Source organism: Anaplasma marginale str. Florida (assembly GCF_000020305.1).
Taxonomy (GTDB): Bacteria; Pseudomonadota; Alphaproteobacteria; order Rickettsiales; family Anaplasmataceae; genus Anaplasma; species Anaplasma marginale.
Map to the genome: position 1 here is coordinate 692059 of NC_012026.1, position 57671 is coordinate 749729.

Sequence of the window (57671 nt, forward strand, 5' to 3'; positions counted from 1 at the left end):
ACATAAGCTTGCCCGAAGCTGTAGAGGCTGCGCAGAGAAACACGCGGCAGTACGCTAAGCGCCAGTATACGTGGCTTAGAAGGCAACTACCGCAGGATGCACAGTTCCTCCCCACTCGTGAGGAAATGGTGCAGCACCTAGTATCCAGATTAACCGAGACGGAGAAGTAAAAACCAACGGCCAAGCTGCCAGCATTTGGGCCGGGTACCAACCTGCTAGTCTACGTATCTGTACGTATTGATAGTAAACTCAAACGGCACTACCCCGGCGGAGGCCATTCTGACGTTAGATAGAGAGAAAGAAACCAACACTTTGCGGCGTTCAGTTGCAGCTAGCACGCCGTGCACTATGTGCTTAACTCTAAACTCCACAACCGCACTGCTGAGTGAGGCCACGCTGCGGGGCAGTAGTTCGACCTTATCAATCACCGCCTCTAGGGATATGGCATCAGTCTTGTATTTTGATATCAATGGGTGTATAATTGCACCCCGCTCCATGATGTTTTTGAACGCAACAAACACCCTTCTGGATGAGTTATTCTTCACGAAGCCCAGCTGTGCCTCTGTGCCGTCGGGAGAGTATGACTCATAGCGTTTTACGTATTCCCCCGCAAGGTAGGAAGAAAGAAGATCCTCCTCCCTTTCCTCAACATCCACGCTGAGCCTTTTGATCAGCAAGAATTCGTCGCTGTACCGATCTGTATATTTGATAAAGCTAAAGTCGGTCTTGGTAGGGAACATGGAGTACGTATCCCACATCAAGAACAGGAGAAACGTCACGAAAACCACGAGTGAGACACACAGCCACGCCCTCTCGCTGACGGCGGCCAAATATTTACGGCAATACCACTCCAGTGCATCTTCAAAGTACTTCTGACTCTCGCCGATAAATTCGCTCATTCCTTTCAGATCATTCCCCGACACTGTGCGGCAAGAACCCCACTTCCGACTGTTTTGTGGCCGTACGCGCATGCTAATTTAAAACAGTTGCTATTGTATTGACTAGGCAGCAATCTAGGCGGCTATGGGGATGTTTCCACGTTTTGCGCAAAAAGTCCACACATTTCTTAAAATCGCAACCCTATGCCCCCAACCAGGGCCTCAAGCCGCTCTATTTGGGGCATTTGGGCTGTTTTTAACCATCAACGGCGTCTACTTCCAGGCTTTTTGAGGTCCGCACCCCCAGATTTTTCAGGCTTTTTGTACGAGCAAGTATGTTCCCATGCCCTTCAGAAAGCTTTTTCATCACATCGCGGTATGCGCTACCAGCGGTATCTATCTGCTTACCTAACTTTTGCATATCATGAATAAAAGACGCAATCTTGTCGTACAATGCCCCTCCTTGGCGGGCAATTTCCAGTGTGTTGCGATTTTGGTTCTCCAGCCTCCACAAAGATTCAACCGTCTTCAGGGTTGCCAACAACGTAGATGGGCAAACCACCACGATCTTACGATACCACGCATATTTGTGAAGTTCGGCATCTGCCTGAACGGCTAGAAAATAAGCGCTTTCTATCGGGATAAACATCAGCACAAAATCTGGGGTATTAATGCCTTCAACATCAGAGTATCGCTTACTGGAAAGGTCACTTATATGTGCCCTTACGGAGCCCACAAAATGCTTGAGGTGCGTAAGCCGGGCATCTTCTTGCCTTTCTGAACAGTATTTCTCATAGTGCACTAGTGACACTTTCGAATCCACAATAATATGCTTATCGCCGGGTAAAAGTATCACAACATCTGGATATTGCTTTCCCCCTCCTTCAACGCCCTGCAGGCCCATACCTGCACCGTGCAGCTTATAATCCTGCCCTCTGCGTAGGCCGGAATCTTCCAGCACTCTTTCTAATATGACCTCACCCCAATTTCCCTGGATTTTTGCTTCTCCCTTAAGCGCGTTGGCTAACCCTTCAGCCTGAAGTGTAATCTTCTCATTGGCGAGTATTATGCGTTGAATCTCGTTCTTTAGCGAAAATTGCTCCTTACCATGCTGGATAAACGCCTCTTCCAGTTCACGCTTCAGGGCTTTCATATTCTCCTTTACCGGCTCCAATACTCCGCTCAACCCCTCGCGCGACATTTTATTTAATTTATCAACTTTTTCATCAAAAATCCGATTCGCAAGGTTTTCAAAGTGTACCTTACACTGCTCATCAACACACTTCAAAAAGTTGTCTAGTTGCGCGCCGCCCTGCTCCAAACTCTTTTTCTCAACTTCAAGCACCAAGGCCCTGTCTTTGGCATCTTGCAACTTGAGCTGCAAAGACTGCACTTCCTCCTTCAAAAAAGCATTTTCATGTTCTGCACCCTGAAGTTTCTCCTCAAGATGCTTTTTTGCGGTGCTAACCTCGCCATAGCTGCGGTATGAAACCCGGGTCTTCAGCGCAAAAATATACGTAGCAGTGAACACGCAAAGTGCTTCCACCACCAATATAGACACTGTATACCAGGTAACATCCAGCGTCATAAGTGCTACCCCACACAAAATGGTCTTACAATTGTAGGGCTTATCATATAGTATGTCTAAGTTCTTTTGAAGCGCGATTCAGGAATTCCAGTGCACGACATTGAGCTTATTAAAAAAGACCCTGAGCTGTTTGACAGGGCCATGATATCCCGTGGCTTTGGTGAGCAGGCGGAAAAAATCATCGAATTAGATCTAAAAAAGAGGGGGGAGCTGTCTACTTTGTATTCCCTACGAGAACAACGAAACGCAGTAACGCGGGAGGTGGCCCTCTTGAAGCGTAGCGGAATCGAGTGCACACCCCAAATCGAGGCCTCCAAGAAACTGGCTGAAGAGATAGAAACGCTTGAGCACAGTATTAAGGAGGACACGAAACTTTCCAACTTACTTGAAAGCCTCCCTAATGTCCCTGACCCTATAGTGCCGGTAGGCAAAGATGAGAGTCATAACGTTGAAGTGCGGTCACACGGACAGAGGAGAGATTTCGCTTTTGGTATCAGGCCCCATTATGAGCTTGGCGAAATGCTGAATTTGTTGGATTTCAAGCGCGCCGCAGTGCTGTCTGGAGCCAGATTTTCCATTTTAAAAGGTCAGCTTGCGGAGCTAGAGAGAGCACTTGCAAGCTTTATGCTAGATATGCACACCAAGGAGTTTGGGTATACAGAAATATCACATCCGGTCTTGGTGAACGAGCGCACAATGTACAACGTGGGTCAATTACCAAAGTTTCACGATGATTCTTTCCGCACTACAAACAACTTCAGGCTTGCACCGACCAGTGAAGTTGCACTGGCTAATCTGGTATCGGGAACAACGCTCCCACGTGACTCCTTGCCGATGAGATTTACGGCATATTCCCAATGCTTTAGGGCAGAAGCTGGAAGTGCCGGCCTAGATACGCGGGGCATGATGCGACAGCATCAATTTGGCAAGGTGGAGCTCGTTAGTATTACTACAAGCGACGCATCAAATGCTGAGCTTGAGAGGATGACTTCAATCGCGGAAGAGGTATTGAAGAGGCTAGAACTCCCGTATAGAGTTATGCTATTATGTTCAGGGGATATGGGGTTTTCCGCAAGCATTTCTTACGACTTGGAAGTGTGGATGCCGGCCCAGGACAAGTATAGGGAGATTTCCAGCTGCTCAAACTGTAGGGATTTTCAAGCCCGAAGGATGGGAGCGAAGTATTTCTTCTTCGAAAACAAGAAAAAGCACTCCACACTGGTACATACCCTAAACGGTTCTGCGCTCGCTATCGGGAGGACAATAGCCGCTATCATGGAGAACTATCAGAACGAAGATGGATCCATCACTATCCCAGACGTGCTCAGAAAGTACACCGGAACAAGCGCAATAATGCGCGCAGAAGATGCCCTGCCTTGAGTCTGCATCAAGCCAGAGTCGAAAAGGTGGGGCTTCCTCCGGACAGCGTGCGCAGCAGAAGCTGCAAACAATACTGTGAAGTGGTAATCACTGATGGGCACACGCCTACATGCGTGTATCTAGTCCCATGTTTTCGGAACATACAGTTCACAAATGCACAAGGTGCATTGTGCCTCAACCCCATGATAGCGACGGAGGGGCGCTGCGTATACTATCGCGGTTACTATCGCGGTCAGATGCCACAACATCACTACAACTCTCCATATCAACCTGCACGATATCCAGACATCTTATTTCGGGTAACGAGCACTCAGTGCTTGCATCACGCTTGGGCGTCGGCACCGTCGGCATCCCGGACACTTGGGCTACACTACGTTCAGGAGGCCAAATCTCGATTTCAATTAAATTTGGAACATATACCTCTCTAAACCTGCGCTCGGATGTAAGGCACCCCGGTAGCGGAGCCTGGTTTACCGTGTTTCTATGTAACAGATTATTGAACCTGTAAGAGGTACTCGTCATCTGCGCAGCAAGACATATGCACAATCCAATTAAACACAAAACCGCACCATGAATGGAGAGCGAAATGATAATGTGCTTGTCAACATCCTGTTTGCTGTATTTACGCACAATATACGACGCACCCGTAAAGGCAAGTGCACTGCAGGTAACCACAAGAGCGGCAACGGACCCAACTACAACCGCTTGCCTATTGTTCACAATTACCCCACAACATATTATACAAACTCGCGCTCAGCGTGCATAATGCTATCATGTATTATGACAACTTCAACATATTTCTTAGTATATTTACCAATTTTGCCAACTGTAACCGGCCGCGCGTCCTGGGATAGATACCGTTACACGCAGTTGGAACAGCCGTGCTTTGGTGGCAATGTAACCCCGGCAGAATTTATATGTCTGCACGCTGGGCCTGCTGCACAAAACTTAAAATCGGCCAACCCGCATACCGTTAGGAAAACCCATACTGGGCCTGGCCTATTCCCATCGCACCAGAGGAGGCATGGACATCATTATTGCATCCGGGTTCCCATTGGTCATGAGGCCGAATCTTGTTCCTCTGTCGTATATAAGATTAAACTCAACGTACCTGCCACGCTTCAATAATTGAAAATTACGCTCCTCTGCCCCCCATGTTTTGTGCATGTTTCTCCTGACAATGGCAGAATACACCCGCAAAAAGCATTTTCCAACCTCCTGCGTGAATGCAAAATCCTGCTCCCAGTTTCCAGTGCATAGGTTATCGTAAAATATCCCGCCTACACCGCGCATTTCTTTTCTGTGAGGGAGGTAAAAATACTCATCACATCTTTGCTTAAACTTGGGATAGTATTCGGGATTAAACTTATCGCACGCAGCACGTATGCCCTCGTGGAATGTGGTTTTGTCATCTTCATCATAATATGTAGGGGTCAGATCCATGCCGCCACCAAACCAACTTTTCGAAGTGCACATAAACCTGGTATTCATGTGCACCGCAGGTACAAATGGAGACTGCATGTGTGCAACCACGGAAATGCCACTTGCCCAAAAGTCGCCCCCACTCTCCTGCGCTCCAGGTATCTCACACGCAAAGTTACTATCCATTACGCCGTACACCGTTGAAAAGTTTACCCCGGCCTTCTCAAACACTTTGCCAACAATCACGACTGACTCACCACCTCCACCACCTTCTCTGTCCCAGGTCCTACGCTTAATCTCCGGACGGCTATCAGAAAACTCCTCTTCGATCGCTAAAAATTGATCAACAATCCTATCGCGCAACTCGTGAAACCACCCTGCAACCCTTTCCTTTTTTTCGTTCATATAAGTCCGATTATTATCAACACGTAAAGCGTATACAAATTTCAAGCACAAACAACCACAAAGCAGCTACACGCGGATCACTACCACACCCAAAAAACCATACCAAGCCAAGTTGCGGGACAGAACTCGAGGGGAGAATACACACAACGTTACCCACAGCAACACCATACGGGAGAAACCCGGTGCTTAGGGAAGCTAGCCGCGCACAAGCGAGACGAACTTATTGTTCCCCGCGGAACTCACAGCAGAGTGTTGTACCGGTGCCGTGCGTCGTAAATAGTTCTAATAGCAAAACATGAGGTATGGCACAATCGACTATATGGGACGTGCCACATGTTTCACGGGAAAATTTTATACAGGCCTGCAGCTTGTGCAGCATATTTGCACTCATTCCCTCATCTTGCAAAAGCTTCTCGGCTCCGTCTGATGAGATCTCTCGCAACAAACAACCCTGGGCATCTTTTACGCAATCTGCAGCATCTGCCAAAAGTACAAGTTTCGCTGCAGACATAGCTGAAGCTATTGCACCAGCCATAAGATCAGGGTTCACTATGTAGGTGGCCCCATTGGTACCACTACACACCGGTGATATCACCGGAACAAAGTCTGACTCCTCAAGAAGGAATAGCAGGTCTGTATTGACTTCACTAGGCTCCCCTAAAAACCCAACGTCCATGATTTTTTCTATGTTGTTCGGCCCCCCGTCCCTCAGGGTACAGCACATCTTTTTCGCTCCCACCAAGCAAGCATCCTTGCCACTCACGCCCACAGCGGAACCCCCAGCATTGTTTATCTGCTGAACCACCTCCTTGTTCACGAGGCCTGACAGGACCATCTCTGCGATTTCCAAAGTCCCCACATCCATAACCCGCAAGCCGTTAACGAAAGTGCACTCCCTGCCAAACCTTGCTAAAACTTCCTCAACTTTGTAGTCACCCCCATGCACCACAATCGGGTTTATGCCAACCTGCTTTAATAACACCACATCGCTCGCAAACCTCGCAGCAAGGTTTGCGTCCTTCATTGCGGTTCCATCATATTTGATTACAAAAGTCTCCCCCGAAAACCTCTGTATGTAGGGTAGAGATTCAGACAACACCTTAACGTCACGCAGCCACTCACTATTTCCCGAAAATTGACCATCATTAAGCTCGGACATCGCGCCCCCCTGGCCATTCTTTGACACATTTTGAGACTTCATGAACCAACTCCTTTATCCCCTTTCCAGACTTGCTGCTAGTCCCAATTATTGGATGCAGCAACATACAACACCCCTTCACCCTACTCTGCACGGCAGACAGAACGTCGTTAAACTCCGTGCACGCCAATCTGTCAATCTTAGTCAGGACCAAACTGTAGTGTATGCAGCGCTCCTCAAGCCAGGATATAAAATCCATATCTACTTCCTTGAGCCCGACTTTAGAATCTATAAGCAAAACCAGCCTATGTAAAGCTTCCCTAGTCAGCAAGTAGTGTTCCACCAACGACATGTAAGAACTCGCGCTTTCTTTTGATGCTTTGGAGTATCCGTAGCCAGGAAGATCAACAAGCGCAAGTGCGCCTTCATTGAGGTAAAAGTTGATTTGCCGGGTAGACCCCGGATTGGAAGACACTCTGGCACCTTTCTTGTTTTTCGTTACTGCATTGATGAGGCTAGACTTCCCAACATTAGACCTTCCTGCAAAAGCAACCTCGGGCACCTGAAAGTCTGGTAGGGAATGCTTATCTTGCACTCCAGCAACAAACCTGCACTTAGACAACATACACGGCCCACAATTTCACAGCACCCAGTGTACATTGCGCGGCGGAGGTATAGTATCAAAAACTTGCGATTTTCTGATAGCAACGGGTAGTACATCTCAGCAAACACCATGACTGTTCCACATGCCCCCACCTGCGTGGAAACGTGTCACAACACTGAATGCACCTGCACACATGCGAAACTTACTAAAGTGCATTGATTGTTTTAATCCACGTGCGCGGCATACAGCACAAAAAATTTACAATGTTTTGCATAGATGTTAATATGGCCGCGGTTTGCGCTTGCGGTTTTGAACGGCTGCCCTAGCCATGAAGTACAGGTAAAATTATGAGCTTTGAAGACAGCCTTGAGGGGTTGTGCGAGAAATTTCGTATCTTGAAACAGCAGCTGTCGGACCCTGAGTCACTTGGGGTTCAGGCTTTCGTTGTTGCGTCCAGGGAATATTCTGACCTACTACCTATAATGTCTCTGATTGAGGAATATCAGACAGCGCAGAAAGAAATTGAAGAGCTAGAAGGGCTCATCAACAGCACAGATACAGATGCGGAGTTAGTCCATCTGGCAAGGGAAGAGTTGTACACAAAGCAAAAGTTAATTCCAAAATTAAAGCACCAGCTGCAATTGTCTCTACTGCCAAAAGATAAGGACGACTCCCGCAGCGCGATTCTGGAAATCAGAGCTGGAACCGGAGGGGAGGAAGCTGCGCTGTTCGTGTGCGATCTGTATCGTATGTATATAAAATATGCGGAGAGAAAGTCGTGGAAGGTGGAGCCCATCGGCATCTCTACTACTGGCATTGGCGGATATAAGGAAGCCTCTCTGTGTATAGGAGGAAAAGACGTGTTCGCGCGGTTGAAGTTTGAGTCTGGCGTGCACAGAGTGCAACGCGTACCGGAAACCGAATCTTCGGGCAGGTTGCACACTTCCGCAGCAACCGTTGCTGTGTTGCCAGAGGTTGAAGAGGTAGATCTAAAAATTGACGAAAAAGACCTCAGAATAGACGTTTACAGGTCGAGTGGGCCGGGAGGGCAGTCAGTAAACACGACTGACAGCGCCGTTAGGATAACGCACATACCAACTGGCATAGTGGTGATCCAACAGGATGAAAAATCCCAGCACAAAAACAAGAGCAAGGCTCTAAAAGTTCTGAGGGCAAGGCTGTACAACCTAGAAAAACAAAAAATAGAAGATGAGATATCGAAAATGCGCAAAAGCCAGATAGGTTCAGGGGACCGTTCGGAGCGTATCCGGACTTACAACTTCCTCCAGTCCAGGATTACCGACCATCGCATTAACATGACGCTATATAGGCTTGAGCACATAATGAAAGAGGGGGACCTTGATGAATTTGTCGATGCCCTCATCGCCGATGACCAAGCAAACAAACTGCAGCAGATTTCCTCCTAGCGCGCTACCGCGCATTTACCCATAACCTACAGCAACCTACCTACACCGGTTCCGTCAAAGGCAGCAACATTCAGAGTCACGACCTCATTGGTAATACACATAGTACACAGCCAACGACCTGCTCAGAAAATCAGAGCCTATGCATCAAGTACATCTTCACTCATTGTTGCCGTGGCAGCCGCATTGCCGTCACAACTAGGCCCCCGTCCACAGCCTCACATGCCACAGATGGCAGCGCTATAAAGGAAGGTTATCGTGCTTGCGCCAAGTGCGTGCGATCTGTTTGTCGCGCAACAGGCTCAAAGCAGAGTGCAGGTGTTTCCTCGTGGAGGACGGCACTATGACATCATCTATGAACCCTCTCGACGCTGCAACGTAGGGGTTCACTATCTTATCATTATATTCCTGCACCAATCTTTGCAAACACTCCTGGTCTTTTTCATGGCGGAAAATAATTCCAACAGCGCCTTCCGAACCCATGACTGCTATCTCAGCACTAGGCCAAGCATAGTTGACGTCGCCGCACAGGTGCCTCGAATTCATCACAATATAGGCACCTCCATAGGCCTTGCGGACAATGACGCTTATTTTCGGCACGGTCGCCTCTGCATAGGCATATAGTAACTTCGCACCATGGGCTATTATGCCGGAATATTCCTGCGACACACCCGGCATGAACCCAGGCACATCAATAAGTGTGACAATCGGTATGTTAAATGCATCGCAAAATCTTACGAACCTGGCAGCCTTTCTAGAGGCATCAATATCCAAGCACCCCGCCAGATGCAGCGGCTGATTTGCTACAAACCCCACGGTATGGCCGCCTATCCTGCCAAACCCTGTGATGATATTTTTTGCGAAATCTGGCTTTAGCTCAAAAAACACTCCCTCGTCACACACCTTGTGTATCAGTTCGTACATGTCGTACGGAGTGCTGCTACTATGCGGAACCAGCGTATTTAAAGACTCGCTTTCTCTGTCCACAGCATCTCTTGTCTCTCTGAATCTGGAAGAGCTCCTATTATTTGCAGGCATAAACGAGAAGAACTTCCTTATCTGGCACAGCGCGTCAATTTCGTCACTAAAAGCACGATCGGCAACTCCGGTTTTCTTCGTGTGTACGGCAGAGCCACCCAAGTCTTCCTGGGTAACTTCTTCAAACGTGACTTTTCTAATGACGTCTGGCCCGGTAACAAACATGCACGAGCTGCCGTGCACCATGAACACAAAGTCAGTGAGCGCGGGAGAGTATACTGCGCCACCCGCACACGAACCCATTATTAAGGATATCTGCGGGATTACCCCGGACATTTCAACATTCCTACGGAATATTTCACCGTAGCCGGCAAGAGAATCCACCCCTTCCTGGATGCGGGCACCTCCGGAATCGTTAATGCCTATCACGGGCACCCCCACCTTGGCAGCTATGTCCATGACATGGCAGATCTTTTTCGAGTTCATTTCGCTCAGAGAGCCGCCGAATATCGTAAAATCTTGTGAGTACACGCACACCCTCTGGCCGTATATTGTGCCAGAACCGGTGACAACACCATCCCCCGAGATTTTTGCCTTGTCCATGCCAAAGTTGGCTGATCTGTGTTCCACAAACACCCCGTATTCCTGGAATGAGCCTTCATCAAGCAGAACTTCAAGTCTTTCCCTAGCGGTGAGCTTGCCCTTGCTATGCTGTTTCTCCACTCGGGACACACCACCACCAGACTTGAGCTTAGATTTCTTACTCTCCAGCTCTTGAATAACCGCAGAACACATCACATACCTGAACAAATTAAACTGTAGTATGCGAAATTATACCAAAAAAATCTCTCGATTTTCATCTTTTGTAAAACTAGGCAATCTACCCAACATCAATTTTCAGAATCGTAGGAGATTTCGAACCCGGCTTTATAACCGCAAAAATTCTCCAATTCCTTTCCAACTAAACACACAGATCATTCAACCGATTCTATGCCGGCACAAATTGCGCTCATGTATGGCGCAACAGGCGCCCATTTGTGGACCACAATCAATATCTATTCCCAACTTCGCGTTGTCATCCATGACGGAGCTACCGCTGGGCATAGCGCACAAAAAAACGTGCTTCTCCCGCCGCGCCTCTCTGAAAGTATGCGCGCCCCACAAACATTACAGGGTTGCCCTGCCCTTTGGTAAACCATAAAATGCTGCTGGAACCCTCCCGCGGCACCAGTGGGAATTTTATAATCCCTGATGGTTGACCCACCAGTATTTATGGCAAGCTGGAGAGTGGCTTTGGTTTCCCGCACGATCCCCTCGCATTCTGCGTAAGAGATACTGCTCATCGCTCGCATGGGCAACACCCCGGCTCTGAATAAAATCTCCGATGCGTATATATTCCCTATTCCGGCAACTATAGCATTATTCATCAATACACTCTTCACGCATGCCTTGCTCGGTCGCATTAAATACTCTGCGTTAAATTCAGCAGAAAGCGGATCCGGCCCGATTCTTGACGCGATATTCTCATATGCCTGAAAGTTGACTAGCAACACAGCCCCAAATCTGCGTGGATCGTTGAAAACTACATGAAACCCACCATCCAGAAGTAAGGCAACGTGGTCGTGTTTTTCCCGCACGTAGGGCCTAACGTGGGCCATTCTACCACTCATGCCCAGGTGAAACATAACGCGCTCACCTCTGCTCAAAACGAACACCAAGTATCGCGAAATTCTGCATACAGACTCAATCTTCCTGCCTACAACTGCGCTTTCAAAATCGTCCGCTATCCGGACGCGCAAGTCACGCCTATATACTGTAACACCTTCCACATGCCTACCAACGGCCTTGCTAGCGAAGAATCTGGAAATGACCTCAGCTTCTGGTAGTTCTGGCATCTTCAACGCCGGAAGATTTTTTCCTTTTACGGCGAGCAATATTCTTTTTTAAGAGCTCTGCCAGCCTCTTTTTTCTATTTTCAATGTTTATCTTTGACTTACCCATCACAAAAAACTACAATCCCGTTTCCGCCGTTATAGTTTAGTGGTAAAACGCGTCCTTGGTAAGGACGAGCCTCAAGTTCGATTCTTGGTAACGGCACCCTGAAGTTAACTATCAGTTTTTTTCTCCCTTGGGTAGTACTTCCTATCAACCACCGGGTATGCACCTCGTTGTATAGGCTCCCACTCTGCATCCTTGGCAACAGGCTCCCAGTCTTGGGGATCAGCTTGCACGCTATCACTAGTCATGTTAGCGGCCTCAACAGTCATGTTAGCAGCCACATCATCCTGGAGTTGTTCGGGGCATTCAGAAGCACGCCGCCCGAGCACGATGGGACTAGTTTCAACAGGCAACGCAGCCTTGGCAGCCTTACGTTTATATACATAAGCATCAATGCCACCTACACAAGAGGATAAGCCATAGAACACACAAGAGACCAGCGGCGGAGCTATAACACCAATGATCCATGGAATTGGGGGAAGTAAGAATGCGACAAGCACAACCACTGCAGCACCAGCCAGGGCCATGAGTATTCTATGCGTTGGACTGGCAGCTTCTGGAGGAGCGAGCCACTTTATCCTGCTGATCTTCTGTGGTTTATAATTCTCTATGACATCATATTCTGTAGTATCCCTCTTATGCACAGGATCTTGCATGGATACTACCGGCACCCTGGCAGAATGGAGTTCAGCTACGGTCTGAATAACTGTACATATTGAGATCAGGATGGAGAATGCACCCACAGCCAAACCAGCTGCTACAAAACCGGCAGTACCAGCAGCCACAGCAGCGACCCCCAAACCAGCAACACAAGCAGCAATCCCCACACCGGTTACAACAGCAGTACCAGTAACCCCACCAGCCAAAGCACTGGCACATGTACCAACACATGTAGCAGTACTGGGTGTGGTACCAACAGCCTTGGTGGCATCCTTCAGCGTACTGGGATCTGCCTCAGCCATGACCTTGACAATACCAGAACTGGTAGCAACCCCAGCTATAACCTTATTAGTCCCGCCAACAGCAGTACCCTGATCCACAGCAGCCTGAGCTGCATCCTCAGCCTTGGCCTTACCAGTCAGGAGCTTGGCAATTCTTCTATTACCTGTTCTCTCAGCTATAGGAGTTACAGGAGTAAGAACAGGTTGTAATGATTGTACAGTAGCTAGTCCTTCTTCCTTTACTTGTTTAACTTGCCTACAAGATTCAACTAAATCTCGTATAGAACATCCTGTTATCACTGAAAATAACACTGCAGCTACGCCAGCCACTGCTACAGCTGCAATGATGGGTGGACAACATGCTGCTACTGTACACAACATTATTGTGCACAGCGCAGCTACGGTGCAGACCATCATCAGCATGCCCATGTTTATGAGCACTCCAGATACTGCATGTGCAGTGTTTGCTGCTGCAATACGATGTGCGCGTGTCTTTCCTATTTGTGTGTTGGGACTCAACCTTCCCCCCCCCCTACGTTTCGCCCATATTGCTATTGTGGGACTTTTGCTGTACCATCCTGCCTGGGTTTGTGGAGCCGAAATAGTGCGCGTTATTACCAGGTTTGCTCCGTCTCCAACCGGAAGCTTGCATCTGGGTGGAGCGAGAACTGCTCTGTTCAATTGGTTGTTTGCCAGGCGCCACGGTGGCCAGTTCCTGCTCCGTATGGAGGATACAGACCAGGAAAGATCTTCCGAAACCGTTGCGCAGTCTATTATCGAAGACATGGCGTGGCTTGGGCTGCATCACGACCAAGATGTAGTGATCCAGTCTGCGCGGAGAGAACGCCACACACAAGTAGCAGAGGAGTTGCTTGCGCGCGGCAAAGCTTATTACTGCTATTGTTCGGAAGATGATATTGCTGCTGAAAAACTGAGGCACGAAAATGAGGGTAAACATTACCGGCATCACTGCCCATCAAGGGATGCAAATCACGCACAGTCAGGCACTGCTGGGGTTTTGAGGCTTAAAAGCCCCGAAAACAGGGAAATAAAGTTTACGGATGGAGTATATGGGGAAATATCTGTAAGCAGTGAGCAGATTGATGATATGGTCATACTGCGGTCAAATGGCCACCCGACATATCTGCTGGCAGTGGTAGTGGACGACCACGACATGTGCATCACCCACATTATAAGGGGCTCCGACCACATAACAAACACGATAAAACAAATGTTGCTTGCCGAGGCTATGGGCTGGGACAATCCCCAGTTTTGCCACATACCCTTGATACATGATGAAGGAGGAGCAAAACTGTCGAAAAGAAACCGTGCACCGGGAGTGCATGAGTATCGGGAGCTTGGTTTTTTGCCCGAGGCTGTGTGCAACTACCTGCTGCGCATGGGTTGGAGCCACAAGGATGAGGAAATTATAACAATGCAGAGTGCAACTCAGTTGTTCTCAATAGAAAAAATCGGCACTTCCCATTCGTGCTTAGACAGCAAAAAACTGCTATTTTTAAACCATCACTACATGAACCAAAAAACTGAGCTTGAGATTCTTGGGCTCCTGCTGCCGTTTTTGGAACAAGAACTGGGCCACACCGTTGCTGAAACAAAACTCGCTCGGCTTTCTTTGGGAGTAAAAAAGCTCATGGAAAGGGCCAAGACTCTGGCTGATCTCGCTAGAGATTCGGTGTTTTATGTCCAAAATATACCAATTTCCGTTGATGACGATGCAAAGCAAGTTATTCTCAAAAGTTCAGAGCTGCTAGCCAAACTTGTAGGTGCAATGTCACAAATAGAGCCAAAAACCTGGACGAAAGACTTTTTATCTTCGTATATCAAGGAATGGACAAAGAGCAACGATGTGGTGATAAGTGATGTTTATCACCTGCTGCGCGCAGCCATAGCGGGAAGGCTTAGCACCCCGAGCATATCAGAGGTTATGGAAATATTGGGACAGGAAGAATGCATCAGTAGGCTGCGGTTTTTTCTCAACTCATGACGTATTGCACGCCAAGGATTATAGGGGTGTATTATACCAGTGCATGAAGCACCTTGTCGCTAGCAATGCATGTAAGGCTAATTCTTTACTACTTAGCACAGCACAGAAAGCTGCAGCGTATATGGCTGAACACTACAACGCTTTACTGAGCAGCATTATAGTATATCAGTGTGTAAACACTTGCCCAACTAATCCATCCAGCAGCAGCACACTTAGGAAAGTGGCAGCAATGCAATGCAACACCTTGTACCACTGCTAGGCTTTTCTTCTATACTTTCAAGCATAGCAGCAAGACTGTACAATGCTACTAGTAAGGAAGACTTGGTCTATGCAATAAGTGTGGATAATGCCCGGCTTATCATGGAAAGCCAAGACTTTAAAGATGCAGTATGTAACAATTGAACTAGCGTTTTGCATTCGCGCCCACAAAATTCCTACTTTCCGAAAACGTTGAGTTGTTACGGATGTTTCACACAAGCGGGCCACGTGGGGGGAAAGTCTGGGAACACATTGGGTAAACCCTGGTGACCTTCCCACAACTCCCGGGGAAGGCTGCGCACCTCCAGCATGCAGGCTTGAGCACAAGAGTATGCGCAGCAGTACAGCTAATCAGGTAACAACCCCGCCAGCAAAGTAAGCGCAGCAGGCGGGGATTTGCTTCTTCCGACAGCGGTAGGCCTAAAATTTGACCTTCATCCCAGCGAGCATCACTCGCCCATTATTTACGCCATTAGTTTTCTCGCTGTCTAACACCACAGAAGACCGTGCGTTAAAGTAGTGGTAGTTCGCAAAGAATGAACAGTCAACCCTAGAGGCGCTTGTGGAAACATTATATTCCGCTCCCAGCGCAATTTCGTTTAGCTTATTGCCGCTATAATTGCTACCCCTATAGATTGCTGAGACGTACGCCCCGTTATATTCATATCCACCTCCCAGCGTCCAAAAGTAGGTTCCTCCTGTCTTGATAAGCACTCTGTCGCGGCTATCGAGCACAAACTTTTCCCCGTTCCAGGCGTACATGTTGTTCACTCTATCTATCGGACCGAGATAACCGTAAGAGGCCGCCAATTTCAGATTTTTGTAACCAAACATCCCACCAAAGGCTATGTTTTTCACATCATCCAATTTTGCAAAGGAAACGTGCTCGTTCAACAGCCCTTTTTTGCTTTTCGCATACTCGCTGATTGCTGACACCTTAAAGTCCACCCCCTTGAATTGCGCTGAGTAAGTCATAGCGACATTAATCACGCGCTCGTACAAAGGCAATACGTGGCGAGTTCTGGCGTTTTGTTCCTCAACCACCGCATTCTCAAGAGTTCCCCGTAAAAAGCCCAGGCCAAGCCCAAGAAGCCCGCTTACGGGAGTTTGTGTTTTCACAGCAAGCTTACGTGGCACGTGGGCACTGATCACCTTATCCTCATCGTACCCGAACGGTGAGTAGCTGACACCCAGTCTCAACCCACCAAAACTTGGGGAGAGGTATGAAAATCTGAAAGGCAATGCATTAACTAGGTTAACTGGCAAACCGCGATTGGAGGCGCTAGAAACCCCTTTGGAGAATCTGTTACTGCCCTCCAGTATGCTCTGGCTGTACAGTCCAGTAGACAGGTAAAATGTATTCTCCAGATACCGCTTCCTCAGCTCGTTTGGAAGATCTACTGCATCGGCATCAGAGTTTTCCAAGGGGTCATGAATACCTCGCAGATTTACATATCGCATCCAAACATTGCTGTTATCCCCTGCCCCTATACTAAAAGCGTCGACTTTCATCAGGGAATCAACGCCCTCTTGGTACCCGGCCCTCAAGTCACCAAACTGTGTGTTGACGAATACGCGCGCACCCCTGCTACCAACTTGCTTAAAAGAAACGTACTCGCTCTTCTGAACATATGGCACATCGAGCTCTAAGCTTCCCCCATAGGAAACACCCAATACATCGTTGCGTCCTTCAGCAGTGATGTTCAACATCCCATCTGAGGCGAACCCGTACTTCCTTGAATATTCAGAAGGAGAGTCACCTCGTTGTATGCCCTGAGTGCGGTAGTAGCCACTTTGAAGTGAGACCCACCCGTGAGTAATTAGGCTTCCACCTATATCTATAGAGGGCACGGTACTGGCATATTGGTCAGCTGTGTTGTATTTGTTTTGTCGCTCAGCAGAGGCGACGTTTCCATTACTGTGTAACTTTTGGCCACGAGATACGGCAAATGCATCGCCCGCCTCGCATAACACCAAAAGAGACGCAAGAGCAGTGGAAAAAGAAACTCTCGTCATTGTGTATTACCCGATTAAACATTGAAAATATGTTAGCTGTACGAGCTATACTTAATGAGCGGCAGTAAACATGTCAAGGAATTAATACTGATATAGCATAATATTATTATGATATATAATTATATTTACGTTTTACATAGCAAAATCCCCAATTTCTTAGGATTTTTCTATAAAATCTAGACGCCAAGACAGAAAATCACAGAAAAGATTGGGGGAAGAAGCACAAGGAGAAACGCGTGCGCCGACAGCGCGGGTACATTGCCACCCATAACACGCAACGGCATCCTAAGCTGTTGAAAGCGCAACCGAGTGTAGCACGTTGCAAGAAACACGACCAACTATATAACCCGGACTATCGGCGCGACTCACAACTGCCGCGAGAGAGGCAGGGCCCCCGCTGCCGCCGCAGTCATCAGGCCCTGCCTCAGGAAAGACTAAAAATCAAACTTCACGCCAGAAAGGACCACAACCCCATCATGTTTGTGGCTTTCACGCTCCTGAGGGCTGGAAGTGGTGCGAACATAATCCCCGCGATCCTCCCTCTTAAACTCACTAGACCTCTGCTCTAGGGAAAATGCGTGACAGCTGACAAACAACCCAAACCTGGTGCCCCTTTTTTCATACAAATTGTAGCCAAGACCAATAGCCAAATCCCTCAGTACGTGCTCACCATCAAACCCCTTGCTATAGTCGTGGTACGCAGCACCGCCGCGAGCGACACCAGCAGTGTGACCAACCCTACTGACAAAGTACACTACACTGGAGTAGAAATCGCCATAGCCATACCCCAGCGACGATGCAAAGTAATATGAGGGAAGGTTGGTCCCATATGGCACTTCCCAAGTCCTACCACTCTGACTGACAACTCTTGGGCGCCCAGAACTACCTAAGTACCCGTATGATACCGCGGCCTTCAGCCCGGCAAACTTCACCTCGGCACCAGCTGATAGCGCAGCGAGATTATTATATTCCACGAAAGAGCTTGTGCCTGGATTTAGTATGTCTGTATACCGCTTCGGCCTCGCGTACTCACCAGTGACAGACAAGCCTACCGCTACATCGCTATCACCCCAGTCATAGCGCAACGCGCCACTGAGTATGTTCTTGTAGACGGGGCCCAAGTCAAAACTGGGCTTCACAGCGACAAGAGCAAGTTTCGCATCTCCCGCGGCCTCACTACCGCTCTCCTCCTCGCTACTCAGACTCCGCCCAACACCGAGCCTATAGGCATCACTCTTAAACAGATCATCTCTGTAGCCAGACGGAGAGTAACTTACTCCCAACGAAAACCCGCCAACCTTGGGAGATACGTACGAGAGCCTCATGGGCAAAACCCCCAAAAATCTACGAGTCTCTCTCAGAACCCCAACTCTGTCAAAGCTGCCGATAGACCGGAAAAGATTTTCGCTATACAACCCTGGGTACATGTGGAAAGGCATGCCGGAAGCGTACCCCAGGAAGCACCTAAGGTACTTACCCCACGCTCCACCTCCTCCTCCAGGAATCAAAGCCAGCACGTCCGCCTTCATGGAGGATTCTACGCCCTCCTGGTAGCCAAGCAAGAAGGTGCCGTAGGGCGTATCGGCAAATATCCTGCTACCAGCACCAACCATCTCATCGTAGAATGACTTCCCAAAAGACCCTACAGGGACCGACAGAGCAAAATCCGCTCCGTAGGCCAACCCGAGCGTACTTCCTTTCGACCTCAGTCCAACTGCAAGCGCGGCATCATAGCTAGTCCCCCAGCTACCTAAATTATGTTCAAAAACATGCGTATCACCTATGCCGTGCCTGCCGTAACGACGAGATTTAATTTCTTCATCACCGCGCACCCGTCTGTGCCCCTCGTGCTCATCTCCAACAGGATTATCATCCAACAGCCACGCGTAAGAGAGCACTCGCCCGGTGACAAAAGCATACCCCTTACCTACCTCCTCCCGAGGCTCGGAAGCAGCCATACCTCCAAAAGAGACAAACAGCAACGCCGCTGCCATAACCGGAGCCACCAGAGAACCTTTATGTACCATACAACACCCTCAAAACTAGATACCTGACTAGAAGACCAGCCTCACGCCGGACATTAACACATCAAAATCGTACGAAAGGTGACTATCAACCCAGCCTTTCCCTACAAAGCCTCTAGCAAAATCGTACTCCACAGAAACCCTGTGCAGCTGCGCGAACAGTGCACAACGCACATCGATGCCTCTGTACAGATCATAACTGACCCTCACACCAAAATCATCCACTTCCGCCGAGGACACGTATCCACCCTTCACGCTGGTGAAATACGATAGCTCTGCACGAACAGGCCCGGAACCATAACCAACGCCCATCACAAGATAACTTGAGGGACGCCAAGCTGGATCAGTTTTACCGCGGCTCCAGTCAACAGTGGAGCCTACAAGGGGGCCCCTAGGGTAACCAGAATTACCCAGGTGCCCGTACCCAAACCCAAAATCTACGCCCCCAACCTCTACGCATGGCAGACATACCAACCGCAGCAGCGCGCAAAAGCCACCAACTGGCGCTACGTCCCCATAACTTCTAGAGATCCCGGCAGCGGGAGCCCATTCTGCAGCAAACGCCGCACCAACTTTTACTTCTTCCCCCCTAATGTAAAACGAACGCTCCGCCGACAAAGCTGCACTCACAACATTCCTGTAGGCGGGAGCGTACAGCACATCATCTGCCAGGATGGTTCTGGACACACCAACAGCGGATTCGTTAGAGGCACCAACGTTTCCAGGAGACTGATCTGCAGGCGTGTCGCCACCACCTTTCACAGACTTGCGACGTACGCCACCCTGGTTCGCATCCCCCACCTCATCAATAAACCTCCACTGCTCCTCTTCCCCGTGCAGTGAATCTTCGTAGTAGTAGCCCCTAAAGAGCTCCGAGTTGTATCCAGTGGGAGAGTAACTCAGACCAAACCTTACACCAAAAAGCGTGGGTGACTGATAAGAGAGCCTAAACGGAAGGTTGTTAGCAAAATATCTGCTATAGTGCCTGCTGTACTCATCCACGCCATAGTAATCCACTACGCTATTCTCGCGAAAGACAGACTCGCTATACAGCCCAGGATACAGCAACGCCGCACCGCGCAGCCACCACCACCCCTCACCATGGGAGAAAAAGTCACCCTTCAGCATAGGCAACTTGTACTTCATCAAAGTTGGATCCTGCCCGCGCACAAAATCATCGAAGACACTCCTGTGCGACTTGGGAGAAGAAACGACAGACTCAACCCCCTCTTGATATCCCAGGGAGAACCTACCATATGGAGTTAGAACAAACACCCGACTACCGCGGTTAACAATGGCCTTGCCCTCGCCCTCAACAGCGCCACCAACCTCCGGCACCAAGAGCTGAAAATCTGCTCCATACAACACGCCAGAATCCGCTACATACTCAAACGACAGGTTTCCAATAAAGTCGCAGTCTCCATTCCATCCCAAATCCTTCGAGATCCTACCTTCAGCTTTAACAGAATCTCTAAATGAGCCTATGGAGCCGGCACCAGCGGAAAATTTCGGAAGCATGGCGCGCCCTCCCCAACCATAAAACAGTGCACAACGCACATCGATGCCTCTGTACAGATCATAACTGACCCTCACACCAAAATCATCCACTTCCGCCGAGGACACGTATCCACCCTTCACGCTGGTGAAATACGATAGCTCTGCACGAACAGGCCCGGAACCATAACCAACGCCCATCACAAGATAACTTGAGGGACGCCAAGCTGGATCAGTTTTACCGCGGCTCCAGTCAACAGTGGAGCCTACAAGGGGGCCCCTAGGGTAACCAGAATTACCCAGGTGCCCGTACCCAAACCCAAAATCTACGCCCCCAACCTCTACGCTGGCAAAATACCAACCGCAGCAAGCGCGCAAAAGCCACCAACTGGCGCTACGTCCCCATAACTTCTAGAGATCCCGGCAGCGGGAGCCCATTCTGCAGCAAACGCCGCACCAACTTTTACTTCTTCCCCCCTAATGTAAAACGAACGCTCCGCCGACAAAGCTGCACTCACAACATTCCTGTAGGCGGGAGCGTACAGCACATCATCTGCCAGGATGGTTCTGGACACACCAACAGCGGATTCGTTAGAGGCACCAACGTTTCCAGGAGACTGATCTGCAGGCGTGTCGCCACCACCTTTCACAGACTTGCGACGTACGCCACCCTGGTTCGCATCCCCCACCTCATCAATAAACCTCCACTGCTCCTCTTCCCCGTGCAGTGAATCTTCGTAGTAGTAGCCCCTAAAGAGCTCCGAGTTGTATCCAGTGGGAGAGTAACTCAGACCAAACCTTACACCAAAAAGCGTGGGTGACTGATAAGAGAGCCTAAACGGAAGGTTGTTAGCAAAATATCTGCTATAGTGCCTGCTGTACTCATCCACGCCATAGTAATCCACTACGCTATTCTCGCGAAAGACAGACTCGCTATACAGCCCAGGATACAGCAACGCCGCACCGCGCAGCCACCACCACCCCTCACCATGGGAGAAAAAGTCACCCTTCAGCATAGGCAACTTGTACTTCATCAAAGTTGGATCCTGCCCGCGCACAAAATCATCGAAGACACTCCTGTGCGACTTGGGAGAAGAAACGACAGACTCAACCCCCTCTTGATATCCCAGGGAGAACCTACCATATGGAGTTAGAACAAACACCCGACTACCGCGGTTAACAATGGCCTTGCCCTCGCCCTCAACAGCGCCACCAACCTCCGGCACCAAGAGCTGAAAATCTGCTCCATACAACACGCCAGAATCCGCTACATACTCAAACGACAGGTTTCCAATAAAGTCGCAGTCTCCATTCCATCCCAAATCCTTCGAGATCCTACCTTCAGCTTTAACAGAATCTCTAAATGAGCCTATGGAGCCGGCACCAGCGGAAAATTTCGGAAGCATGGCGCGCCCTCCCCAACCATAAAAGAGGATCTCGCCGCCAAACGAGAATTCATCATCCCCACTGCGCGTGGTACCACCCTTACCGTAAAATTTCACCTCACCACCCGCAGAATCATGGGTAGGACCGGCAAGAACAACAAGGCTAGGGAAAAGCCCGCAACAAACCGCACAGAACGCCAGCAGGACCCGCATAAATCAACCTTAGAAGCAACACGCTGCGGTAGACTACAGCATTTGCAATCATAATACAACCAAAAATGTGCATCTACACGCGCATAAAACACCCAATACGCCCGGAAAGCTACTCTACACAGTACGTGTTCTGCCACAAACCTAGGGCGTACCATATCGGCATTCGTTCACAAACCCGCCATGGTGGAGGTTGATAGCAATACAAGAAACGGCTCGCTCTACCTGAATCCGAAGGCCGCAACGCATGGCAACCTTGCCACGGGCGGGGCCATGCAGCCCAGTTACCTATTTCAGCAGCGTCCTATAAAGCCTGGAGTACATCACAGCAAACAAAACGGTACCGACGGCCAGCGAAAGAATTACCTTCATTCCAAGCTTCTTCCTACGTTCCATCTCGGGCTCCGCCGCCCATTGCAGAAAATTCACCACATCACGCGCGATATTTTCAACACTGGGCTCAGTACCGTCAGAATAGCTCACCACGCCCTCAAAAATAGGGGGAGCCATGGCGATCTTCCCCCCGGGAAAATGCCTGTTCAGATAAAGGCCACTCTCGTCGGCTTCACTGCTCTCATAACCTGTGAGCAGGGAATACACATAATTGGCCCCATCGTGGCGGGCTTTTATTATTAGAGATAAATCTGGTGGATAGGCACCGTTGTTCGATGCAGCTGCAGCCTCTCTATTGGGAAAGGGGTTAGGGAAGTAGTCCGCGGGTATTCCAGGCCGTTCAAACATCTCACCCACCTCGTTAGGCCCATCGCGTATCGAATAAGAGCCTGCTATCGCAGTGATTTCCTCATCAGAAAAGCCCACGTCTCGCAGATTACGAAACGCAACCCTGCTCACAGAATGGCAGCTGGAGCACACCTCTTTGTAAACCTGATAGCCGCGCTGTATAGCACTTCTGTCGAAAGATCCAAAAATGCCGCTGAACTTCCACTTTTGCTGTACAGCACTTTGCGTTTCTGCGTGCATCACCCCCGAAAAGGACACGCCAAGCGCAAGCAAGACCACAGCCAACAAAACCGGTGAGTATCTCCCCATCTATTTCATCTCCGGCACGGCATCACTGATGCTCTCGGGCAGCGGCTTACACCGCTCATACTTGGAAAGCACAGGTAATATGATGAAAAAGTAGCAAAAGTAGTAAAAAGTCGCCAGCCTACTGAAAGACACAAACGGCTCGCGCACCTCCTGGCTACCCAGCCAGATCAACGAACAAAAGTCCAAAATAAGGATCCAGTAACAGACCTTGAAAATAGGGCGGTACTTACCGCTTTTTACAGGTGATCTATCAAGGACAGGCAACAAAAACCACACCGCTATGGAGCCGAACATGGTCACAACCCCGAGGAGCTTATCTGGAATAGAGCGCAGCATCGCGTAGAACGGGAGGAAATACCACTCAGGCACTATATGCTCGGGAGTTACCATAGGATCCGCCTCTATGTAGTTATCGGGATGACCCAGATAATTGGGAGCATAAAACACGAAAAGATATAAAAGGACGAAGTATAACCCGAACGTTATACAATCCTTCACCAAAAAATACGGATAAATGGGCACAGTATCGCGCTTTGACTTCACCTCAACCCCACTGGGATTCCCAGAACCGAACCTGTGTAATGCGGCAATATGCACAACTGCAAGTGCAACGAGCACAAACGGCAGCAGGTAGTGTAGCGCAAAAAACCTATTCAGCGTAGAGTTGTCTACGGAGAAACCACCCCACAACCACCTCACAATGCCTTCACCCACAACGGGAACGGCAGAAAAGAGGTTAGTTATGACTGTAGCGCCCCAAAAACTCATCTGACCCCACGGAAGCACGTACCCCATGAACGCGGTGGCCATCATGATGAAGAATATTGTGATGCCAAAAAACCAGACCAGCTCCCTGGGCTTTTTATACGAACCATAATAGAGCCCACGAAAAATGTGGATGTAGACAACGACAAAAAAGAAGGATGCACCGACTGCGTGGGTATAGCGTATAAGCCACCCATAGCGTACATCACGCATTATGCGCTCCACGCTGTCAAACGCGTAATCAACATGCGGAGTGTAGTGCATGGCGAGAAAAACGCCGGTCAAAATCTGAACCACCAGCGCGATCCCGGCTAGCGACCCAAAATTCCACAGGTAATTAAGATTCTTCGGCACCGGGTAGGCAGCTAGGTGTTTGAGGAACCCGCCCACAGGTAGCCTATACTCTATCCAGGCCCGGATACCCTGCCTACCAGAATCGCTCTTGCCTCCAGACATACCTCACACTCCTACACAGTAGACTCAGCGCTCTTTTTTCCGATCACGACGGTGCTATCATCGGGGAAGTAGTAGTCAGGCACGGAAAGATTAAGCGGCGCCGGACCCGCAACCACCCTACCAGATGTATCGTATTTAGAACCGTGACACGGACAGTACCACCCCTTCGTGCCATCCTTCACTTCCACGGGCACACAACCCAAATGTGTACAAATGCCCAGCACAATTAGCCATTCGCCGCTCTCTTGACGGGTGCGTTGTTGGTCACTTTGCGGATCACGCAGGTCCGCAACATTAACCGCTTCTAGCATCTTCTATTTCCTCCGCAGTCCGTCTGCGTATGAACACCGGCTTCCCCTGCCACTTAACAACCTTGGTGCTACCCTCCTTGATGCCAGATAGATCCACCTCAATCGTAGCATGAGCCATTACATCTGCAGACGGGTTGAGAGACTCAACCAGAGGATACACGAAAGACGCCGCCCCCATGCACGCCATAGAGAGCGTGGTAAGGCCCAAAAAGTCCCTACGCTTCATTTCACCACGTGGGACGCACTTGTCCTCTCCCTCAACCACAGCAACACCCTCCCCACATGTATGCCGAAACCCCCACCGGGAACCACAGCGGCCGTATTGTAGCAAATAATGCACCCAAAACAAACAAATTTATCACCACAACACCCACAACACACCTGCTGCGGTTACGTATGTGTGAGCGTCCAGCACTACCCGAACAATGGTGCATCGCGCTAAAGATGTGTGAGCGCGGCAACTATAGGGCACAATCCGCCAGTGAGATAGCTCTAAAATATGCACTTACCCCACAACCATCTGCCATACAAAACTCAGGCACAAATGGAAACTTCCTCCACGTAACACGCATCTGCTTTTTCCTTGATCTCCTTAGCAGACTTTTCTGTAAAGGTGCCAGATACTATCTTTTCCTTCACAAGTGCAGACAGATACTCAGAAGTTCTTATGTTATACTTCACATCCTCAGGGAGAGCGTTGTATCTCTCAGCGCTGTCAACGATCCTTTCGTAATGCGCCTGGCTTTTTTCGCATGCACGGGCGAGTTTTCGAAGCGTGTGGCCCTGCTTTTTTTTCGAATTGCCGTGCCTACCAACAACCGTGGAGCAGCACCCAAGTGTGCCGAGAATCATGAATGAGGCAACGATAGCCCCAACCACGGGATCTGGAATGCTAATCCCCGCAGTGTATACACCAGACCCAAAGAGTTGCTTTAGTACGTATAGTAGGAGAATAGAGCCAATAGCTACACCCAAAACCACTTTGCAAATCGAGGATGCTGCCGCACCAACTGTGACACACGTACCATGATTTGCGGGCGGAAACCACCTCTCAGGAATTTTTGTATCGATAGAATCTAGAACGCAGAGCAAAGAGAAATGGTCAATTATCCTGCCTTTCATTATGGATTGTTTCACTGCCATGTTCTCGAGCTCCACCCTCAACCTTTCGCATTCGTTCACAGTCTCACTGTCCTCACGCGCGCAAAAATATTGGGCACAAAACACGGCGGTTAGCGCAGCAGTGCATGCGGTTACTACACATTGCGTCGTCAGACCGCCCTTTCTAGATCCTGGCATTTTACACCCCACTCAGTAACTCACGTAGCAAAAGCAGTTATAGCTTTTCCAAAGCTATACTAGTTCTGGCATCAATGTTCAAGAACAAAGTTTCCCGAAGGCGGGCCACTAAGGTTATACTCTCCGTGCTGCAAAATACTAGTGACGGAGATCTTCCACGTGGGACGAGTTAAGCCCATTCATTCGACAATTAACACAGTGTGCATTCGCTGTCATGCTTGTTAAGTCACTGTCATCTCCCGGCATGACATCCCAGAGGAGGAGCCGCAAGACCTCACAGCTTTTTACTTTTTGAGAAGACGTATATCAGTAAAAGCATAGAAAAGGAGGCAACGATAATCATTGGCCCCGGGAATGTGTCAAACTTTGCCGCACACAACAACCCCAAAATACCTGAGATCGCAGAAATCACTACAGAAGTGATAACCATCTGTACCGGAGTTTTGGAAATCAACCTAGCCCCTGAGGCCGGTATCGTCAAAAACGACGTAATGAGCAGTATCCCAACTGAGCGTGAGAACAGTACAATCGCAAGCGCAGACACCACCAGAATTTCCGTTTTGATCTGGCCTGCCCTAATGCCCGCAGATAGCGAGAGATCGCGGCTTACAGAAACAGCCACCCAATACCGCCATCGCCAAACAAGCACAAATATGCCGATCGCGGCGATAGCTACCATTTCCAGTAAGTCACTTCTGCCTACCATGAGAACATCACCGAATAGCGAGTGTATAACGCGCTCACCGGGCGATGGTACCAGCGATAGTAAGATCATGCTGAGCGACATGACCACGCTCGTCATGATATTTAAAATGGTGTCTACCGCATGAATTTTGTCCGTAGTTAAAGAAATGATGAGTGCAAGCAGCACTGCAACCACAAACACACCGATAGATAGGTGTATTTCCAGTAGGAGAGCAATTCCCACCCCAAGAAGCGACGAGTGCGCTATGCTGTCCCCCATATAAGAAAGCCTATTCCAGATCATAACTGAGCCCAAGGGGGCGGTAATCAGGCTTGCAGTCAGGATCGCAAGAATCCCGTTAATAAAAAAATCTTCGAAGATAATATTGGACATCGCGATTACAGCGGAAGAAGCAGAACGGCACAGACATGTTCGCTTTCATGTAGCAGAACGTTATACATATCACAAGCCGCAGTCATGGACATAACTTCGTGACGAACACCTGAACGTTGTAGACGAGAGGAAAGGATGCGCGAAAACCGCTCAAAACCCCCACCAACCCCTATAGGCACCATTCTAAAGTCACCTTGCACACATGAAAGCACAGCCTCAGCATCACCAGAAAGCTCCAGCTGATGCGGAAGCGCTACAACGCTGTGGGGAAACACCACCGCAGGACCACGATAAACCGTCCCCCGGATGACAAAGCACTCACCATCGCAACTATCTATGGCATTTACCGAGGGAGACAAAATCGTAACCCCTTGGACACCCTAGCCAACCGAGAACAGTCTGTAAGCAACAATGCGCACCTCGCACCCTAAATCTTGACCCTTATTGTGCAGAAGATCACGAATTTTTGTACTACCATCCATTATGAACGTCTGTTCCAGCAGCACCATGTCTTCAAAAAACTTCTGCATTCTCCCATCTACTATCTTGCTTGCAACAGACTCCGGCTTACCAAGCGCCTCCACTTGTTTCGCCACTATCTCCCTTTCCCGCTCAACAATATCGTTGCTCAGAGTCTCAACGGAGACCGACTCGGGTTTAGCCGCAACGATGTGCATAGCCAGCTGTCTCGCGAACTCCAGCAACGCCTCAGTTTTTGCAGTGGTGGCTTCCAGGGCAACAAGAGCACCAGCTCTTCCGATACCCTCACCTACAGCACCATGTATGTAGCTTCCAATAACCCCAGGGCCTCCGAGCTCTAAAAAGCCTATTCCGCTCAAGACAATGTGCTCACCAAGAACAGCAGCGGCATTCACTACTTCATCAGCAACGCTTACACCAGACCCACCATCATAAGGAGATGCAGAAAAGCTGGAAAGGTCCTCCGCCCCGTGTTTGAGTAGGCTGCTAACAAGTTCTGCAGCGAGGGAGCGGAACTTCTCGTTACGCGCGACAAAATCGGTCTCCGAACCCAGCTTCAGTATGGCCCCTTTATCACCCTCAACACGCACCGCAACCAGACCATCGGCCGCATCCCTGTGTGACTTCTTATAAGCCTTGGACAGCCCCTTCTCTCTCAGATACACCTTGGCCTTCTCCATATCACCGGAACAGGTTTCCAGAGCCTCTTTACAATCACCAAGACCCGCACCTGTGATCTGACGCAGCTCCCTGATAGCTTCAACACCAACTTTCATAACCTACCTCATATAACAACAAGAGAGCACACGCATTATTCCAAAGCTGCACCATCAGCAACACCGGGATCTGGAAGCACGCCATCCTCCGCGGGTACATCAGCATCGTTAGGCCTACTGTCCGGCAACGCCGCGCTCTTGTGTGTATCAACTTCCACAACAGATGGACCAACCTCAGGTATATAAGGGCTAGCCCCAGCGGTGGGCCCACCAGCGCTTAACGTCTCACTCACAGGTGTATGACCAGCATCCGCTGCCGTCCCCGCATAAGACTCCGCAACATCACTTCCCTTAGCAGCAATATTCACCCCGGAACTTGCCAAATCCGAGCGTATAGCCTCCAAAATAGTTCTCGACACAGCGCGACAAAAGAAGTCTATAGACCTCACCGAATCGTCGTTTCCGGGAATTGGGTAATCCACACCACCGGGATCAGAATTCGTATCAAGAATGGCAACCACGGGGATCTTTAGCTTATTAGCCTCTCTAATAGCTATATGCTCTTTGTTGGTGTCAATCACAAATAAGGCATGGGGCAGCCCGCCCATTTCTCTTATACCACCCAGCGATCTTTCCAATTTACCCCTCTGCTTATCAAGCATTAAGAGCTCCTTTTTCGTAAACTGCCCCTCGTTATTGTTAATGAGCCTCTCAAACTCTACCAAGCGCCGGATGGAAGAAGAAACAGTTTCCCAGTTTGTAAGCATTCCCCCAAGCCACCTGTGGTTTACGTAATACTGGCCACATCTAGTGGCCTCCTCAGCAACGATGTTGGAAGCTTGAACCTTAGTGCCTACAAAAAGCACTCTTCCTCTTTTGAGCACCACATCATAAAGCACAGAAAGGGCATCTCTGAGAAGCACTAAAGTCTTTCTCAGATCTATTACGTGAATGTCTTTATACTTGTGCACTCCATATATGTAAGGGGCCATCGCTGGGTTCCAGCGGCCAGCCTTGTGTCCAAGATGTACCCCAGCCTCAACGAGATCGCGGATACTAAATTCAGGCAGATTACCCATCATTACTCCAAAACTACTACAACAGTTAAACCTCCATAGCCCAACCCGCATATAAATACGGGACCATTGTACGGCTATGTGCGAAATGGCACGCCACCAGCGTCGGAAAAACACCGGCCCCCAATGCTAGCAGGCACTCTGCCCTTTATCAAGGAATATGTTTAAGATCGAAATAGCCGCACAAAAGGCAATATGTCTCATGCAATGGTAATCCGGCTATGGAGGAGTACGAACCTTGAATCCAAGAAATCAGCGCCCCGGCAAAGCCCTGTATTCCATACCCTCCAGCTTTACCTCTCCACTGCCCGGAGCTTATGTAATACTCTATCTCACCTTTGGACATACTCTTAAACTTGACGACGCTAACAACACTTCTCTCGTGCACTATACCACCAGGAGAACGCAGGCACACAGAGGTACAGACTCTATGCCTTCTACCAGAGAGCATTTCAAGATATCTTACAGCGCAGTCTTCACTCTCAGTTTTGGAAAGCACCCTCTTACCGCAATAGGCAACCGTATCTGCACCAAGAACGAATTTATCAGACCTCAAAGCCGCCACTGCATCCGCTTTGGTCCTCGCCATGCGCATGCAATACCGCCTGGGCAACTCCCCCTTAAGCAGGCTTTCATCAATGTTGGGGGACACAACCTCACCGGGAACTACACCAATCTGCTCCAACAGAGCCAGCCGGTACTTCGAAGAAGAAGCAAGCACCAGACCTTCTATCTTCAGCATTCCCTATTCCTGAGCCTGCTAACAACTCGCCCTTTGCCCATGCCATCCTTGCTCACACCATAAGAGCTCACTTCAACCATAACTCGGTCATGCATTAGGATGCGTATCTTGCTCTTGCGTATCCTACCAGAAGCGTGAGCCATAACCTCACAACCGTCGTTCAACTTAACGATAAACACGGCGTCCCGGAGCAACTTTGTGACCACACCCTCAATCCTTACTACCCCCTCCTTAGCTTTCACCATACACCAGAAAAAATTACATGGCCGACATTGTAAAATATACACAGCATCATTGCAATTAGTTTCAAAGCCTCTTCCTAAGGTCACAGATTAACTTCCGTGCCAACTGTCACATACTCGTGACCGCGTGCTATAAGGTTCACATCATCAGGGACGCCAGAAACCCAGAGTTGCCCCCCTAAATCGTCCACTATCTCCACCTCAAAGAACCGCACTGTATTATTGTCGAGAACCTTCACACCAACTGCGCCGGTATCATCAAGGCTTAAGGAAGAAGAGGAAATTTTGTGAGTCTTGAACTTGCCAATAGGCACTCTAACCAACGCGGCCATTCCTTCAGTCACAAAAACCCCGCTTTTGTTATCAGCCAAAACCTCAACCATGTACGTCTTAGTGTCAGGAGAAGCAATCCTCCCAATGAAGGCGATATCACCGCGCAATACCTCACCGCTACCTAAAACAACATCGGCAGGACCATGGAGTTTCAGCTTTGATATGCTCTTCTCCGAAACGTGAGAGACAACTCTGAGGCGGTCAAAGCTTGCAATCTGCGCGATAGTCTGCCCACCACTGATAAAACTCCCCTCTTGGGGAACAATCTTGCCAACTATTCCCGAAAATGGCGCTTTGATACGTGTATTACGCAACTCTATTTGTGCGCGTTTCAAGTCAGCAGCAGCGGCCATAAGTGCAACGAGCGCTGCATTGTCCTGAGCTTCAGACCTGTAGCCAGTGCTGCTCAGAGACTCGGACGCGTCGCGCTCAAGTTGCCTCTGTTTCAACAAAGCTTCAGCTTGTTTGAGCCTTTCCACCCTGCCACACTCCTCTATCTCGAGGATGACCTGCCCACTTTCAACTTTGCTACCACTCCTGGCAACTACCCGCTCCACCTTGCCGCTAACCTCGGACAGAATGTTCATAAACTTTGAGGCATGGACTTCCCCGGTCAAATGTATAACCAGCTCCCTATCCTCGGCACGCAGTTTTTCCACCCTGATAATTGCAGGCAGCTTTTTACTGCCCGAGATGACATCACGCCCGGTCGTACCGGGTGCGACCAATCCACTCATAAGCCACAGGCCGCACATCATAAGAAGGCAGGCAGCAAGCTTGTAGCGCAACCTCAGGTGCAAAATCGCTTGCACTGTGCTGCGCAACGCACCACTAACCTTTTCTAGAGCAAGCAACTTCACACGCATCTCTAAAGACCTCGTTTACATCCGGATGGGAGTGGCATATGTGGCAAATATCCTTGGAAGAGGCCCGGTAGCCGAGAGCGACAACAGCCTCGTTAATCATGGTATCAGCGTAAGTACCTACGATGTGCACCCCAAGGATGGTATCAGTACGCTTGCATGCAACAACTTTAACAAACCCCTCACCTTCACCAGTAACCCTAGCCCGTCCGTTTGCAGCAAAGTTGCTCTTACCTACCTTGTAGTCATACCCCACGCTCTTCACGTAATCCTCACTTCGCCCGACAGATGCAACCGCGGGGTGTGTGTAGACCACCGCCGGAATGACGCCGTAATCCACGTTTGAATCATGCCCTGCAACCAGCTCAGCAACTGCATGCCCCTCCATTTCAGCCTTGTGAGCCAACATTGCCCCACCAATCACGTCACCTATAGCGAAAATCCCCTTTATGCTGGTCTCGTACCTGCTATCTACCGAAACAAAACCCCTATCGTCCAGCACCAATCCATCTACAGCAACTGTCTTGCCGACGTTTGGCCTGCGGCCTACCGCCACAAGAACCTTGTCAACCTCTACAGCTGATACTGCGCCACTAGAGATGGCTTCACAGCTCACAACCAGCTTGCCCCCTTTCTTCTCAGATACGGAAACCACTTTGTGTGACAGCATAAAATTGATGCCCTGTTTTTTCAAGTGGCTCAACAGCGCTTTGCTAACTTCGGAATCAAAACCCGGGGCGATGCAATCTGCATATTCAACAACAGTAACTTCCGCTCCCAGTCTGCTCCACACCGAAGACATTTCAAGTCCTATGGCCCCACCCCCTATGACAAGCAGTTTGCCCGGAACGTCCATGCCCAACGCCCCATCAGAGGATAAAATCCTGACTTCATCAATGTCGATGCCAGGTAAAGAGGCTGGAAGGGAACCCGTGGCAAGCACAACATTCTTGGCAGATAGCTCATCATCCGTAGGCGCTCCTTCACGCCTTACAACAATCTCAAAACCATCACCCATGGCGCGAGTAACAGTTGCGGCCCCACATAGCCTTTCCACCCCAGCAGAAGAGAACAGGCTGCCTATACCGGAGCCAAGCGCGTTTATTTCCCTGTCTCGCACTTCAAACATTTTGCGCAGGTCAAACTTTACATTGCTGGCCGTAACCCCAAAGTCCTTGAAAATATCCTTGGCCGCGTGATATTTGTAGGAATAGTCCAGCAAGGCCTTTGATGGAATACATCCAACTCTGAGGCAGGTACCCCCAAGCAGCGAGTTGTTGTCTATACTTGCAACCTTGAGGCCGAGCTTCGCGGCCTTGAGCGCGCATTTGTACCCACCTGGCCCGGCACCAATAACAGCAACGTCGTAATCACATACACCCATACGACACCTACGAAAGCACCATTAATCCTTGCTTCCCCGCAGAAGCGTATGCCATACCTTTAGACAGCATGAAAGGGCGGGTGAAAGCCCCAGGAATCTTGTATGACTCCTCAAGCGAACCCGAGAGTGCGTTCACCCCAAGAAGCCGTCCATTCCTTCCCAGCAACCACAACCTACCCCCAACAAGCACCGGGGAATTCCATCTGCCACCTCCTTTGATCCCGTCCAGATCGAGAATCCACAGCTGTGTTTTGCTCTCCGGATCAAAAGCCATTAGCTTGCCATCTCTGGTCAAGACAAAAATACCGGTTTTCTCTACACCAAGAACGTCATACACCTCAATGTCGGCAGACCACAATTTCTTCCCGGAAGATAGCTCTACACTCTCCAGAGCTCCAGAATCATTTACCAGCAGCACTTCCCTAGCGACGATCACCGGAGAGACCACACTGCGCCCGACCACGCCTAAATCCTTTTTGCCAAGGCCAATCTCCCAAACTTTATCCCCGCTATCGGCATCCAGGCATAGCACCTTGCCATCAGGCAGAAGCATGACGATTACATGCTTTTTGTGAGAGTAGGCAACTGATAGCGGGCCTTTTACCCGTATGTCTGAGGCACCAATCTCCTCGTGATGCCACAGCAAACCGCCATCAGCCACGTTAAAAACGTAGAGACAATTATCGATGACTAGCGCCGCAACGGCTTTGCCATCGTTCAAGGTGACAAGGTCTCCACTCAAAGGGTTACGCAGGACCCTCTTCCATTTTATGCGCCCATCCTTGGGATCAATGCCGTACAGTAGATTATCAATAGCGCACAGTAAAGTCCCGTCAGAGTACACAATACTGCCAGAGTACACACTACCTGTACCTTCTGCCAAGTCAACATTCCACGCTATCCCACCAGCATCTTCCTCGCTGAGCGCAACCAGCCTGCCGCGCCCATCCAGAACCACAATGCGGTTATCCACAACCACGGGCGGAAGCACAACATCATGAATGCCAACCAAGTTGCGCACCCGAGAAAACGTCTGATCAACTTCAGGCGCAATAAAAGACGTGGAGAGACCCCAAGTCCGCTCAGAAACAGCTAACTGCTTCACGGAGCCGGCCAACGCCGCGCCACCACTATGCAATAGGCAGAGAAATACTGAAACGACAGCTAGCAGCCGCATACAAACACAACAAATAATAAAGAACCGTGTTCATAATCTGACAACTTGTACAAAAAATCAATCAATTTGTTGACTGCCATATCGCACCTAAGCGCCGCTTAACACCACACGAAAACTTCCTACGTGCCACATATGTGCGCATCTTCCACACAACAATAAATTGGGTATAACCATCACACTGTCGCGCAAAGTGCTGGTGCAAGCTTAGTGTGCACACGTTACCACGGCGTACAACTCCCCTCCCCATTTAAGGTGCTGCGCACTCTAGATATTGTTAGTATAATCCCCCAAGGACGCGGTTCCACCATAGGTCTTATATAATGCAAAAAGTGGCTATAGTCGGGCTCCCGAACGTGGGTAAGTCTACTATCTTCAACAGGTTAGTGAGAAGCAAGTCAGCCATAGTCAGCAATGTTGCCCACGTCACCAGAGACAGAAAGGAAGGTGTGGCGAACTTTTGCGGGTTGCAGTTTGTTGCCATAGACACAGGCGGGGTAGGTGCCGGCACCGGCATGCAAGCGCTGGTCACCGAGCAGGTTGAGCTTGCCTTGGAATGCACAGATGTGGTTCTATTCGTTGTAGACGCCAAAAAGGGCACAGATGCCGAAGATACAGACTTTGCAAAGTGGCTCAGAAAGAGAACACCGAAACCGGTCATCCTGGTGGTAAACAAGTGCGAAAGCAACAAGAGCTGTGCTCTTATAGATGATATGGAGTATTTGGACTTTTTAGGGCCCGTGTACATCTCGGCCGAACATAACCTGGGCATGCCAGACTTGTATGAGGTTATGTCACCCCTATTTGAGGGCGAACATAGGCAAAAGCCTCGTGAGAAGGCTATCACAATCTCAATCATCGGTCAGCCAAATGTCGGTAAGTCGACATTCATGAACAGTATTTTGGGAGAGAAAAGGGTCATTACCGATGGCACCGCAGGCACAACTCGTGATTCAATCAGCGCGGAATATTGCTACAAAGGGGTCAGGCTCCTTCTTACCGACACTGCAGGAATCCGCAAAAGAGCGAAAGTCACAGAAAATATGGAAAAACTTTCCATAAAATCGGCCACGGATGCTATATCAAGGTCTAGTGTTGTTGTGCTTATGGTCGATTTTACGCTCGGAATAAACCAACAGGATCTTTTCATAGCTGATACCGCCATCAGGGAAGGAAAAGGAATAGTGGTCGTTTTAAACAAGTCAGACCTAATAGATGACAAGGCAGTTGAAGAAGAGATATTGCAGGCGATAAGGCGGCACAGTAGGGTGGATTTTGACGTACCCATTATGAAAATTTCCGCGCTACGAGGCACCGGGTGCAGCAAAGTTCTGGACAGGGCAATAGAGCTGCATAAGTCTGCAAGCAGTAGAATCAGCACCGCACAACTCAACAGATGGCTCAATGTCGCGCTGGAGCACCACGCCCCTCACCTGCAGAACAACAGAAAGGTTAGATTGAAATATATAACCCAAGTGTCGGCATTACCACCAACTTTCGTAGTGTCGGCAAATACGACACATATTGAGGATAGCTATTTGCAGTATCTCAAGAATAGCTTTATCAGAAACTTTTCCATGCAGGGCGTGCCAATCAGGCTTATCATAAGAAAGAGCCATAACCCGTATTCAGGCAAGTGAAAACCCTAGCAGCCCGCCCCCTTAGGCGCTGGACTACTAACCACACACACTGCAGTTAGTCCTGACCAACTGCAACCCGTAGTGCAGCCGGCACACCTACGTGCCCATCATTCCGGCGTCAGCAGGGAACTTCCCGTCATCTCGTCTGGTTTCGCTATCTCCATGAGCTCCAAAATCGTCGGGGCAACATCGCACAACCTGCCATCAACGAGGCCAAAGCGCTTGTCACAATTACACAGCACCAGGGGCACCGTGTTAGATGTGTGCGCGGTAAACGGAGTGCCACGCATATCAAACATTTTTTCGGCATTTCCGTGATCAGCAGTTATCAACATAGTTGCACCAGCCTTCTTCGCGGCGTTGAACACCATTTGCAAACACGCATCAATCACAGATATCGCCTTCTTTACGGCTTCGAGGTTTCCAGTATGTCCTACCATATCCGCATTAGCATAGTTTACCACAATCAGGGAATATTGCCTGGATTCAATGCGCTCCACCAAAACTTCTGTCATCGGGAATGCAGACATCTCTGGCTGAAGATCGTAAGTACCGACCTGAGGTGAGGGAATGATGACTCTATCCTCCCCGGGAAATGGTTCTTCTTTGCCTCCGCTGAAGAAGAACGTCACATGTGCGTATTTTTCAGTCTCCGCAATCCTGAGCTGCTTAAGTCCGCACTTAGAAACAACCTCCCCCAAAGTGTTGCATATATTCCTGGGTGGGAACAGGGACGGCACCTGAATTTTTTCCGAATAGCGGACCATGCCGAGAATGTTGGAAACCTCCTGCGATCTGTGCAGGATCATACTCAAAATTTGCACGATCCTGTCGCTTCTAAAATTAGTGAGCAATATTCCATCCTTCGGGGAAAACCCCTGGTAGTCACCGATAACAGACGGTACCAAAAACTCATCCGAGATTCCTTCGCTGTAGCTGCTCTCAATGGCGGTCATGGCGTCTCTATACCTTGGCCCCCGCGCCAGAGCGATGGCTTCATAAGCCTTTTCGGTCCTGTCTAGCCTATGGTCCCTGTCCATGGCATAGTAGCGACCACTTATAGTCGCTATGCTGATGTCATATGAGTGCACAGCGTCGTTCAAAGCCGTTACGTGCTTTTTTGCCGAACGAGGGGAAACATCACGCCCATCTAGGAACGCGTGTATCAGAACTTTGATGCGTAGTTCCGCAAGGACCCGCGCAAGCTGGGTTATATGATCTTGCAATCCGTGCACCCCCCCATCGGAGAGTAAACCCATTATATGGCATACCCCGCGCCCATTCTTGATCGCTTCAGCGAATTGCAGTAGGTACGGATTGCTGTGAATCTCGCCGATTTCCGCGTTGATCCTCTGAAGATCTTGCAGCACCACCCTGCCAGCACCGAGGCTTATGTGCCCAACTTCAGAATTCCCAACCTGAGCTGCAGGAAGCCCCACATCCTCACCACTGGCAGACAAGCTGCTGCGTGGACATCCGGAAACTACAGACTCCCAAAAAGGCTTGCGGGCAGCATGTATGGCATCACACTCATCACCGTTACCATTGCCCCATCCATCGAGTATGCAGAGTACAACCGCGCTGCCCGACATACACTTTATTTGAGCTAAAAGAAAAACAGGGCCAATTCTACAATACCTTACGCGCCATAGCAAATAACTATCGTCTGCGCACCAACGCCGCAACTTCTAAGTTGAAAATTTCGCGCCCCTACCCCTGCTGCACGGTGTAGCCATCTGTACAAACTATATACGAATAAACCGGGGTGTCGCATCAGTGGCGGCACCATATGAACATAACACCAGAAAATGCATATTAAAATCTACAAATAACCCGTTAACTTTTGTCAGGTTTTGTACTACAATACCGGGGTTTTTGTTTTCGTTACTAGCCATGATATATGGCCGTCATGATGCAGTGCTGGTGCTGTCGGATGGTCGCCACTTTTTCGGTACATCCCTGGGAAAAAGGCAAGACTGCGTAGGTGAGGTGTGCTTCACTACAGGGTTCACTGGCTATCAATATACCATAACTGACCCGTCATTTGCCGGGCAGATAGTGGTTTTTTCCTTTCCGCATATAGGAAATGTAGGCGTCAATAGCAGAGATTTCGAATGTGAGCATGTGCTCGCAAGGGGCATAGTGGTCAGGGAAATGTCCCACGCGTCTCACGTATCTTCATTGGCTGACCTAAACTCCTGGATGGAAGCCAGCGGAGTTAGCGGAATATCGGGAGTTGATACCCGGGCGCTTACCTTGCATTTGCGTGAGCATGGTTCACAAAACGGGATAATACACTGCTTTGACGACCCGGATCTGCTAGATTTACAGAAGCTGAAAAGCGCTGCCATGGCGCCCACAGTGCCCACTGTAGCTACTGAACTCCCTCATTTGAAGAGTCATCAGGTTTCACATACCGGTTTGAGGATCTGTGTCATAGATGTAGGAGCAAAGCGTGGAATAATGCAGACGTTATCCACCCTTGGGTGCGCTATATACGTTGTAGCAGCGAGGGATGATTTCGTGACGCAAATTATGGATTTGCGCCCACAGGGGATAGTAATCTCCAACGGTCCTGGTGACCCTCACGCCGTCCCAACTGACACAATAGAACAGTTGCGCGTCCTGCTGCAGCAGGGAATACCAATGCTCGGGATATGTCTAGGACACCAACTACTAGCTATTGCCATAGGGGCAAAAACCGTCAAAATGCGGCACGGCCACCGGGGAAGCAACCATCCGGTATACAACGTTGCAACCAAGGCTGTTGAGGTAACCAGCCAAAACCATGGGTTTGCCGTAGACGCGCAGACTTTACCAGAAAATGCAGAAGTCACCCATATATCATTGTTCGATGGCACAATAGAGGGCATGAAATTGCTAGATCGTCCGGTACTTTCTGTGCAATATCACCCAGAAGGGCACCCTGGTCCGCATGACTCGCATTATATATTCAGAGATTTCGTAAACCTTGCTAGAGCCTACAGATGGTGATATTCGGACCGCAGGTCGCTGCGCCACTTGCAGTTCTGGAATATAAGTTGCAAATGCACTGCACCCAGTAATGCCCACATGGCATTGGTGCAAGAAATCGCGCGCCTTGGACGCTAAACTGTGCACGTATTCGCCTCTAGAGCCAACTATCGGTGTGGCTCCCCGGATGCTTGACAGCCTAGATTGGAGGCTGTACAACAAAACCACAGCGTGTGCCGCGGCTATTGCGGGGTCATGCTGCGTAGTCGCAGTGGCGGCTTCTTTCGTCGGGGTTTTATGCTTGGTAATGTCGAAGTAATTCTGGCTCGGCCGCGCGGGTTCTGTGCGGGCGTAGAAAGGGCAGTACGCACTCTTGAAAGTGTTGCTAGCAGGTACGCCGGAACCAGAGAAGTGTACGCGCTACACGAGATTGTGCACAACCTCCACGTTGTAAACAGCTTCAAAAAAATGGGCGTAAAGTTCGTTAGTGCACTACATGAAGTGCCGGAGGGGGCGGTTTTGGTGTTCAGTGCACATGGTGTATCTCAGCAGATTAAGGAGGAGTCTAGGCGCAAGGGGCTCACTGTAGTTGATGCAACCTGCCCCCTGGTCACCAAAGTACACCTGGAAATACAGCGGTACGACAAAAGCGGGTATCAAGTCATACTAGTGGGGCATAAGGGACACAGGGAAGTGGAAGGCAGCATGGGGCAGGTATCTAACCCAGTGGTTCTTGTACAGAACGTTCAAGATGTACAGAGTATTAAAACCCCCAGCGCGGCCAAGCTCGCATACGTAACCCAGACGACGCTCAGCATGGATGACACCGCAGAGATAATCAATGCTCTAAAGCTCAGGTTCCCCCAAATAGTGGGGCCGGACTTACGCGACATATGCTATGCAACCCAGAACAGACAAACAGCGGTCAAGGCCATGTCACAAATGGTGGATGTTGTGCTCGCGATAGGCAGCAAGAACAGCTCCAACTCTAATCGTCTGTTAGATTTAGCAAAGGCTCAAAATGCCAGGGCCTACCTCATAGACTCGTACAGAAACATAGATCTGGAGTGGTTGATTGGCGCACGCAGAATTGGAATCACTGCAGGTGCTTCCGCCCCGGAAATTCTGGTACAGGAGGTTATTGACTATTTAGGCTTGCACGCAAACCTGAAGGTGCGCACCATGGACGGGGTCAGCGAAAATATCACTTTCAAACTGCCCGAGCTTGATTAGCCAAGCGTCAAGGCATTTTGTGTCACCTTATGTCTTATCGCAGGCAGCACCCTGCACGCGCATTCGCAACCTGTAATCCCCCACCCAACTGTATGGTACCGCAGCCACAGTTAGATTTTCATACGTGATTTGTATCTGCTGGCACTTGATTATTCACGGGAAAAACAGTAGGATCGCCGAAGATTCGGAGGTCGTGGGGTTGTGTTGAAAGTCAAGATTTTGAGGCTCGCCTCAGGGTATGGGTTGCCCTTGCCGTCTTATGCCACTCCCAAAAGTGCGGGGTTGGATTTGTATGCCGCGGTTGACAGCAAACTGGTGGTGCACCCGGGTGGCAGGTGTGCGGTGAAGACTGGTGTGGCCCTGGAATTACCCGACGGGTATGAGGCACAAATAAGATCGAGGTCCGGTCTTGCTGCCAACTTTGGTATTTGTGTGTTGAATGCGCCGGGAACCATAGATTCTGACTACCGGGGGGAGATAACCGTGGTGCTATCGAACTTTGGTAGCGAGGATTATGTAATCAGCCGCGGTGACAGGGTTGCACAGATGGTGATAGCTCCGGTAGAGCGAGTAGAGTGGGAAGAGGTGAACAGCATAACGGCTACCAGCCGCGGAGAGGGGGGGTTTGGTTCTACGGGAACGTAAGGCACGCACCGCTGGTGCCGGTGGAGGGCATATTATCCCAGTAGGCTTAGGTCGCGTGTTCTGGGCACTCAAGCAGGTGTTTGACGACCAGCGATAGCTTGGTCGCGAACGAACCCTTAACCAGCACACCATCTCCCGGCTTGATGATGCGCTCCAGATGTGCAAGCGCTTCCCCATGGTCGGCAAAATGCCCTCCGCGCAGGTGCTGCGGTAGAACATCGTACAGCGCCAGCATGTGGCTTCCCACCGTGTATACTACGTCTATGTTGCTGTGCATTATGCGCTCAAGTAAGCCTCTGTGGTAGTGGCAGCTACCGCTACCCAGCTCGAGCATATCACCAAGTATTGCCACTCTTCGAAGGACGCGGGCGTGGTTCAGGTTACTGAGGTTCTCTATGGCCGCAACCATAGATAGCGGGTTTGCGTTGTACGCATCATCCAGCAGGACAATTTCTCTACCTTTGAAAGCGGTAACATGCACCTTACCCCTCCCTTCCAGCGGAACAAATTCTTCCATGGCCCCCCGGGCTTGCGTAAGATCGATCGAGAAAGCATGGCCCACAGCAGCCGTTATAGCAACTGAATACGCCAGGTGCCTAGCACCGCTTTTCAAGTTGTACTGTAACTCCTCACCAAAACACCTGAAAGTTACGGAGTTACTTGGTTCCTCACGTCTGAAAATCTGCACATCAGCCCCTACACCCACACCAAAACTTATGATACGCGCACAATAGCTTTCAGCCACGGCACGCATTTTGGCATAGTACTCACTATCGAAGTTCAGCACAGCAATGGCCCCATCTTTGACGTGGTTAAACACCTCCAATTTTGCGGCGAGAACACCCTCAACAGATTCAAAAAACTCCAAATGTGCCGGGCCCACGTTGGTAATCACTGCAACATCTGGCCTTGCAATACGCGATAGGGCATCCACTTCCCCGGGAGAATTCATGCCCATCTCGAGCACAACAAACTCTGCATCTTCCGTCAAATTTGCAGCATACAGGGGCATCCCTATAAGATTATTATAGTTCGCCTCGTTGTAATACACCTTGCCGTATTTGGACAGGGCCCCACTTAGAACATACTTCGTGGTAGTTTTGCCTGCACTGCCAGTGATCGCTATAACCTTGGCGCGCGTATCCCTCAGGCGCATAGTTGCAATATCGTGCAATGCCCGCAAAGTGTCTTTCACCGCAACTAAAGGCCCACAATCCGCAGTCGGGACGGATACCTCATCCACAACAGCGGCTACGGCACCTTTGCTGAATGCCTCCGGGACGAAGCAGTGTCCATCAAAGTTTTTACCCTTGATTGCAACAAATATATCCCCGGGGCGCAAGGTCCTGGTGTCTATAGATATCCTACCGAGCGACGTCCAGTCTTTTCCAAGGCACAGCCCGCGAACTGCAGCCCCCATGGATTTGGCGCACCACATATGCCGAGACAATAACACAAGCGCACATGCATACCACAACTATAACGACGAAACAAGTAGGGGTGCCACGTGAGCAACACCGGGCGGCCGGGCACTGAAACGTGTGCGCGTTTAAGGTAACTGGCACAGTTAAAGCGCGCCGCGCACTCCCTACACGCCATAATGCAGCACAGAAAGTGATTACCTCCCGCCGCAAAGGGGGATAAAATTTCCGAAGGCTGAGTGGAGTCTTATGTGCCAAACAACGAAGCAAAATTCCCTGAGAACATATCATACGGATCCATGGGAGGACCGACTTTTTCTACTGTCATTTCCGAACTCGGTGGCGGAAAAGAGCAGCGCAAAGTTAACTGGACGCATTCGCGCAATAGGTATAACGTGGCGTACAACACCGCATCCAGTGATCAGTGCAGTGCATTGATTAGCTTTTTCTATGCACACAGGGGAAAAGCCCTACCCTTCAGATTCAAAGACTGGTCTGATTACACAGCAACTGGGCAAAATATCGGAGTGGGTGATGGCAAAAGCCTGAATTTTCAGCTGGTCAAGCGCTACCACGCGGGACAATATTCCTATGTACGCAAGATTAGCAGACCGGTAGTTGGTACCGTTAAAGTATCTTTAGGTGAGGTATCGCAGGAATACGAGAGGGACTATAGCGTAGACTACAATAGCGGAGTCGTCACGTTCGCTGTGCCACCAGCACATAATGCAACCATCCACGCGGACTTTGAGTTTGATGTACTAGTCAGATTCGATACCGACTTTCTCGCTTTTGCGCTTGAAGCACACGGCAACTACGGGTGCCACGGCGTGTCATTAGTGGAAGTCAGCGAATAGCTATCCACCCAGGCCTATTGAGAAGACCCACCCAGACCGTCCAGTTCGGCCTTCAAGGTCGACAATTCAGCCTCAATACTCTGCTTGTCGGTCTCTGTAACGTTGGGCGAATCTAAAGCTTTTTGCAGCTCCACAATCCTCTCCTGAAGCGCGGACATTTGCCTCCTGCGCTCCTCCTGCTGCTGTCTCCTGGAAGCCCCACCAGACCCTGTATGCTTACCTGTTGACTGGCTTGCACTCGCCACCTTGCCACCAATCTCCGGACGGTGCGAGCCAAGCGTAGCGAGTGTTACATCCGCTTCTGTACCCGCTTCCGCAACGTCAACAGCATCTTCAAATTCGTCATCCGCATCATCGCTGTCAGTAGCGCCTTTGTCTTGCTGTTCTGTATCTTTAGCCTCAGCAACCTCTGTAGCTCCCTCTACGGCTTCTTCTGGCTGCTCATCAGAGATTGTTGTGGTATCATCTTGGTAGCCTGACATTCCCGTAGCTTCCGCCCACGCACACGCACCCTCAGCCGCGCTATATGTAACATCATATTTCACGCCACCTTCATCCTGGGCGGCATGTGTATGAGCTTCTTCGGTGTCTTGGTGCAAGACCGCTGCCTTCTCAGCCATATCATCACTTACCGCAGTGTCATCGGCCAGATCCGCAGAACTTTCGGCTGCAATCCCTTGCGAAAGCACCTCGTCAAGCACTTCTTGCAGATCACCACCCTCCCCTTTGGTGCCGCCACTGTATGCTGCATACGTTGCAGCTTCCGCTGCTGCGGACTCACCAGAACTTGCAGAAGCACCCTCATGTTCGCCCTCACCCGATCCTTCTTCTCCTTCAAGTCCATTTTTGCTGGTGTACGCCTGGTACACTTCTTCCCCAACTTGCGGGCCAGACTCCTTAGCATCCTCGTAGTCATCCCCGTGTACATCGCCGTAACCGAGCTGTTCTTCCCCACAGTCGTGTTCGTCCTCTTCATACCCCTTCTTGCTGGATTTTCTGCCACCTTCTGAGCTTGAAGTACCGCTCCTACCCCGATCGGATTTTGTGAGGGGCAGACTCCTATCCTCACCCACTTCACCCTCAGACATAGCCCCAGCCGCTATACCCTCTACAGCGGCTTTCTCATCACCTGCGGGCGCACCTTGACCAGCATCAGAAGCCCCGTCGTCATAGTCCGGGGTAGGATCGTAGTCCGGATCAGGGTCATAATCTGGAGTAGGATCGTAGTCCGGATCGGGGTCATAATCTGGAGTAGGATCGTAGTCCGGATCGGGATCATAATCTGGAGTGGGATCATAATCTGGATCAGGATCGTAGTCTGGCCTAGGTTCAACCTCCTGCGGCTCATCTTGCGCATCACTCGGAGTAGTCACCCGCGTACCAACTTCATCCTCAGACACAGCTTCCACCGCCAAACCTTCTGCGGGTTCTGCAGCGGCTTCCTCGCCATCCGCAAGCATGTCTTGAGAAGCGTCGAAAAATTCATCATAGTCCGGATCAGGGTCATAATCTGGCTCAGGATCGTAGTCCGGATCGGGATCATAATCTGGAGCGGGATCATAGTCCGGATCAGGTTCAGCTTCCCGCGGCTCACCTTGCACATCACTCGGAGCAGTCGTCCGTGTACCAACTTCACCTTCAGGCACAACCCCCCCCGCCAGATCTTCCGTAGCGGCTCCTTCGCTACCCGAAAGCACATCTTCGAATCGGTCCGTAGGAGTCCTGGAAGTGCCCTCCTCTTCTGGTGGGGCCTGCACCTCGTCTACGTCGCCTGCTTCAACTTCACGCTGCTCATCCACTGCATCACGCAGAGCACTAGACTCGGTATCACGGCTCCGTTCCTCCATGGAATCGCCAGATTCACTATCAACAGTATCAGGTGCCTGTAAAACATCATCAACCATTTCGGAAACACCTGCCCTTGCAGCCTCATCATCTGCACCCTGTTCTCCTCCGGCACCCCGTTCATGACCGGGCTCAGCGGGATGGGTTCCGTCTGCCCTTGTCGCATCATGCCTAGCAAGGGAATGCTCCATCAGCCGCGCAAAGTCGACGTCACCCGAAGGTGCAACAAACTCTGCAAGCTCTGGAACTTCCCCAGGCCTTTCTTGAGCCACTGTAGTGATCTCACTTCTGAGCTTGTTCATGTCTTCGTCTATTCTATCCCGCACCTCGGGATCCTCCGCACGGGCACGTAACGCACCAAGGCCATGGAGCGTATCAACTGCATCCCAGAAATTTTCCCTATCGACATGCAACTTTCCATCGCTATCAAATAGCCTGCTGCTGGGGGTATCAGCGCCCTGTGTACCATCTTTCAAGTCAGGACGCACGAACGGATTCGCATCATCGTCCTTTTGCGCAGGTGCGTACCCACTGGGCTTGTACTTCTCAACTCCAATAGTAAGCGCTTCCAGACTGCTCAAAAATGCTGCCCTATCTTGAACGATGTTGTGCATCAACCCTTCAGTCTCGGAACCCGTAATACGGCCCAGCGCATGGCCACCTAGATATTTCATCGCATCTAGTGGTGAGTATCCCAAATGGGCGCCCACCCACGCCCTAGCGTAGTCAAATCTGGGCGAAATTGACCGCATTGAATACAAATCCTCTTCGGTGTGTGAAGCAGTGAGCGCACTGGAGAGCGACCTCACACCGTGGGCAGCCGTGCCAAGTACTCCACCAACTATAGGCACCCTCTTCAGCAAGTTTTCTGGCATCCTGGTAGCAGTAGAAGCCAAATCCCCCGCCTTTGCCCGCATCAAGACTCTGAGCCCATCTATACCCCTATCTACACGATCTATCAGCGTACCAACAACTGGGATATGAGAGAATATCCTGACAAACCCGTCACTGTACATTGACGCCACAGTCCTTGACAGTATACTACCGCCAGCAAGCACAACCGCAACATGCTGCACAAAGGCTCTCATCTGCCATACAAGAAACGCCACCAGGATGAGCCCAAACACCTCAGGCCACATAACTATGTAACCCTTCTTGAGATCCTTGATTATGTTGTAATCATGCTGCTCTTCAAGATCCTTAGCAGACGTAGGATTGAGCACCGTGCTAGTACCTATCAATTTGGTGGTCAGTGTTGTCACCAACTTCTCTTTGAATTTGAGATCCGTGTACTTCTGCTTGACGTCCTTCTTACCTTGTGCGTCCTCCTTCTCTCTCTCCTCGATCACCTTAATAAACTCGTCCTTCGTCTCGCTCGTCACGGTTTTATCTTTCACGCGTTCTTCTAGCTCTTTCTTTATCTTCTCTACCAACCTGGCAGTTGATGTGCCGCGTGCACTGGCGATGAGCGAATTTGTCAAGGAAGTTAGAGATTCCAGCTTTTCGCCATCCTGACTCTTAATAGGAGACACCCCACCTGGAGGCGCAGAACTTTTAGCATCCGGATCTAGGAACGGGAAGTCCACATAGCGGAAATCCCTATCTTTGTAGTCTGGTGGAACCTTAATAATAGCGCCGCCACCGGTAAACACATAGCGTGCGGAAGTTCCAGAGTCGGTTTGCTCACCCTTCCTTGAAGACCCACTCCACCCAATTAGTATAGGATCGTATTTTTGCCCGGGAGTCCACTCGTAGTATTTCTGATCGATAATTCTGTGCCCAAGTGCATAAAATTTGATGTGCAGCACCTCGTTGTAGCAGGCGGTAAAGCCGAAAATCCTGTAGTAGTAGTGCATTATGAGCGAGCCAAACATCGCGATCAGGGTAAACATCAGTATGGCCTGCATCGAGAAGCTAATGCACTGCGTTAACCATCCATCAAAAAGGCTTCTGAATCTGGAAAAGAGGATACCAATAAACATTATAGGCATCAGCGCGATTAGGAAGGTGATCCCCACAAATGCGGTAAGGTAAATTATAAAGCCGTAGAGGCACAGGGCTACGTAGCAAATTACCGCTATTATGATTATCAGCAACGCAAATATAGAGGCAAAGTCCGCCATGATGAGGGCTCTGGCCTTGGCTTCCCACACAACGGTGGAGAATATTTTGTCCACAATCATCACGTCCATAAAGTCAAACGGAGCGTCGGACTTGAATTTCTGCCCAGCGGCGTGACTATTGACTAGTGCTATAATTTGGTCAACGCCCCCTGTAAACAGCTTCAGAAGGTGATTATGGAAGAAATCCCAACTACCGGGAGATACCAACAATATTACCAGGATAATCTTCAGTATCCGGACCATTGTGTCAGCGAGAGGTGCTTGCACCATCCCAAGTAGGTACACCAGCGCAGAGATGACCAAAAACAAGGTTATTACCGCAAATGCGAAGGTCCTGAACCCCTTGTTTTCTACAATGTTTCCGAATATCTGCTTCCCAGCCTTGTCTAGTTCATCTCTGACTAGCTTTCTCACATACTCAAATATCCTGACACCTTTGCCGTTGATGACACCTTTTTTAAACTCCAAACTGTAACCACCGGCGTTGTCGTAGTAGTAATTGTCTAATATTTTGACGTAAATTTTCCACCCTCTTTGCGGATCAATAGACTTGCAGTCACTACCGAATATTTTTCCGCCAGAGCTGTAGGACACCTCCTTGCCTTCACCCGCAGCTGCGTGCCCCAAGTGAGTGGTTGGAGACACGGGGTATTCTATTAAATCAAGGGTGGAGTTCGGATCTGGATCCTCCGGACGTTTGAACAGCAAATACGCACCATACCCTTTTTCCAGCCAGCATGGCCTCCCGTATCGCCCCGTATTTTCATCATCAGTCGCTGGTATGTGTTTACAGTTAAGCTCACAACCGCTCACGCTGTGCTTGCGTTCTTCGTAAGGGCCGCACACCCTACCTACATCAACCACGGAATCGTAAAATTCGTCGTTTAGGTCCACCGGCCTTGATATGCCAGTATTTACCGCCAATGGCGAGCTGTGTTTTTCGCCATGCTTAGCCCAGGGAACCCATGCTCCCTGTATGCTTATTACTATCTCTTCCCCATCAGTAACAAACCCCGTGTCCTTCCATCGGACCATGTGCTTATTTGCTCCCGGAGTGCTTGCATTACCTGTCTGCCCATCGTCAGCTTTGAACGCCTCCACGTTACCCGGGCCGTAATAAGCCGATACAGAAGCAGTAGTATTGCTGTTAAAGTTGTCCGCGGACACACAACGGGGAAACGGTACATCACTTCCACATGATGCAACAAGCAGGCACAGCGGCAGTAGTCTGAGGAATTTGTTTACAGCTGACCTCGCAATAGTAACCATGCTTCCCAGACCAATAGACCGCCTATTCCTTGTCTTGCTTTTCTCCTGCAGGAGTGTCATTATCCGGGTTCTTGTTTAACTTTTCCTCAATGACCTTCCCATCGCCGTTGTCGTAGCCGTCCGCAGCGCCATCTACAGGGTGTCCTGCTATACCTACACGCCCACCTGTAGAGTCATCTGTATCCTCCCCAGTATCATCACTTAGATGGTCAACAAACTCAGCCTGATATCCCTGGGAAGCTTGATGACTGTAATCGTCTCTCTGTTCAGTATTTTCCGAACTGCTGGCAGTCTGCACATGATCCGCCGATGCCTCCTCAGGGCCCTGCTGTTGATCATCTTGACCTATATCAGATTCAGAATATTCAGCGTGAGATGTGGTGTCGGCACGGTCCATTTCGTCCGTATCAGCACCAGAATCGCTAGAATCGGAACTACCAACGCCTTGTTCTAGGGACTGATCATCCAAATTATCTTCGTGATGTACACCACTATCTTGGGCACCACTATCTTGGGCACCACTATCTTGGGCACCATGTCTGAGCTCTTCTGAGTCCGCAGCACCAGTATCACCAGCTGGCGGCACATCTGCGCCCGCAAAAAGTGATGGCTCATCCCCCCATTCAGGGCCTGCATCAAACTGTGAATCAGTATGCAACCCAGATTGCTCATCATCGCTGGCACCACTGAGCATGTCTCTCCCGTACGAATCGTCCTCGGCCCCCTCTCCGCCAGGCCCCATAGGCGCATCTGCACCCACTTCCTCGTAGTGCGCTACACCGACATCATCCGGAATTCCAGACCTGCTCACATCTTCATCACCGCCCGAAGTAGCACCTTGAACCATATCACTTGACTGATCACCCATAAGTGGTAATTCCCCGCCACCAGGCCCACCGAAATCAGTCACATCTGGCACCCCTACTCTCGGCGCTCCACCACCAGTTACACTGTCGCTATCCTGACTAGCCCCAGTAGCGGTATCATAGCCGGGTCCGGCATCCGGGACAGTAGAGCCGTCAACGCCCTGTACTGCCGCACGGGCCGCAGTATCTCCGCCCCCATCGGGCTCTGAAAATTTCGGATCGGCACCCTCCTGCATTGGTCGCACGCCATCCCTGTTTTCGAACTGCAGCTTCTCTTCTCCTGGCGGCACCATACCTCTGGCTGCTGCAATCCGCTGTTGTGAGGCAGCATCTAGGCCTACGACCCCAAGCATGCCCTGGGTAGCCCCCATAGCACTCGCCGTTATACTAGCAACACTACCAGATATTGAGTGAGCCAGAGTCTCAGAAATCTTCACAAACGCCCTGATAGATTTGCAGCATAGTATGAGTATCATGGCAATAGCAACACCGAACGGCAGGCCCATAAATCCTACGTCTTCCCTAGCGAGTCCCTCGCGGTGCCTATCATCTATAGAAAGCTCATTGGAAAAGCCTATAGGCAACATGACCGGCAGCAGGCATATATCTGGCCTGTTAGGAGTACCGGGGTCGTCAGAAGGTATGTTAAGGCCTATAGCGCAGTTCTCACAGGCGGTAAAGTCGGTAACTGCATGCAAGCTGGTCAGGATCATTTGATTCAAAAACGCAAGCGAAGCAAATATGATGATCGGCTGGAGCGAGAAATTCATGAGCATCTTAAGCCACCCATCGAACAGCTGTCGGGTGCGCTGAAACAATATGAAGGAAAAAAATATCGGGGCCAGGGTGATTAGAAATGCCACGGTCAAGATCGAGAACAAATACATGATCATGGCTTCAAACATGGCCAGGAAGAACTCTATTAATGCCCAAACCACCCCAACAAACGCGAGCCAACCAACAGGGCCTGCTGCTATTAGGGCAAGAAGCCTTAACCAAAGCTCTGAGGTCAGAAGTATCCCCAAGGTTGCATCTAAAAACTTGAACGACCTATCGCCATCTAGGTACCCATTGAACGCCTCAATAATGTCTGACACTCCTCCAATGAACATGCTGAAGCAGTGCTCGTTGAAAAATCTCCAGCTATCCTGTGAGAACACGCACACCAGGAATACCACCTTTGCAACTCTTATGGCGAGATCGTACTTGGTAATTTTGATCACACCCATAATGTACCCCAATGCGGAAAACATGAGGTACAAGGTAAGCACCCCTTGGATGAGCATCCAGAAGGGCTTTGACGTCACCTGATTGCTGTATATTTGCTGTATGGCCCCCTTCTTGTTTTCCTTAATAGATTTCGCAACCGCGGATGCTATGTTGTCAACCTTGTCAACGTCTGCAACACCCTGTGTAGTCGACATTTCGGTGCCATACAGTATGTTCAGTAGGGTGCCTTGCAGGAGCGCAAAAAACTTGGAAATTATTGGCTCCCAGGTGGGAACCCAGAGCCGTACTGAATAATAGTTATCCGGGTGGTTACTATCTTTGAGCTGATTGTCGTATTCTGCATCAACGGCTATCCCAAAGTATAAATATCCTTTCTTGCCGCTAATACCATTATTGCCGTTACTGCCATTATTACCGTCTTTCTTCTTGTTGATGTAGTATATACCCTTGGGGTTCAGACCATCCTTCTCCAAATCAAGCTCCACGGCATCGTTACTACCATTTTTACCAGGCAAAAATGTTGGTGCGTTTTCCCCTATGTACATGTACAGCTTCTTGCCCGCGGTCGCGTAACACGTCCTGTGGACTTTTAGCGTATAAAAGCCCTGCATCTCCTCTTTGTTACTTGTATCACTCCGGACAGAAGTGCCACTATTATTTTTAGGTTTGATATATGAGAGGAACAGTCTGCCGCTTTTTTTCACCTCATAACTCTTGTGCATCCTGAGGCTTTGCTCACTAAACTTTCCAGCTCCGGAGAGATCCTTTACCTCCTCGGGAAGAAATGTACAACTACTGCCGCTACAGTCTTTGGTTATGTCTTTGCCCTTATCGGTAATAACGGCAACCGCACCTTCAGCGAGCTCGTAAGCGGCGTTTTTAACGTCGTTTACATCTGCTGGCAGATCCAAATAATCTTTAAGTGCATCGGGATTCTGCTCAAAATCTATCGTCGTGTTGTCTTGTATGGTTTTCTTAGGCTTCGTTGTGGGGCACATGACTTTACCATTCATAACCCGCACAATGGAGCGTGTGCAGTCCTCCTTGTTCACCTGATCTGAGGGTGCACATATCAGATCACAATTACAGCTTATGTCATACTCCGTATACCCCCTGAGCAGGGCATCATAGTCGGGTTTGGTCTGGCTACCACCAGATTGCTGCGTACTGTTGCAACCTACACCCTTCTCATACTTCCCTGGGTTTTGGTTCTGCTTGAGATCAGCAAGGCTCCTCCCCTCCATCACCCTGGTAATGCACTTGTCTTTCTTCAGCTCCGTGCACAGCGCTGTCGTTATTTCTGGTGGGCCACTAATCTTAACTGTCCTTCCATCATGAATGCGCCCAGTAGCGATCATGTACTTTGAGTTAGATTTCAAAACCCCCTGTTTGTCATCCCTCGTAATCTTCGATAGGTAGCCCAGAGGAAACGCAAGACGCGGAGTTTGCACATCACTGCCCCCAAGCTTGGGCAATTCAATACCTTCACGCACCTCCTCACATTCTGTCTTGCCATTTTTCAGGACCTTGTAGTACAGTGACGCTGAGCCGCCATAGGCGCCGGAAGAGCATATATCCTTCGAGTTAACACCCAGCTTACACTCCTTGTCCTTGTAAAAGTCACTATTTCCATAGTAGATTACAAAGCTTTCTTCGTTTCCTATCCTCTCGCAAGATGGAAATTCCAAATCATAAAGAAATGGGAAGAAGGTCACCCGATCGCCCTCTACAACATCGAGCAGGGTATCATAAAATTCGTGCTCGGAGCGGGAAGACGTCAAATCTTCGGGAAACATTTTTACCGTAGCCGGAGTGCTGGCATCCTTGGGACAAAGGCTGATAGTGTTTTCAACCGTAAGTTTTAGCTCGGTATCCTCCTTAACAAGGTAACCTGAATTCACCCAATAGGTCGCTGGGTTCTGCCTGGAAGCACCAGGTGGTTGCACTGGCACCTTTACTTCAACAGAGCTGCTGCTCACGCCCTTCCCAGGCTCTAGGCACACCCCACCACAGCCGGAGATTAGCAACACCAACGCAATGAGCAGTAACCTGAACATCCCTATACCATCTAAAAGCTAGCCGGAGGATCAGCAGGATGGACAACAATAGGCTTGCGCTTGGCAGGTGCACCGGCACCAGTCTGTGCCACTGGGGAAGTAGGCATGAGTCTGGAAGCAAAGCTCTCCTCGCGTCCGGCACCTGCCCCTCTGTAGAAGAGCGCGGACTGATGTTTCTGCTGTTCCGCCATATGTCCAGTCATTTTATCCATTCCAACTACGCTCAACAGAGCCTGCGCTGCGCTTCCACCCACATCGGACAGGTTGGTAAACGCACCGAACATGATACTACACATCTCACCACTGGTGATCACAAAGTCCCTAGTAGCGTGGGCCACGGCCACAAAAATTAGCACGTTAAATAGCGGGCCAGGTATTCCTATGAGGATCGTTTCTCCAGTATTGTATAACTCCCTTACAACATCGCTAACCGGCATGATCGGGACTATTCCCATTGGTAGAAGAAAGCGTAGCACGCACAAAGTGGCGATTTTCAAGTCTAGCGACAAAACGCAAGCTTCGCACACTTGGAAGTTGAGCATCGCATATATTACACTGTTGACTACTTGCACCATCACGGCAACGCAAGAGAAGATCAAAACCGGCTGCATCGCAGTTTGTAACAATACCTTTATCCAAGCATCAAATATCGCCTTGGTACGTTTAAACAGCACGCATATCAAAAAGAACGGCGCTATACACAACAACAGCGCTATCAGCATAATGGATATTAGGTATATCACCACCGCACTGAACATGCATTCCACCAGGAGGAACAGCCCCCAGAAAATTAGCACCACTGTGAGCCACCCCACAGGGCCAGAAAATATGAGTGCTAGCAGCTGAATCCACGTTTGCGAGACCGAAAACCTATATAGTATGCCATCCATAAATCCAAAATCATCGGTGTTTCCAACACCACCAGTCATGACGGCAATCAAACTTTTGGGGCCATCTGTAAACAATTTGAACAGATGATCGTTAAAAAAGGTCCAGCTGTCCGGGCGTATTACGTACACCACGATTATGACTTTTGCAAAGATGATAAACAACTGGAAGATCGACGCCCTGGAGAACCCCAAAAAGAAGTAAAGTGCGCTGACCATCACATATAAAATCAGCAATGCATTCACAAGCCTGTTGAACGGACCATCCGTGCTAATGTGCCTGTACATGCTGGCTACAACGCTTTCCTGCCCACCAGCTTTGTCTTTATTGCCGTACAGCGCGGAACGCACTCTTTCTTCTGTCCACTTCACAATATGAGAAAAAAACTTGGGGGGCGTTTTGGAAATTATGGCTTTAATCTCGAAGTGCCCTATATTATTTGACTCTCCATCACCGTTGTCGCGCACACCATAATACAAATCCCCCGTTGCGCTAGTTTTTTCAATCCGTATTTCGCTTTTATTCATGAAGTCCAGCTGTTTCGATTTGCCGCCGGTATCCTTACCCGGCTCATACTCCGGATAACTCTCGGAAAACGTGTAGTACAGGCTATTTTCCAGGTGAGCGCCGCAATCTTTCTTGACCTTAAGTCTATAGCTGCCCACAAGAATCTTTTCGTTAGGCTTCCCAGTGTTTTGCCCGCCATGTCCGTTTTCAGGGTATTTCAGAGTTAGTACAAACGTGTGAGCTTCACTGTCAGCAATTTTAATAGGCTCGTCAACTGTGTAGTCACGGTCAAGTTCTAGATAGCTTTCAATATCTTTAAACCCCGCTTTGACCGCGTCATCTTTGGTTGGTAGATTACCAATCTGCGATGTGATCGTATCACCGCTTTCGGTCTTTTGTTTTGAATCGGGGGAGGCGAAAATGCTGCTTTCATTACTTTTCTGCGCGCTGTCAGCAGGCTTAAATGTGTAAGGATGCAATGTCTGTGTGCCAAATTTGACAAACGGAAGAACGGTCGCCAGTACGTTGTTACCTTTGTCATAAGACAGCAAATGGTAAGCATGGTAGTCCTTCTTCGGTGGTGAGTTATGCCCACTCTGATTTTCTGTAGTTGTTGTGGAGCTCTGCACAGTCTTAAGTACGCCACAATATTCGTTGGCTGCAAGCTCGTCCATTGCGCGCATATATCTGGTGCGAGCCTGATACACCTTGGTCAAAACCTTGTTTAATTCTTCGTCATTGGTGTTGGCAGCAGTCGCAGTGTTAGCGGCTCCTTGCTTATTGTAATCCACGCACACTCTATAGCAACCCGTCGGCACTTCTTTGCTGCCCGGCCGGTAGCCATACTTACCAAAGGGCAAACATTTAACCTCACATTTTGCGGCTACCGCAGTAGCAGCAGATCCTTGTGATACGTTTGTACCCTTGGCCTCATTCCCTATATCATAATCGCTATAGCACAAATACTTCTGGTCTTCCTTGTTTGTCTCTGGAAAGTCTTTCTTCAGCGATGCTTCATCCGACTTTCCGGGAATTATATGAGGGCGAAAACCCGTAACAAATGGGGATGCCATGGTATTTTTTGGCACTTCGTACCACGCGTTCATAAAGCCGTGCTTATCCACCAACTTGTGACTAAAGTTTATTACGCGCTGCTGCCCTATATCTCTCTTTTTACACTCCTCTCCATCCGCAGCATATATGTCTTCATCCAGGTTCCGGCATATAGCGTCGTCAACCGTAAAACTCCTTATGGGAACGAGCGAAAACCGTATTTTTTCCTTCGGCATAATCTTCACTGGAAATTGCACAGTGAATTTCTTCTCCTTCCCCGGAGTGATATCATCTCCCGGAGACGCCTCCAGATTCAGTTCTGGCAGCTCCGCGTCGTGACAGAAATCCACGTTGTAGTGTTCTATTTCTAGCGTTATGTCCTTATCTTTTACAGGGAAATCCACCTTCACCCATTGCCCCTTCGTGCCGTCACTACGTTGCTTTGGGTTCGTGTATACCACGCTTCTTACGGTGTCATTCATCGCATCTTGCTGAGACATACAGCCGTGGTAGCCACACCCTGACAGAAGCATAAGAAATACTACCGGGATAATCCTCAGCACGACGCAAGCTCTCCACTTTACGACTAGACAAACGTGTTCTTGCAGCGCAGAAGCGTTACAAAACAATCAACAGTAAATAATGAGGCAGATGCCAACATAGCAACCCATATCATAAACATTACGTCCCAGATGATCCTCCAGACACAGCATCTGTACCGGCACCTGCATTACTACTCCTAGGGGAGCTGCCACCCGAGACCTTATCGGATCCACCACCCCCTGCCTGGCCTCCTCCCTTCATGCGATCCATCATCTTGCTTCCTGCATCAGACATCTTGCCCGAAGCATAGTTGCTGATCTTGGAAGCGACACCCATAGCCCCACCGGCAAGCGCTCTAGGATTGAAGCTACCCGAACCGATAACACCAGCCCTCGGATCTCCCGCAAGTTCCCCGGCGATGTAAGATATGGAAGACAAGAAGTGATAGAATAAGAACCCTACAAGTACAAACACCCCAAGCTTGGTCCAAATTGCAGCAGTTGTCTCCTTAAACTCTGGACTTGTAACTGACAGCCCAAGCACCAACGGTTTTGTATGGAAGTTTACTGTGCTAAACATGCATGCCAGATTGCTGTCCATCTTCGGGTCATCGCAGGCTTTAGGGTCTGTAAGCTTAAAGTTCACCCTCTTACTGCTGCCTATCGTTATGTCGTCTTGCTGAAACTTCAACTCCCCAAAGTATATGTTGTCAAAAACAGTAAACATCAGCGACAGGAACGAAAACAATATTACCGGATACAAAGAGTACACCATAAGCTGTCTGGTCCACCCATCAAAGAATCCCTTGGTAACCTGGAAAAGGCACATGGGTATCATGAGGGGGGATATGATTGTAAGAACCGTAAGGGCGATTAATGACAGTAGGAACACATACACACACCATATCACGGTAAATATCAGCATCATCACCGCAAAGAACGCTACAACACATATTATCACCTTGGCGTTTATGAGGATTGCGGGTATCAACAGACCGGCACAAAGGAACACAGTCAGTAAAACGCCGGTCCCTGTCCCCCCATTGAGCTGGCTACCAAGGTAAAACATCATCCTGCAGTCCAACCTATCCCATGGCACCAGGTATCGGAAATTCTGATCGTAAGTCTCTGTCTTGTAGTTGCAAATGTCTTGCCCCCCATTGGCGGCAGCCAGCACAATGTCTGAGAGACCAATCGAAAGTTTTGTCAGGTAGTCATATGACTTGCTCATCGCATCACCCTGGGTAAAGTAGACAACCAAGGCAAATTTTATCGCCGTCATATACAGTTCAGATGCGTTCTGCACCCCACCGAGCATAGCTTTGATCGAGAACAAAATCAGTGCAAGTATCAACGCAGCCATAACAGCGTTCTTGAGCTTCTTCTGTGCCACCTTCAGGAATCCAGGGTTTGGCCCCGAAGCAGATTTGTGCGCACACTTTTGGCCACCACCACTAGTGGGGTCCAGCACATTCTTCAAAGATCCAACTATGCAGTTTACAAGCACAGAGGTAACAGGAAACGGAGACTTCGTGTACACTGAAGCAGTGCCTTGGCATGCCTGGTCCACGTAACAACTGTAGCATTTTTCATTGTTGTATTTGACAACTTTACCAGCCCTTTCTGTGTCTGCTTCACCCATTACTGCCTCTGACTTCTCGCACATAGGAACCGGGGGCGAATTAGGACGCATCTGACAGCCTATCTCCGGCCTGGGAATAAGTGGTAACTTACTTACGCTCACCGCATCCACGCAGAGCTTATCGCCCCGCTCAACAGCGCGAAATTGGGCATCATGTATAGTCTCCTCTTTTCCAGCCCAAAGCACCTTACATTCTACGTGTGCGCCAATGTTGTCACCTCCAGCCCCAGAAATGGCGAGCTTGGTTTTATGCATGCTCTCGTCACCGTATGTGCCCTCACGCGGATAGGCTCCCTTTTTTATTTGTTCAGTATAGCTCTCGCTTTTCGTTTGATTTTTCAGCGCCCTGTACGCACCTGCAAATAGTGTTGCAAGCGGTTTGCGATAGCAGACTTCGATGTAGCGGGAGCTGGAGACCCGATTCTTTGGCCACGCATAGTGATCAACTTTCTTGAACTTCCTATCCTTACACACGGGCTCCAGCGTTTTGGCTACTTCCAAGCTCTTCTGCGGTGCAATGCACGCGAAATAACTGTTCAAATCGGCAAATTCCTTGGAGCATCCATCTGTGCCACCTGACGTGCTGCTGCTTTCCCACTTTGCTTTCACAGACGCATCTGGCGCATGCGGATTCTCGCACTCCTTGTAATTTCCAATTTTGAAACTGTTCGTGTCACCAGTATCAGAGGTGTGTTGCGTCAGCACCGTTGGGGTGCCGCTTTGACCCGTTACTGTTTCTCCTTCCTCGAAGCGCAAAACAGGG

The 57671-nt window shown here is 49.7% G+C and carries 42 protein-coding genes, 1 tRNA gene and 1 pseudogene (2 of these 44 only partly in view); 11 read left to right on the top strand and 33 right to left on the bottom strand.

The genetic code is table 11. The annotated features are described in order from the left end of the window. A protein-coding gene (miaA, locus tag AMF_RS07840; protein WP_010270171.1) for a tRNA (adenosine(37)-N6)-dimethylallyltransferase MiaA crosses the window boundary here: on the top strand, positions 1 to 170 show its end. The gene continues 748 nt to the left of window position 1, outside the view; only the last 170 of its 918 coding nucleotides appear in the window; its start codon lies off the left edge, out of view; the stop codon is at positions 168 to 170. Between the two features lie 45 nt (positions 171 to 215). Here the strand turns inward: miaA and AMF_RS07845 are convergent, their stop codons facing one another. Both AMF_RS07845 and AMF_RS07850 read right to left on the bottom strand, forming a co-directional pair. Beyond that, positions 216 to 923, bottom strand: coding sequence for a hypothetical protein (locus AMF_RS07845; RefSeq protein WP_010264842.1), 708 nt, complete (start codon positions 921 to 923; stop codon positions 216 to 218). Between the two features lie 211 nt (positions 924 to 1134). After that, complete coding sequence (locus tag AMF_RS07850; RefSeq protein ID WP_181005422.1) at positions 1135 to 2466, bottom strand: DNA recombination protein RmuC; 1332 nt, start codon at positions 2464 to 2466, stop codon at positions 1135 to 1137. A gap of 90 nt (positions 2467 to 2556) precedes the next feature. On the opposite strand from AMF_RS07850, the gene serS reads away from it, so the two are divergent. Next, positions 2557 to 3846: a serine--tRNA ligase gene (serS, locus tag AMF_RS07855; protein WP_044051813.1), complete on the top strand. Its 1290-nt coding sequence runs from the start codon at positions 2557 to 2559 to the stop codon at positions 3844 to 3846. A 174-nt stretch (positions 3847 to 4020) separates the two neighbouring features. Here serS and AMF_RS07860 read toward each other — a convergent pair whose 3' ends face one another. The 4 genes from AMF_RS07860 to yihA form a co-directional block, all read right to left on the bottom strand. Further along, positions 4021 to 4566, bottom strand: coding sequence for a hypothetical protein (locus AMF_RS07860; RefSeq protein ID WP_010267801.1), 546 nt, complete (start codon positions 4564 to 4566; stop codon positions 4021 to 4023). Between the two features lie 279 nt (positions 4567 to 4845). Then, on the bottom strand, positions 4846 to 5673 hold the full coding sequence (hemF, locus tag AMF_RS07865) for an oxygen-dependent coproporphyrinogen oxidase (protein WP_010267803.1): 828 nt from the start codon (positions 5671 to 5673) through the stop codon (positions 4846 to 4848). Positions 5674 to 5893: 220 nt separating this feature from the next. Beyond that, entirely contained in the window at positions 5894 to 6874 is a 981-nt protein-coding gene (argB, locus tag AMF_RS07870; protein WP_011114422.1) for an acetylglutamate kinase, read from the bottom strand. Next, positions 6819 to 7436: a ribosome biogenesis GTP-binding protein YihA/YsxC gene (yihA, locus tag AMF_RS07875; RefSeq protein ID WP_010267811.1), complete on the bottom strand. Its 618-nt coding sequence runs from the start codon at positions 7434 to 7436 to the stop codon at positions 6819 to 6821. The genes argB and yihA overlap by 56 nt, the downstream gene beginning before the upstream one ends. A gap of 326 nt (positions 7437 to 7762) precedes the next feature. On the opposite strand from yihA, the gene prfA reads away from it, so the two are divergent. Next, entirely contained in the window at positions 7763 to 8842 is a 1080-nt protein-coding gene (prfA, locus tag AMF_RS07880; protein WP_010267814.1) for a peptide chain release factor 1, read from the top strand. 237 nt (positions 8843 to 9079) lie between these two features. On the opposite strand, the gene AMF_RS07885 is transcribed toward prfA, so the two are convergent. From AMF_RS07885 to AMF_RS10640, 3 genes are all read right to left on the bottom strand, one after another. Continuing rightward, complete coding sequence (locus AMF_RS07885) at positions 9080 to 10612, bottom strand: acyl-CoA carboxylase subunit beta (RefSeq protein WP_010264866.1); 1533 nt, start codon at positions 10610 to 10612, stop codon at positions 9080 to 9082. 260 nt (positions 10613 to 10872) lie between these two features. Next, a complete protein-coding gene (mutM, locus tag AMF_RS07890; protein WP_044051794.1) occupies positions 10873 to 11712 on the bottom strand; it encodes a bifunctional DNA-formamidopyrimidine glycosylase/DNA-(apurinic or apyrimidinic site) lyase in 840 nt (279 codons plus the stop codon). Beyond that, on the bottom strand, positions 11690 to 11821 hold the full coding sequence (locus AMF_RS10640) for a hypothetical protein (RefSeq protein WP_262406111.1): 132 nt from the start codon (positions 11819 to 11821) through the stop codon (positions 11690 to 11692). The genes mutM and AMF_RS10640 overlap by 23 nt, the downstream gene beginning before the upstream one ends. A 22-nt stretch (positions 11822 to 11843) precedes the next feature. Between AMF_RS10640 and AMF_RS07895 the strand changes: the two genes are divergently transcribed. Beyond that, positions 11844 to 11914, top strand: a tRNA-Thr gene (locus AMF_RS07895). Positions 11915 to 11922: 8 nt separating this feature from the next. Here the strand turns inward: AMF_RS07895 and AMF_RS07900 are convergent. Then, on the bottom strand, positions 11923 to 13275 hold the full coding sequence (locus AMF_RS07900; protein ID WP_012658999.1) for a hypothetical protein: 1353 nt from the start codon (positions 13273 to 13275) through the stop codon (positions 11923 to 11925). Positions 13276 to 13360: 85 nt separating this feature from the next. Between AMF_RS07900 and gltX the strand changes: the two genes are divergently transcribed. Further along, positions 13361 to 14761, top strand: coding sequence for a glutamate--tRNA ligase (gene gltX / locus AMF_RS07905; protein ID WP_029209814.1), 1401 nt, complete (start codon positions 13361 to 13363; stop codon positions 14759 to 14761). 678 nt (positions 14762 to 15439) lie between these two features. Here gltX and AMF_RS07915 read toward each other — a convergent pair. The 17 genes and pseudogenes from AMF_RS07915 to AMF_RS07995 form a co-directional block, all read right to left on the bottom strand. Next, positions 15440 to 17035, bottom strand: a complete 1596-nt coding sequence (locus AMF_RS07915; RefSeq protein WP_010264914.1) for a porin — start codon at positions 17033 to 17035, stop codon at positions 15440 to 15442. A 434-nt stretch (positions 17036 to 17469) separates the two neighbouring features. Beyond that, the gene (locus AMF_RS07920; protein ID WP_010267841.1) at positions 17470 to 19062 is read right to left on the bottom strand and encodes a porin; all 1593 of its coding nucleotides are present in this window, start codon (positions 19060 to 19062) and stop codon (positions 17470 to 17472) included. A 27-nt stretch (positions 19063 to 19089) separates the two neighbouring features. Beyond that, complete coding sequence (locus AMF_RS07925; protein WP_244825262.1) at positions 19090 to 20754, bottom strand: hypothetical protein; 1665 nt, start codon at positions 20752 to 20754, stop codon at positions 19090 to 19092. A 140-nt stretch (positions 20755 to 20894) separates the two neighbouring features. Next, on the bottom strand, positions 20895 to 22151 hold the full coding sequence (locus tag AMF_RS07930) for a hypothetical protein (RefSeq protein WP_012659002.1): 1257 nt from the start codon (positions 22149 to 22151) through the stop codon (positions 20895 to 20897). 285 nt (positions 22152 to 22436) lie between these two features. After that, complete coding sequence (locus AMF_RS07935) at positions 22437 to 23198, bottom strand: cytochrome c1 (protein ID WP_010267852.1); 762 nt, start codon at positions 23196 to 23198, stop codon at positions 22437 to 22439. Then, positions 23199 to 24419 carry a cytochrome b gene (locus AMF_RS07940; protein ID WP_010267854.1) on the bottom strand — a complete coding sequence of 407 codons (1221 nt, stop codon included), beginning with the start codon at positions 24417 to 24419 and terminating at the stop codon, positions 23199 to 23201. An 11-nt stretch (positions 24420 to 24430) separates the two neighbouring features. Then, a pseudogene (gene petA, locus AMF_RS07945) lies at positions 24431 to 24956 on the bottom strand (ubiquinol-cytochrome c reductase iron-sulfur subunit). Positions 24957 to 25264: 308 nt separating this feature from the next. Next, positions 25265 to 26029, bottom strand: a complete 765-nt coding sequence (locus AMF_RS07950; RefSeq protein WP_010264944.1) for a hypothetical protein — start codon at positions 26027 to 26029, stop codon at positions 25265 to 25267. Positions 26030 to 26303: 274 nt separating this feature from the next. Beyond that, entirely contained in the window at positions 26304 to 27107 is an 804-nt protein-coding gene (locus AMF_RS07955; RefSeq protein ID WP_010267856.1) for a metal ABC transporter permease, read from the bottom strand. Positions 27108 to 27112: 5 nt separating this feature from the next. After that, positions 27113 to 27466: an Mth938-like domain-containing protein gene (locus AMF_RS07960; RefSeq protein WP_010267859.1), complete on the bottom strand. Its 354-nt coding sequence runs from the start codon at positions 27464 to 27466 to the stop codon at positions 27113 to 27115. Positions 27467 to 27487: 21 nt separating this feature from the next. Next, positions 27488 to 28363, bottom strand: coding sequence for a translation elongation factor Ts (tsf, locus tag AMF_RS07965; RefSeq protein WP_010267861.1), 876 nt, complete (start codon positions 28361 to 28363; stop codon positions 27488 to 27490). Positions 28364 to 28398: 35 nt separating this feature from the next. Then, positions 28399 to 29382 (bottom strand): 30S ribosomal protein S2, encoded by a 984-nt coding sequence (gene rpsB, locus AMF_RS07970; protein WP_011114434.1) that lies wholly within the window; start codon positions 29380 to 29382, stop codon positions 28399 to 28401. Positions 29383 to 29530: 148 nt separating this feature from the next. Next, positions 29531 to 30121, bottom strand: coding sequence for a Maf family nucleotide pyrophosphatase (locus tag AMF_RS07975; protein WP_010264951.1), 591 nt, complete (start codon positions 30119 to 30121; stop codon positions 29531 to 29533). After that, positions 30115 to 30366 (bottom strand): translation initiation factor IF-1, encoded by a 252-nt coding sequence (infA, locus tag AMF_RS07980; protein WP_029209725.1) that lies wholly within the window; start codon positions 30364 to 30366, stop codon positions 30115 to 30117. Before infA ends, AMF_RS07975 begins: the two co-directional genes overlap by 7 nt. Before the next feature lie 80 nt (positions 30367 to 30446). Further along, positions 30447 to 31562 carry an efflux RND transporter periplasmic adaptor subunit gene (locus tag AMF_RS07985; protein WP_010264959.1) on the bottom strand — a complete coding sequence of 372 codons (1116 nt, stop codon included), beginning with the start codon at positions 31560 to 31562 and terminating at the stop codon, positions 30447 to 30449. Then, positions 31528 to 32943: a dihydrolipoyl dehydrogenase gene (gene lpdA / locus AMF_RS07990; protein WP_010267870.1), complete on the bottom strand. Its 1416-nt coding sequence runs from the start codon at positions 32941 to 32943 to the stop codon at positions 31528 to 31530. The genes AMF_RS07985 and lpdA overlap by 35 nt, the downstream gene beginning before the upstream one ends. Before the next feature lie 7 nt (positions 32944 to 32950). Next, entirely contained in the window at positions 32951 to 34120 is a 1170-nt protein-coding gene (locus AMF_RS07995) for a PQQ-like beta-propeller repeat protein (RefSeq protein WP_010267873.1), read from the bottom strand. Positions 34121 to 34440: 320 nt separating this feature from the next. Here AMF_RS07995 and der point away from each other — a divergent pair, with 320 nt between their 5' ends. After that, entirely contained in the window at positions 34441 to 35757 is a 1317-nt protein-coding gene (gene der / locus AMF_RS08000) for a ribosome biogenesis GTPase Der (protein ID WP_010264970.1), read from the top strand. Positions 35758 to 35864: 107 nt separating this feature from the next. Here der and gpmI read toward each other — a convergent pair whose 3' ends face one another. Continuing rightward, positions 35865 to 37349 carry a 2,3-bisphosphoglycerate-independent phosphoglycerate mutase gene (gene gpmI, locus AMF_RS08005; RefSeq protein WP_010267876.1) on the bottom strand — a complete coding sequence of 495 codons (1485 nt, stop codon included), beginning with the start codon at positions 37347 to 37349 and terminating at the stop codon, positions 35865 to 35867. A 301-nt stretch (positions 37350 to 37650) separates the two neighbouring features. Here gpmI and carA point away from each other — a divergent pair, with 301 nt between their 5' ends. The 4 genes from carA (at position 37651) to dut (ending at position 40608) form a co-directional block, all read left to right on the top strand. After that, positions 37651 to 38751, top strand: coding sequence for a glutamine-hydrolyzing carbamoyl-phosphate synthase small subunit (gene carA, locus AMF_RS08010; RefSeq protein WP_037330697.1), 1101 nt, complete (start codon positions 37651 to 37653; stop codon positions 38749 to 38751). A gap of 166 nt (positions 38752 to 38917) precedes the next feature. Next, positions 38918 to 39049 carry a hypothetical protein gene (locus AMF_RS10645; protein ID WP_262406092.1) on the top strand — a complete coding sequence of 44 codons (132 nt, stop codon included), beginning with the start codon at positions 38918 to 38920 and terminating at the stop codon, positions 39047 to 39049. Then, positions 39028 to 39963, top strand: a complete 936-nt coding sequence (ispH, locus tag AMF_RS08015) for a 4-hydroxy-3-methylbut-2-enyl diphosphate reductase (RefSeq protein ID WP_037349391.1) — start codon at positions 39028 to 39030, stop codon at positions 39961 to 39963. Before AMF_RS10645 ends, ispH begins: the two co-directional genes overlap by 22 nt. A 201-nt stretch (positions 39964 to 40164) precedes the next feature. Continuing rightward, positions 40165 to 40608 (top strand): dUTP diphosphatase, encoded by a 444-nt coding sequence (gene dut / locus AMF_RS08020; protein WP_010270240.1) that lies wholly within the window; start codon positions 40165 to 40167, stop codon positions 40606 to 40608. 46 nt (positions 40609 to 40654) lie between these two features. Here dut and AMF_RS08025 read toward each other — a convergent pair whose 3' ends face one another. Continuing rightward, positions 40655 to 42028, bottom strand: a complete 1374-nt coding sequence (locus tag AMF_RS08025; RefSeq protein WP_044051795.1) for a UDP-N-acetylmuramoyl-tripeptide--D-alanyl-D-alanine ligase — start codon at positions 42026 to 42028, stop codon at positions 40655 to 40657. A 240-nt stretch (positions 42029 to 42268) separates the two neighbouring features. On the opposite strand from AMF_RS08025, the gene AMF_RS08030 reads away from it, so the two are divergent. Further along, on the top strand, positions 42269 to 42886 hold the full coding sequence (locus AMF_RS08030; RefSeq protein ID WP_010264990.1) for a DUF2460 domain-containing protein: 618 nt from the start codon (positions 42269 to 42271) through the stop codon (positions 42884 to 42886). Between the two features lie 14 nt (positions 42887 to 42900). Here the strand turns inward: AMF_RS08030 and AMF_RS08035 are convergent, their stop codons facing one another. The 4 genes from AMF_RS08035 to AMF_RS08050 all read right to left on the bottom strand — a co-directional run. Beyond that, positions 42901 to 48183 (bottom strand): type IV secretion system protein, encoded by a 5283-nt coding sequence (locus tag AMF_RS08035; protein WP_012659010.1) that lies wholly within the window; start codon positions 48181 to 48183, stop codon positions 42901 to 42903. Beyond that, entirely contained in the window at positions 48146 to 52276 is a 4131-nt protein-coding gene (locus AMF_RS08040) for a type IV secretion system protein (protein ID WP_012659011.1), read from the bottom strand. The genes AMF_RS08035 and AMF_RS08040 overlap by 38 nt, the downstream gene beginning before the upstream one ends. A gap of 11 nt (positions 52277 to 52287) precedes the next feature. Continuing rightward, complete coding sequence (locus tag AMF_RS08045; protein WP_241759948.1) at positions 52288 to 55287, bottom strand: TrbL/VirB6 family protein; 3000 nt, start codon at positions 55285 to 55287, stop codon at positions 52288 to 52290. A 118-nt stretch (positions 55288 to 55405) separates the two neighbouring features. Next, positions 55406 to 57671, bottom strand: partial view of a TrbL/VirB6 family protein gene (locus AMF_RS08050; RefSeq protein ID WP_037349350.1) — the 3' portion only. It continues 365 nt past the right edge of the window; 2266 of the gene's 2631 nt are visible here — the last part of the coding sequence; the start codon falls outside the window, past its right edge; the stop codon is at positions 55406 to 55408.

Excerpts from the sequence above, each read along its gene's own strand:
- AMF_RS07850 (WP_181005422.1), bottom strand. The coding sequence starts at position 2,466 with ATGACGCTGGATGTTACCTGGTATACAGTGTCTATATTGGTGGTGGAA.
- hemF (WP_010267803.1), bottom strand. The coding sequence starts at position 5,673 with ATGAACGAAAAAAAGGAAAGGGTTGCAGGGTGGTTTCACGAGTTGCGC.
- argB (WP_011114422.1), bottom strand. The coding sequence starts at position 6,874 with ATGAAGTCTCAAAATGTGTCAAAGAATGGCCAGGGGGGCGCGATGTCC.
- yihA (WP_010267811.1), bottom strand. The coding sequence starts at position 7,436 with ATGTTGTCTAAGTGCAGGTTTGTTGCTGGAGTGCAAGATAAGCATTCC.
- prfA (WP_010267814.1), top strand. The coding sequence starts at position 7,763 with ATGAGCTTTGAAGACAGCCTTGAGGGGTTGTGCGAGAAATTTCGTATC.
- AMF_RS07885 (WP_010264866.1), bottom strand. The coding sequence starts at position 10,612 with ATGTGTTCTGCGGTTATTCAAGAGCTGGAGAGTAAGAAATCTAAGCTC.
- mutM (WP_044051794.1), bottom strand. The coding sequence starts at position 11,712 with ATGCCAGAACTACCAGAAGCTGAGGTCATTTCCAGATTCTTCGCTAGC.
- AMF_RS07915 (WP_010264914.1), bottom strand. The coding sequence starts at position 17,035 with ATGACGAGAGTTTCTTTTTCCACTGCTCTTGCGTCTCTTTTGGTGTTA.
- AMF_RS07920 (WP_010267841.1), bottom strand. The coding sequence starts at position 19,062 with ATGGTACATAAAGGTTCTCTGGTGGCTCCGGTTATGGCAGCGGCGTTG.
- AMF_RS07925 (WP_244825262.1), bottom strand. The coding sequence starts at position 20,754 with ATGGGCGTTGGTTATGGTTCCGGGCCTGTTCGTGCAGAGCTATCGTAT.
- AMF_RS07930 (WP_012659002.1), bottom strand. The coding sequence starts at position 22,151 with ATGCGGGTCCTGCTGGCGTTCTGTGCGGTTTGTTGCGGGCTTTTCCCT.
- AMF_RS07935 (WP_010267852.1), bottom strand. The coding sequence starts at position 23,198 with ATGGGGAGATACTCACCGGTTTTGTTGGCTGTGGTCTTGCTTGCGCTT.
- AMF_RS07940 (WP_010267854.1), bottom strand. The coding sequence starts at position 24,419 with ATGTCTGGAGGCAAGAGCGATTCTGGTAGGCAGGGTATCCGGGCCTGG.
- AMF_RS07950 (WP_010264944.1), bottom strand. The coding sequence starts at position 26,029 with ATGCCAGGATCTAGAAAGGGCGGTCTGACGACGCAATGTGTAGTAACC.
- AMF_RS07955 (WP_010267856.1), bottom strand. The coding sequence starts at position 27,107 with ATGTCCAATATTATCTTCGAAGATTTTTTTATTAACGGGATTCTTGCG.
- tsf (WP_010267861.1), bottom strand. The coding sequence starts at position 28,363 with ATGAAAGTTGGTGTTGAAGCTATCAGGGAGCTGCGTCAGATCACAGGT.
- rpsB (WP_011114434.1), bottom strand. The coding sequence starts at position 29,382 with ATGGGTAATCTGCCTGAATTTAGTATCCGCGATCTCGTTGAGGCTGGG.
- AMF_RS07975 (WP_010264951.1), bottom strand. The coding sequence starts at position 30,121 with ATGCTGAAGATAGAAGGTCTGGTGCTTGCTTCTTCTTCGAAGTACCGG.
- infA (WP_029209725.1), bottom strand. The coding sequence starts at position 30,366 with ATGGTGAAAGCTAAGGAGGGGGTAGTAAGGATTGAGGGTGTGGTCACA.
- AMF_RS07985 (WP_010264959.1), bottom strand. The coding sequence starts at position 31,562 with ATGCGTGTGAAGTTGCTTGCTCTAGAAAAGGTTAGTGGTGCGTTGCGC.
- lpdA (WP_010267870.1), bottom strand. The coding sequence starts at position 32,943 with ATGGGTGTATGTGATTACGACGTTGCTGTTATTGGTGCCGGGCCAGGT.
- AMF_RS07995 (WP_010267873.1), bottom strand. The coding sequence starts at position 34,120 with ATGCGGCTGCTAGCTGTCGTTTCAGTATTTCTCTGCCTATTGCATAGT.
- der (WP_010264970.1), top strand. The coding sequence starts at position 34,441 with ATGCAAAAAGTGGCTATAGTCGGGCTCCCGAACGTGGGTAAGTCTACT.
- gpmI (WP_010267876.1), bottom strand. The coding sequence starts at position 37,349 with ATGTCGGGCAGCGCGGTTGTACTCTGCATACTCGATGGATGGGGCAAT.
- carA (WP_037330697.1), top strand. The coding sequence starts at position 37,651 with ATGATATATGGCCGTCATGATGCAGTGCTGGTGCTGTCGGATGGTCGC.
- AMF_RS10645 (WP_262406092.1), top strand. The coding sequence starts at position 38,918 with ATGCTTGACAGCCTAGATTGGAGGCTGTACAACAAAACCACAGCGTGT.
- ispH (WP_037349391.1), top strand. The coding sequence starts at position 39,028 with ATGCTTGGTAATGTCGAAGTAATTCTGGCTCGGCCGCGCGGGTTCTGT.
- AMF_RS08025 (WP_044051795.1), bottom strand. The coding sequence starts at position 42,028 with ATGGGGGCTGCAGTTCGCGGGCTGTGCCTTGGAAAAGACTGGACGTCG.
- AMF_RS08035 (WP_012659010.1), bottom strand. The coding sequence starts at position 48,183 with ATGACACTCCTGCAGGAGAAAAGCAAGACAAGGAATAGGCGGTCTATT.
- AMF_RS08040 (WP_012659011.1), bottom strand. The coding sequence starts at position 52,276 with ATGTTCAGGTTACTGCTCATTGCGTTGGTGTTGCTAATCTCCGGCTGT.